The organism is Pseudomonas sp. LBUM1655, from assembly GCF_059716085.1.
The window spans coordinates 5,697,844-5,755,514 of the sequence record NZ_CP166801.1; the positions used below are offsets into that span (position 1 = coordinate 5,697,844).

Below are 57,671 nucleotides of genomic sequence, written 5' to 3' on the forward strand. Positions count from 1 at the left end.
TTCATTCAGACATCCTCTTGCGCTGTGGAAACCACCCGTCAAATGGGCGGTAAAGCTGCCGGTTTGACCGGGTATCCGCCGGCATGTTCCTCGCCCGCGCATCCATTTTCAGCATCGCCACGTATATAAAACGTGAAACCCTGGAATTGCCGCGATGAATGGCACAAGCGCCATCACTGAACTAGCCTGTGAACAGCCCGAGATCAGTCCTTGTCGCCCACGCCTTGCCTGGAGACTCATCATTTCCATCGCCGACACCGATCAGCTGCGACACCTGTTGGCCCAGTGTTCACTGGGCGACCGTCGCGCCTTCGAAACGCTGTACCGCAGCGTCGGCCCGCGCCTGCACGGCGTCGCCTTGCGCTTTATGGGCCGACCCGATCTGGCCGAAGAAGTGTTGCAGGAAAGCTTCGTGCGCATCTGGAACAACGCCTCGCGCTACGAAGCGCATCTGTCGGCGCCGCTGACCTGGATGATCAACATCACCCGCAATCAGGCCATCGACCAACTGCGCAAACAGCGCGACCGGCCGCTGAGCGATCTCGAACAGGACGCACTGCCGGACGAAAGTCCTTCGGCGCATGAACAATTGAGCAGCGCCCGCGAGGCTCAGGCGCTGAACCGTTGCCTGGAAACCCTCGACAGCATGCAGCGCCAGTCGATCAGCGTGGCCTACTTTCAGGGCCTGTCGTGTACCGAACTGGCCGAGCATCTGGCCACGCCGCTGGGCACGGTCAAGTCGTGGATCCGCCGGGGCATGGAACGCCTGCGCCGGTGCCTTGAATCATGAACTACCAGACCCCTGCCCTGCGCCGCGCCCTCGCCGCCGATTACGCCATCGGCCTGATGAGCTCGGCTGCGCGTCGACGCTTCGAACAATTGCTGCTCGACGACGCGGCGCTGCGTGCCGAGCTGGCGCACTGGCAAGACACGCTGGCGACCCTCACCGACCCCCTGCCGGAGCAACCGGTGCCCGACCGCGTATGGCATGGCATTACCGCGCGGATTGAGCCGCAAGTCCTGCACGTGCCGGAAAAACGTCCGTTCTGGAACTGGCTGCGCGTTACGGCTGCGCTGTGTTCGATCGTGGTGCTGGTGTTCCTCGGCTCGCTGTACAACCGCGACGACGCCCGCTACCGCGCCACCCTGCTGAGCGCCGACGCCCAACCGGCGCTCAAGGTCGAGGCGCATGCTGATTATCTGCAAGTCGAGCCGCTGACACTGGCCGCCGTCGATCCCGCTCGCAGCCTGGAACTGTGGGCGATCCCGGCGGATGGCAAGCCGATTTCGCTGGGTGTGATCCCGGCGGGGGGTAAGGGCAAGGTTGAGTTGAGTGAGGCGCAGAAAGTCTTGATCGGCAAGCCGGTTGCGTTGGCGGTGACTCTTGAGCCGAAGGGTGGCTCGCCGACGGGCAAACCGACGGGGCCGGTGTTGTATCAAGGGGCGTTGGCGGCGCTCTGACTTTGAATCCATTAGCTCAGATTCTTCTTACCAGGCTCATCACCATCTCAAAAAAAGCTAAAGAACTGTCAGATCTGACAGTTGGCGCCAGTCCCCTACAGCGCCAACATTGGTGCTCCCATTACGTAACGGAGTACAAATGATGAAGTTGAAAATTGTCGCAGGTGTCCTGGTTTCGGCGGCTATGATGAGCACCGCCTATGCAGCAACGTGCCCGACTCTCTCGGTGACCCATTCTCAAGACGCCGAAGATCTAACCTTCACCTCTGCACGCCTTAAAGACAAAGACAGTTCCAATTCAGTTGTTATCTGCCGATTTGAAGGCAAGGACGACATCGCCGCCTCGATCGGTTACAGAAACGATACTCCGGTAAAAGCGACCATCCCTGCGAATTGGAGCGGCGATGACTGTTCTGTCAAGGACGGTGATGCCCGCAAATGCGCGTTCGAGGTAGCGAAATAACAAACAAAAAAGGGCAACCCGAGGGCTGCCCTTCTTATAGGGGTGAAACCTACGCCGCACTAAACAACTTGTGCGGATCAATCACAAACTTCTTCGGCACGCCCGCATCGAACTCGCCATACCCTTCTGGCGCCTGATCGAGGCTGATGACTTGCACGCCGACCACTTCAGCGATGTTGATGCGATCCCACATGATCGCCTGCATCAGCTGGCGGTTGTACTTCATCACTGGCGTTTGCCCAGTGTGGAAGCTGTGGGATTTGGCCCAGCCCAGACCGAAGCGGATGCTCAGGCTGCCCATTTTCGCAGCGGCGTCCACGGCGCCCGGGTCTTCGGTGACGTACAGGCCCGGAATGCCGATCTTGCCAGCTACGCGCACCACGCCCATCAGCGAGTTGAGTACGGTAGCCGGGGCTTCGGATTTCACCCCGTCGTGGCCGTGGCCGCGCGCTTCGAAGCCTACGCAATCCACCGCACAGTCCACTTCCGGCTCGCCCAGCAGTGCGGCGATCTGTTCGTGCAGTGGGGTGTCTTTGGACAGGTCGACAATTTCAAAACCCTGCGCCTTGGCGTGGGCCAGGCGGATGGTGTTGACGTCGCCGACGATCACCACCGCAGCGCCCAACAGACGCGCCGAAGCGGCGGCGGCCAGGCCGACCGGGCCGGCGCCGGCAATGTAAACGGTGCTGCCCGGGCCAACGCCCGCAGTCACCGCACCGTGATAACCGGTCGGCAGAATGTCGGAGAGGCAGGTCAGGTCGCGAATTTTCTCCATGGCCTTGTCGCGATCCGGCAGTTTCAGCAGGTTGAAATCGGCGTACGGCACCAGCACGTATTCGGCTTGGCCACCGGTCCAGTCGCCCATGTCGACGTAACCGTAAGCGCCACCGGCACGGGCCGGGTTGACGGTCAGGCAGACGCCGGTGTGTTGTTCTTTGCAGGAACGGCAGCGCCCGCAAGCCACGTTGAACGGTACGGAGACCAGATCGCCGATTTTCAGGTTCTCGACGTCGGAGCCTTTTTCAATCACCTCGCCGGTGATCTCGTGGCCCAGCACCAGACCGGTCTGCGCCGTGGTACGACCGCGCACCATGTGTTGGTCGGAGCCGCAGATGTTGGTGGAAACCACTTTGAGAATGACCCCGTGCTCGATCTTGCGACCGCGCGGGTCCTGCATTTTCGGATAGTCGATTTTCTGTACTTCGACCTTGCCAGCGCCGAGATACACCACACCACGATTGCCAGACATGCTTTCACCTCGCTGTTGTTTTTATGAAACCGCGTTGCCCAGGCAGGCAGCGCGTTAAATGCTCGGTAAATCAAAAGATCGCAGCCTTCGGCAGCTCCTACATGAATCGCATCCCCCTGTAGATACCGTCTTGCCCCTCATCGGGCAAGGGCAATTTTCGGGTCAAATGGCTGGCCCGATTTAAGAACGGCGTAGACAAAATGTAGGAGTTTGCGCATCGCTGCACAGATGATTTGCTTGGGGGCCTTGCCGTTGGCCTTCAAGCGGTCCTTCATGGCGATGATTGCCTTGTTGTGCTTCAGTGCAACCAACCCAGGCATGTATAGACCCGCCCGAACGCGAGCCGATCCGATCCTCGAAATCACTGTTCTGCCTTTGAATTTTCCCGAGTCCTGCAGCTTTGGGTTCAACCCGGCGGCAGCGACCAGCTTGCGAGGGTCGTCATATTTACGCAGGTCGCCCAACTCGGCCAGCAGCCGCTCAAGGGTTTTCTGGCCGATACCGTCGATGGTCACGATCAAGTCGCGCATTTGGCGCATGTCTGGATCATCGTCGATGTGTTTTTTGATTGATTTGTGAGTTTCAACGATCTCTTTCTCGATGTGACGCAGCACAGAGTTGATCGAGTCTTTGACCTTTTCGTCGGATACATCCAGGCGATTGAGCTCCATTTGCTCCATTTCCTGAAGGTCATCCAAGCGACGTACCATCGCCTTTAGCTGACGATATTTCAGCGGCTCTGGAGCCCAAAGCTGAAGCTTTTCAGCCTTTTCCCGAGCAAAGTCAGCGATCAATTTGGCGTCGCTTTTGTCGGTTTTGATCCGGCGCAGCTCGCTGTCGGCGTAAGCGTGGGTCGTAGCCGGATTGACGACGCAGACCCGGTAACCCTTGTTGTAGACGAACTCGGCAAGTTCCAGGTGATAAACGCTGGTGGCTTCCATCACGATCAGAGCTGTAGGCTCGACCTGCTTGTTCAGCCAGGCGTCAAACTCTTTGAAACCTTTTGAGTCGTTAGCCAGTTTGGCCTTGGTTTTGTGCTTGCCGTTTGGCAGGTGAGTGGCAATATCAAAGGTATTTTTAGCGACATCGACGCCGACGAAATTGGACATGACCGTTTCTCCATTAATCCGTTTTCGATCATCACTGCACTCTGTCCAACCTTGCGAATGCGGGCTCTCGCCAGAGACGGGCCCAAGATACCGTTCGAACTATACGAGTGAGTGTGGAGGGCTGGAGCACGATCTACATCACAGGCAAAAAGCCTAAGGAGCTGCACGGCTTCCAAGTCCCTCCCTCGATGATCAGTCGAGAACTATCGCTCCTGACGGAGCGATAGTCGAGATACAAGGAGCTGCCGAAGGCTGCGATCTTTTAGCTATCTAAAGAACGACCGTGCGATTGGCGTTGAGAAACACCCTGCGCTCAATGTGATAGCCAACGGCGCGGGCCAAGGTCAGGCCTTCGATATCCCGTCCTTTGGCAATCAAATCTTCCGGGTAGTGACTGTGATCCACCGCCTCGACACCCTGGGCAATGATCGGCCCTTCATCGAGGTCGTTGTTGATGTAATGCGCGGTCGCACCCACCAGTTTCACGCCCTTGTTATAGGCCTGGTGATACGGCTTGGCGCCCTTGAAGCCCGGCAGCAGCGAGTGATGAATGTTGATCGCCTTGCCATCGAGCTTGCGGCACAGCTCCGGCGACAGCACCTGCATGTAGCGGGCGAGAATCACCAGTTCGGCGCCAGACTCTTCGATCACCTGCAAGACCCGACGCTCCTGCGACGGTTTGTCGTTGGGATCGAGGGGGAAATGGTAGTAGGGAATCTGATGCCAGTCGGCCAACGGCTTGAGGTCCGGGTGATTGGAGACCACCGCCGCCACGTCCATCGACAACTGGCCGATACGCTGGCGGTAGAGCAAGTCGTTGAGGCAGTGATCGGCCTTGGAGACCATGATCACCACTTTTGGCCGGTAGTTCGGCGCGGTCAGCTCGAAGATCATGCCGAAGGCCTGGCCACGTTCGGCGAGGCCGGCGCGGAAGGATTGTTCGTCGAAACCGTCGGGCTGGCGGAATTCCACACGAATGAAAAAACGCCCGGAGAGGCGGTCATCGAAGGAATGGTGCTCGGTGACGTAGCAACCCTGCTCGAACAGAAAACGCGTCACCGCGTCCACGGTGCCGAGAACGCTGGGGCAGTCGGCGGTCAGAATCCATGTGTCTGGGGCGCGGCTCATGGTGCGGTGACTCCTGTTTCAACATCTGTGAGCAGAGTGAACTCTGTGGCTATGCTGAACTGCTTTTGTGGTGAGGGGATTTATCCCCGATCGGCTGCGAAGCAGTCGTAAAACCTGTGTATTCGATCTACCTGATAAACACTGTGGCTGGTTTGGGGCGGCTTCGCCCCCCGTCGGGGATAAATCCCCTCACCACAGAAGCACGCACGACGGCAATTCAGTGTCAGGCCTGCACGCTCAACCCGTATTCAGCCGAAGCATCCTGCAACCACAACCACCAGTAATCCGAGAAGCTGCGACGGATCAGCAGCTCCCAAGTGTCCTCAGCGGTATGACGAATCATCAGCTGCGACTTGGCGAACACCGTGCCCACGGCTTTGCCGACCGGGAAGTTGTTCGGGTGCACGTCGTAGCTGGTGGACTTCATCAATACCTGACGCACATTCGGCCCGCTCAGTTCAAGCACTTGCTGGCCGCCGCTGACGTTGACGATCGCGATGTGCAGATCACCCAGCGCTTCACGCAGCTTCTGCTCGGCGGCGAGTTCTTCGCCGCTCGGCACGATCAGCAGCCACTCATCCGGGCCCATCCATTGCAGGCTGGTTTCACCTTTGACGATCACGCTCAGGGCGCCGGGCAGTTCAATGCCCAGGGCCTTGTGCACGCCAGCGGCGAATGCTGCTTCGTGACCATCGCCACGGATGGTCAGGTGGCCCAGTAATTTTTTCTCACGCACGATCACGCCGGCATTCTTGCGGCCCTTGCCGACCAGACTGGCGAGGTCGGCATGGTGCAGCGACGACTCGGCACGGGCACCGGTGGTCGGGCGTTGTTGGTACACGTTGGCTGTGGTCATAAAGCACCTTTGCTGAATTCTTGATCGTTCCCACGCTCTGCGTGGGAACGATTAGTGTCAGATGTTCTGGCGATCACCCTTCGGATCGAAGAACACCGAAGAAACAATCTCTGCCTCGATCACGCTGCCATCGGCCAGCGGTGCGAACACCCGCTCACCCATGCGCTTCAAGCCGCCCTTCACCACGCCCATGGCAAACGAATAACCGAGGGAGTTGTGCGCGTAGCTGGAAGTCACGTGGCCGACCATCGTCATCGGGATCGCCTGTTTGGTGTTGAACACCAACTGCGCACCTTCCGGTAGCCATTTAGTCGGATCGATCGGCTTCAGGCCTACCAACTGTTTGCGCTGATCACGCACACAATCTTCACGGTTCATGCCGCGCTGGCCGATCCACGAGAACGGTTTGGTGCGACCGACGCACCAACCCATGTTCAGATCGTCCGGGGTCATTGAGCCGTCAGTATCCTGACCGACGATGATGAAACCTTTCTCGGCGCGCAGAACGTGCATGGTTTCAGTGCCGTACGGGGTCAGGTTGTACTGCTTGCCGGCCTCGACGATTTTCTCCAGTACGCCCATCGCATAGTCGGCCTGCACGTTGACTTCGTACGACAGCTCACCGGTAAACGAGATGCGGAAAACCCGCGCCGGCACACCGCCAACCAGACCTTCTTTCCAGGTCATGAACGGGAAGGCTTCGTTGCTCAGGTCGATGTCGGTCACAGCGCTGAGCAGCTTGCGGCTGTTCGGGCCGGACAGGGTCATGGTCGCCCAGTGGTCGGTCACGGAAGTGAAGTACACCTTCATGTCCGGCCATTCGGTCTGGTGGTACAGCTCCAGCCATTGCAGCACGCGCGCCGCGCCGCCGGTGGTGGTGGTCATGACGAAATGGTTGTCGGCCAAGCAAGCCGTCACACCGTCGTCGAAGACCATGCCGTCTTCTTTGCACATCAGGCCATAACGGGCCTTGCCCACGTCGAGCTTGGTCCAGGCGTTGGTGTACACGCGGTTGAGGAACTCGCGGGCATCCGGGCCTTGAATGTCGATCTTGCCCAGGGTCGAGGCGTCGAGCAGGCCGACGCTGTCGCGCACGGCTTTGCATTCGCGCTTCACGGCAGCGTGCAGGTCTTCACCGTTTTTCGGGAAGTACCATGGACGTTTCCACTGGCCGACGTCTTCAAACTCGGCGCCGTTTTTCAGGTGCCATTGATGCAGCGCGGTGTAACGAACCGGCTCAAAGATGTGCCCGCAATGCCGGCCGGCCACGGCGCCGAACGTCACCGGCGTGTAGTTCGGACGGAACATCGTGGTGCCCATCTGCGGGATGGTCACGTTCAGCGAACGGGCGGCGATGGCCAAGCCGTTGACGTTGCCGAGCTTGCCCTGATCGGTGCCGAAGCCCAGTGCGGTGTAGCGTTTGACGTGCTCGACCGACTCGAAACCTTCACGGGTCGCCAGTTCTATGGCGGCGGCGGTGACGTCGTTTTGCAGGTCAACGAATTGCTTCGGCGCGCGGGCAGTGCCCTTCTCATGCGGCACCTGGAACAGCGCCAGCGTCGGCTCTTCGAGACGGCTCAGGGCTTTCGGCAGCGTGCCTTCGACCGCCGCGAAGCCGGCTTCACTGGCAGCGCGCACGCCACCTTCAAAACCATCGGCCAGCGAATCGCCGAGACCGTAAACGCCGTTGATGCCACCGACGCACACGCGTTTCTGCGGGGCTTCGCCCGGGATGAAACCGAGGATGTCTTCGCGCCAGGTCGGCTTGCCGCCCAAGTGCGAGGCCAGGTGAACCACCGGGCTGTAACCACCGGAAGTCGCGACCACATCGCAGTCGAGCCATTCGCCCGGGCTGGTCACGGCGTGCGCCTTCACATCAATCGCGGCGACGCGGGCAGCGGTAACCCGCTTGCTGCCACGGGCCTCGATCACGGCACTGCCGGTGAGGATGCGGATGCCTTTGGCGCGGGCTTCTTCGACCAATGCACCGCGCGGATTGCTGCGCGCATCGGCGATGGCCACCACTTGCAGACTGGCGTCGAGCCAATCCAAAGCCACGCGATAGGCGTGATCGTTGTTGGTCGACAGCACCAGTTTTTTACCCGGCGCCACGCCGTAACGGCGCACGTAAGTCGAGACCGCACCGGCGAGCATGTTGCCCGGCACGTCGTTGTTGCCGTAGACCAGCGGACGCTCGCAAGCGCCGGTGGCCAGCACCACACGCTTGGCGCGGACACGGTGAATGCGCTGACGTACCTGACCGATCGGTGCGCGGTCGCCGAGGTGATCGGTGAGGCGTTCGTGAATGGTCAGGAAGTTGTGGTCGTGGTAGCCGTTGACCGTGGCGCGCGGCAACAGCAACACGTCCGGCGTGTCCTTCAATTCAGCGATGACACTGGCAACCCAATCCATCGCCGGTTTGCCGTCGAGGCTTTCGCGGGAATCAAGCAGGCTGCCGCCGAACTCTTCCTGCTCGTCAGCCAGAATCACCCGGGCACCGCTGCGCGCGGCCGCCAGAGCGGCGGCGAGACCGGCAGGGCCGGCGCCGACGATCAGCACGTCGCAGTGCTGGTTCATGTAGTCGTAGGTGTCCGGATCGACTTCGGTCGGCGAACGGCCCAAACCGGCAGCCTTACGAATGTACTTCTCGTAAGTCATCCAGAACGATTGCGGGTACATGAAGGTTTTGTAGTAGAAACCCGGCGGCATCAGCTTGCCGCCGACCTTGCCGAGAATGCCCATCATGTCGTTGTTGACGTTCGGCCAGCCGTTGGTGCTGGTGGCGACCAGGCCTTGGTACAGCGCCTGTTGCGTGGCGCGCACGTTGGGGATCTGCGTGGCTTCGGTCGCGCCAATCTGCAGCACGGCGTTCGGCTCTTCGGCGCCAGCGGCGAAGATGCCGCGTGGACGCGAATACTTGAAGCTGCGGCCGATGATGTCGACGCCGTTGGCGATCAGCGCAGCGGCCAGCGAGTCACCCTCGAAGCCTTTGTAGGTCTGACCGTTGAAGGTGAAGCTCAGCACTTTGTTGCGGTCGATCCGTCCACCGTTGGACAGGCGATTGGTCTGGCTCATACCTTCTCTCCCAGCGCCGTCGTGGCTGTTTTCGCAGCATCAGCCTTGTCGGTGAATTGCGGCTTGGTGCCGATCTTGTAGGTTTCGAGAATCTCGTAGGTCACGGTGTCGCGGGTGACGTTGAAGTACTGACGGCAGCCGGCGACGTGATCCCACAGCTCGTGGTGCAGACCGCGCGGGTTGTCGCGGAAGAACATGTAGTCGCCCCACTCTTCATCAGTGCAGGCGCCAGGGTCGAGCGGACGCGGAATGTGCGCCTGACCGGATGCGTGGAATTCCTCTTCGGAGCGCAACTCGCCGCAGTGAGGACAGAAGATATGCAACATGGGGATTTCTCCTGTTAGTGGGCAACCGCAGCAGCGCCGTGTTCATCGATCAACGCACCGTTGTGGAAACGGTCGATGGAGAAAGGTGCAGCCAATGGGTGCATTTCACCCTTGGCCAGACTCGCGGCAAACACGTTGCCCGAGCCAGGTGTGGCCTTGAAGCCGCCGGTGCCCCAACCGCAGTTGAAGAACATGTTCGGTACCGGGGTTTTCGAAATGATCGGGCAGGCGTCCGGCGTGGTGTCGACGATGCCGCCCCACTGACGGTTCATGCGTACTCGCGACAGCACCGGGAACATCTCGACGATGGCCTGGATGGTGTGCTCGATCACCGGGTACGAACCGCGCTGGCCGTAGCCGTTGTAGCCGTCGATACCGGCGCCGATCACCAGATCGCCCTTGTCGGACTGGCTGATGTAGCCGTGCACGGCGTTGGACATGATCACGCTGTCGATAATCGGTTTGATCGGCTCGGACACCAGCGCTTGCAGCGGGTGGGATTCGATCGGCAGACGGAAACCGGCGAGTTTGGCCATGTGCCCGGAGTTACCGGCCGTGACCACACCGACGCGCTTGGCGCCGATGAAGCCCTTGTTGGTTTCAACGCCAATGCACACGCCGTTTTCCTTGCGGAAACCGATCACTTCGGTCTGCTGGATCAAGTCCACACCAAGGGCGTCGGCGGCACGGGCAAAGCCCCACGCCACGGCATCGTGACGGGCCACGCCGCCGCGACGCTGAACGGTTGCGCCCAGCACCGGGTAACGGGTGTTCTTCGAGCAGTCGAGGTACGGAATCTCGTCGGCGACTTGCTGAGCGTTGAGCAGTTCGCCATCGACGCCGTTGAGGCGGTTGGCGCTGACCCGACGCTCGGAATCACGGATGTCCTGCAGGGTGTGGCAGAGGTTGTAGACGCCACGCTGGGAGAACATCACGTTGTAGTTCAGATCCTGCGACAGGCCTTCCCACAATTTCATCGCGTGTTCGTACAGGTGCGCCGACTCATCCCACAGGTAGTTGGAGCGGACGATGGTGGTGTTGCGCGCGGTGTTACCGCCGCCCAGCCAGCCTTTCTCGACCACGGCGACGTTGGTGATGCCGTGCTCTTTCGCCAGATAGTAGGCCGTCGCCAGACCGTGCCCGCCGCCGCCGACGATGACCACGTCGTAGACCTTTTTCGGCGTGGGCGTGCGCCACATGCGCTGCCAGTTTTCGTGGTGGCTGAGGGAGTGTTTGAAGAGGCCGAAGCCCGAATAGCGTTGCATAGTCATTTACTCCAGAACGCTCAGCGATAAACCGGGAAGTCTGCGCACAGGGCCGAAACCTGCTGGGCGACATTGGCCTCGACATCGGCATCGCCGAGGTTGTCGAGGATGTCGCAGATCCAGCCGGCCAGCGTCACGCACTGGGTCACTTTGAAGCCGCGCGTAGTCACCGCCGGGGTGCCGATGCGCAGGCCGGACGTCACGAACGGCGACTGCGGATCGTTCGGCACGGCGTTCTTGTTGACGGTGATGTGCGCGCGGCCGAGGGCGGCGTCGGCGTCTTTGCCGGTCAGGCCCTGACGGATCAGGCTGACCAGGAACAGGTGGTTGTCGGTACCGCCGGACACTACATCGTAGCCACGTTTGATAAATACGCTCGCCATGGCCTGGGCGTTGTCGATCACTTGCTGCTGATAAGCCTTGAAACCCGGCTCCAGCGCTTCCTTGAAGCACACGGCTTTACCGGCGATGACGTGCATCAGCGGGCCGCCCTGAGCGCCGGGGAATACGGCAGAGTTGAGTTTCTTCTCGATCTCTTCGTTGGACTTGGCCAGGATCAACCCGCCACGTGGGCCGCGCAGGGTTTTGTGCGTGGTGGTGGTGACCACGTCAGCGTACGGCAGCGGGTTCGGATAGAGACCGGCAGCAACCAGACCCGCGACGTGGGCCATGTCGACGAACAACAGCGCACCGACCTTGTCGGCGATCTGACGGAAGCGTGGGAAATCCAGAGTCTTGGAGTACGCCGAGAAACCGGCAACGATCATTTTCGGTTTGCACTCGACGGCCAGACGCTCGACTTCGTCGTAATCGATCAGCCCGGTCTTGGTGTCGATGCCGTACTGCACCGCGTTGTAGAGCTTGCCCGAGGACGACACTTTGGCGCCGTGGGTCAAGTGACCGCCGTGGGCCAGGCTCATGCCGAGGATGGTGTCGCCCGGCTGGATCAGCGCCAGATACACGGCACTGTTGGCCGAAGAACCGGAGTGCGGCTGGACGTTGGCGTAATCGGCGCCGAACAGTTGCTTGGCGCGTTCGATGGCCAGCGCTTCGACTTTATCCACATGCTCGCAGCCACCGTAGTAGCGCTTGCCCGGATAACCTTCGGCGTATTTGTTGGTGAGGCCGCTGCCCTGCGCTTGCATCACGCGTTTGCTGGTGTAGTTCTCCGACGCGATCAGCTCGATGTGATCTTCCTGACGTTGCTCCTCGGCATTCATCGCCGCCAGCAGTGCATCGTCGTAACCCTGGATCTGGTCTTGCTTGCTGAACATCGCGTCTCTCCCAGCGGCGGCGGTGCGCCATTCGTCTCGGTCAGGCACCTGCGTGCCCTTTGATGCGATGGTATGACCGGTGCAGACAGCTCAAATGCCTACGGACGCCACGCAAAGGTGCGTTTACGACATGGCGGGAAATCACCCGGAGAACACAGTCCCCTGTAGGGTCATACGTAGAGCGAGCAGTATCAGGAAATGCGCGGGATAGAGGGCGTAGGCCCAGCGCCTCATCGGTGGCGGCTGGAAGGTTCGGGCATGTCGCAACAGGAGCATCCCCAGCCATGGCGCAATCAGGCAGGTGATGAGGCCCAAGACTGCCAACTCGTTACCGAACTGCGCCGATTCGAGCAACACCCGCCATTGATTCGCCGCCAGGCACACCAGCCCCGGCAACACAGCGAAATACCACGGACGACGAATCACCAGCAGAATCGCTAACGGCAACAAAACACCGAAGAAACCGAACATCAGTCGCTCCGAATACAGCGCTGCCAGCAGCAGGCTCGTGGCGCCGAGCAGTCGCGAAACCAGCGCTCCATCCTGCCAGCCCCGCGCCACCAGCAAACCCAGCGCCAGCGTCGGCATCACGTTTAACGTATCGGGATCAGGAATGTACATCCGATAGGGAATTTCGCTGACGGCGCTGAAAACCACCAACCACCCCAAATAGCGCCACTCAGTCTGGCGCGCTCCGTCACGCGAAAGATTCGCCGCCATCGCCAGACAGAACCACGGAAACGCCAACCGCCCCGGCACATACAACCAATCGGCGGAGTAGCCGACATATCGCAGGTGATCGAGCAACATGCTCAGCAGCGCCAGCCACTTGAGCAGATCCAGCGCGCCGTCGCGTTTTCTCAGGTGCATAATCGGCCCGTGTCCTTGTAGAGTTCTGCCAGCGACATCCCGTGTGCTCCCCGGATGATCTTCGGTAAAGTGCGCACCATCATTGACCAACGAGTCGCCACAAGCGACTCGACCACGGAAGCCGGCCATGACCGACAAGAGCCAACAATTCGCCAGCGACAACTACTCCGGTATCTGCCCTGAAGCCTGGGCCGCCATGGAACAGGCCAATCACGGCCACCAACGCGCTTACGGCGACGATGAATGGACAGCGCGCGCCGCTGATCATTTCCGCAACCTGTTCGAAACCGACTGCGAAGTGTTCTTCGCCTTCAACGGCACCGCCGCCAACTCGCTGGCCCTGTCGTCGCTGTGCCAGAGTTACCACAGCGTGATCTGCTCGGAAACCGCCCACGTCGAAACCGACGAATGCGGCGCGCCGGAATTCTTCTCCAACGGCTCGAAACTGCTGATCGCCCGTACCGAGAACGGCAAGATCACACCGGAATCGATCCGCGAAGTCGCGCTCAAGCGCCAGGACATTCACTACCCTAAACCGCGCGTGGTCACCCTGACCCAAGCCACCGAAGTCGGCAGCGTCTACACCCCGGAAGAAGTCCGCGCCATCAGCGCCACCTGCAAGGAGCTGGGCCTGCACCTGCACATGGACGGCGCGCGTTTCTCCAATGCCTGCGCGTTCCTCGGCTGCTCGCCGGCCGACCTGACCTGGAAGGCCGGCGTCGACGTGCTGTGCTTCGGCGGTACAAAAAACGGCATGGCGGTGGGTGAAGCGATCCTGTTCTTCAACCACAAACTGGCCGAAGACTTCGACTACCGCTGCAAACAGGCCGGGCAACTGGCGTCGAAAATGCGCTTTCTGTCGGCGCCGTGGGTCGGCATCCTCGAAAACGACGCCTGGCTCAAATACGCCCGCCACGCCAACCACTGCGCGCAGTTGCTGGCGGAACTGGTCAGCGACATTCCCGGCGTTGAGCTGATGTTCCCGGTGCAAGCCAACGGCGTGTTCCTGCAACTCTCGGAACCGGCCATCGCGGCCCTGACCGCGAAAAACTGGCGTTTCTACACCTTCATCGGCAAGGGCGGCGCACGCTTCATGTGCTCGTGGGACACCGAAGAAGAACGCGTACGCGAACTGGCGCGCGATATCCGCGAAGTCATGTCCAACTGATCCCTTGAGCCGATAAGATCCCCTGTGGTGAGGGGATTTATCCCCGATGGGCTGCGCAGCAGCCCCAAAACCTGCCATTGAGTTTCTGTCTGACAGCGACTGGATTCAGACTTTAGGCCTGCTGCGCAGGCCATCGGGGATAAATCCCCTCGCCACAAAGCTACACCCCACCTACCGCGTTTTCTGCTTGGTCTACATTGTTTGTCGAGCCTCCGCTCACATAACAACAAGCAGGAGCATCGGCATGTCGCTACAAGGAAAAACCCTGTTCATCACTGGCGCCAGCCGTGGCATCGGCCGTGAGATTGCGCTGCGCGCCGCCAGGGATGGGGCCAACATCGTGATTGCGGCGAAGAGCGCCGAACCTCACGCCAAATTACCCGGGACCATTCACAGCGTCGCGGCGGAAGTCGAGGCGGCGGGCGGAAAGGCTCTGGCCCTGCAAGTGGATGTGCGTGATGAAGACGCCGTACGCCAGGCGCTGGCTCAGGCCAACGAGCACTTCGGCGGCATCGATGCCTTGGTGAACAACGCCGGGGCGATCAAACTTACCGGCGTGCAACACATCGAACTCAAGCGTTTCGACCTGATGCACCAGATCAACACCCGCGCCGTGCTGCTGTGCAGTCAGGCTGCCCTGCCCTATCTGAAGAAATCCGCCGGGCACATTCTCAATCTGTCACCGCCACTGAATCTGGCGACCAAGTGGTTCGCCCAGTACAGCCCTTACACCGTGACCAAGTACGGCATGAGCATGCTGACGCTGGGGATGAGTGAGGAATTCGCCAATTACGGCATCAGCGTCAATTCGCTGTGGCCGCAGACGATGATTGCCACGGCGGCGATCGAGTTTCAGCTGGGTAATCGCGAGTCGTTCAAGCATGCGCGTACGCCTTCGATCATGGCGGATGCGGCGCATGTGATTTTGAGCAGCAGCGGACGGCGGATTACTGGGCGGTTACTGATTGATGAGGAGATTTTGCGTGAACAGGGCGTGACTGAATTCGATCATTACCGCTTCGAGCCGGACAGCGACGCAACCCTGATGCCCGACCTGTTTGTAGATTGAAATACACAACCTCCGTGGGAGCGAGCCTGCTCGCGAATAGGCCGTGTCAGACAACGCAGATGCTGAATGACACACCGCATTCGCGAGCAGGCTCGCTCCCACATTGGAGTTGCGCCAATCTTTAGAACTCGATGCGCACGTCGCCTTTGGGCACGCTGCAGCACGACAGGATGAAACCCTCCGCCTCGTCGTCCTCGGTAATCCCGCCGTTGTGCTCCATCTCCACCTCGCCCCCCAGCTTGAGCACTTTGCACGTCCCGCAAATCCCCATGCCGCAGGCTTTCGGGATCATCAAGCCCAGCTTGGCCGCCGCCGCATGCACGGTCTCGCCCGGTGCCACACGAATGCTCTTGCCGGACGAGGTGAATTCCACCTGATGCAGATCCGCCGCATCGATTTCCGGTGCGTCGGCGGCCTGTTCGGCTTGCTCGACTGCATCAGCCCGCGCTTCGGGTGGCGTCGCACCGAACGACTCTTCGTGATAACGCGACATGTCGTAGCCAGCGTTTTCCAGCAAGCGCTTGACCGCCGTCATGTACGGCGTCGGCCCGCAGCAGAACACTTCGCGCTCCAGAAAGTCCGGAACCATCAGTTCCAGCATCTTGTGGTTCAGATAGCCGCGATACCCGGCCCACGGCTCGCCCAGACCATGCTTCTCGCAGATCAGGTGCAGGCTGAAGTTGTCGATCCGCGACGCCATGTGTTCAAGCTCGCGGTGGTAAATGATGTCTTTCGGCGAACGGGCGCTGTGGATAAACGTCATGTCGACGTTAGCGTTGGTGTCGTAGAACCAGCGCGCCATCGACATGCACGGGGTGATGCCGACGCCGCCGCTGAGGTAGAGGACTTTAGGACTCGGGAAGTCGATACCGTTAAACAGCCCGACCGGCCCGTGCACGGCCAATTCCTGGCCTTCATGCAGCGTGTCGTGCAACCAGTTGGACACCTTGCCGCCCGGCACGCGTTTGATCGTCACCGAAAAGCTGTACGGCACCGACGGCGAACTGGAGATCGTGTAGGAGCGCATGATCGGCTGGCCTTCGATCTCCAGCTCCAGTGTCACGAATTGCCCGGGCTTGAAGAAGAACAGGATCGGCTGGTCGGCCATAAAGCAGAAGGTGCGCACGTCCCAGGTTTCCTGGATGACTTTGACGCAACGGACGATGTGTCGGCCATTGGCCCAGGTCTGGGTGGTGACCGGATTCAGGAAGCTGTTGGACATGCTGTTCTCCACGGCCGACTGTCGGCCTCATGTCGGCGATTCTGCGTATAGCGCGAACCGCCCGTTTACCTATCCGCGACATTGACATACTTATCGCGACCAGCCCCCAACCGCCGGGGGTTGCGCGTCGGGAACAGATTGCATCATGTCGCCCATGGATAAGGTTCCCGCCTGCGCCGGCCCCACACTCGCCTCACACCAAGACGAATTCTTTACACCTTGCGTAGCAACCGTTTACAGCACACCTGATTAGCCACTTTCGCCGGCCACGCAGATGGCCATGAGGATCACATCGATGGACGTCACCGCAAAAATCAGCCTGGGCGATCCGCTGGAACCCGCACGCAAGGCCACCGCACAGATGCTGCAGGAGCGTGAGCGCACTTTCTCGCTGCCGCAACCGTTCTACAGCGACGAGCGGCTGTTCGATATCGACATGCAGGAGATCTTCCAGAAAGAGTGGTTGATCGCCGGCATGACCTGCGAGATCCCGGCCAAGGGCAACTACATCACCCTGCAGATCGGCAAGAACCCGATTATCGTCATTCGTGGCGCCGACGGCGTCGTCCATGCCTTCCACAACGTCTGCCGTCACCGTGGCTCGCGCCTGTGCACCAGCGACAAGGGCAAGGTCGCCAAACTGGTCTGCCACTACCACCAGTGGACGTATGAGCTGGACGGTCGCCTGTTGTTCGCCGGCACCGAAATGGGCGCCGACTTCGACATGAAGGAGTACGGCCTCAAACCGGTGAACGTGAAAACCGCCGGCGGCTACATCTTTATCAGCCTGGCGGAGAGCCCGCCGGCCATCGATGACTTCCTGTCGACGCTGAACCACTACATGGAACCGTACGACATGGAGAACACCAAGGTGGCGATCACCACTACCTTGATGGAAAAGGCCAACTGGAAACTGGTGCTGGAAAACAACCGCGAGTGCTACCACTGCAACGCCTCACACCCGGAACTGCTGAAAACCCTGCTGGAATGGGACGACGTTACCGACCCGCGCGCCGATCAGGCGTTCAAGGATCACGTCGCCGCCTCCGCCGCTGCCTGGGAAGCCGAGAAGATTCCTTACGCCCACGCCAGTTTCGGCCTGCGTAACCGCATTGTGCGTATGCCGCTGCTCAAGGGCACCGTTTCGATGACCCTCGACGGCAAACAGGGCTGCGCCAAACTGATGGGCCGGATCAAGAATCCGGACCTGGGTTCGATGCGCATCCTGCACCTGCCGCACTCGTGGAACCACTGCATGGGCGATCACATCATCGTCTTCACCGTGTGGCCGATCAGCGCCCAGGAAACCATGGTCACCACCAAGTGGCTGGTGCACAAGGATGCAGTGGAAGGCGTGGATTACGACGTCGAGCGTATGCGCCAGGTGTGGGACGCGACCAACGATCAGGATCGTCGCTTGGCCGAAGAGAACCAGCGTGGGATCAACTCCACGGCATACCAGCCTGGGCCGTACTCGAAGACTTATGAGTTTGGCGTGGTGAACTTTGTGGATTGGTACAGCGAGCGCCTGCTGAACAACCTCGGCGCCGAGCCAGCCCCTTACCTCAAAGGTGTGCCCGTCCAAGGCTAAAAGCATCGCTGGCAAGCCAGCTCCCACAGGGTACTGCGGTGTACACAAATGTTGTGATCACCTCAAAACCTGTGGGAGCTGGCTTGCCAGCTATGGCGTCAGAACAGCCATCGCATCACTTGGATGACCACCTCACACTGCCATCCTCACCAATAAACTCCTCAAAAATCTCCTCCCCCACCAACCTGATTTTCGCGTACCCGTTCAACACCCGATCCGGATATGCCGGGTCCTTCGCACTCTGCGTCTCCGACCACAGCACCCGCGAATGCCCGTCCAGCTCACTGGCGTTGCCATACGGAATCGCCCCATGCCCGGCACAGCGCGCCTGCAATCCGCCCTGCTGCGCGTAAACAATGCCGTTATGCAGATGCCCCCAGTACCAATAATCCGGCTCACGCCCCAGTGCATCGCACACCGGTTGATACAGCGCAGTCTTGTTATGCCCGGAAATATCGAAGCCCTGGTGATGACTGAGCACCATGATTTTTTTGCGCTTGGGCAGTGCCTTCATCCATTCGATCTGCGGCTCATTCAAGGTACCGTCCATGTACAGGTTCAGCGCATCCGACGCATAAGCCGAATCCAGCCCGACCACCAGCCAGTCATCGTTGATCAACGCGAAATAGCTAGTGCCCTGCTGTCCCGGAAAACGCTTGGCCAGTTCCTTGAAATAGCCGTGGGCGCCGCTGTACATCTCGTGGTTGGAGTTGAGCGTGAATGAGCCATGCGTGCCCATCGGCCAGCCAGCCATGTCGACGTCTTCCTGCGAGTGGCTGCCGGCGTAATACACATCGCCCAAGTGAATAGTGAAATCGGCCTGGGCCAGTTGCATCTGGTTGGCCACCGATACCGCCGGCGCATGGCTGTCGAACGGCCCGGTGCCCCAGTCGCCGGCAATCGCCAGGGTTACGTCGCGCTCCATCTGCACCACGGCGGGATCGGTGCCGAAGGTCGCGTGATGGCGCAGGTTTTCGATCCATTTGAGCAGCGCCTCGCTCCACAACAGATCCAGCAGTTCCCACTTGCGACACCCGAGCAAACTGCCGTCCTTGAGTACCCGGGTTTGCAGTTGATCGCTCGACTGCGGCAATGGCGTGGCATTGCCGATGCGCAGGATCGACAAGCCGTGCGACAACTCCCACGGCACGCTCGGTTCGTCGCTCGGCAACTCGCCGTTCTTCAACACGTAATGCGCCTGATCGTGCCCGCGTTGCAGCAGCTTGATAATCGCCTGAAACTCCTGTGGCTCAAGCTCGCTGACGAGCTTCATCCAGGCCATTTCCATGCGCGTGATCAAGCCGTGAATGCGCACTTTGACCTTGTCGTACTCGTGTTCCCAATGACTGACCAGTGACATGGCGTATTCCTCTATCCGTAAGGGCTCACAGGGTTTTCATGAATTCGATCAGCGCACGCTTGTCGTCGTCCGACAGCGTCGTGCCATACAGGTGACCGCTGTTGTGGTTGCCCTCCAGTCGTGTGTCGTACTTGAAGTCGGCCGAGGCTTTGGCTTGCGCGCCGCTGGTGACAAACCCGACATTGAGCGGGTCGTAGACGTCGGAGCCGGTGATAAACACCTGTGGACGTTTTTCCGGCGGTTGCAGCAGGTCCCACAAGGTCGGTACCGAGCCGTTGTGCAGGTAGGGCGCGCGCAGCCAGACGCCGTCGGTCGGCGTGTTGCTGTAGCTTTGGGTCTTGCGGTAGGCGCCGAAGTCGAACGGCGGTTTCTTGAAGGTGTGGAACGCGGTCACCAGCCCCGTGGTGAAAGAGTCCAGCCGATGTGGATCGGTGCCGAGCTGGTCGATGTTGGTGGTGACTTGCCCGGTGTCGGCACGACCGAAGTCATGACAACCGGCGCAGTTGTTGTCCCAGATCGGTTTGCCCTGAGCGACCTTGGCCTGATCCAGCGCCCACGGCCAGGCCGGTGGCTTGCGCCCGAGCAACCAGTTGGTCACACGGTTGAAGCTTGGCGGCAGTACCGATTCCGGCGTTGCGCCTACAGCCATGGCGGCGGCGTAGTTGCGCTCGTGGATCTTGTTGTTATTGCCGTCCCAGTGCAGGTACATCGATTCCCGCGGTTTCTGGTTCCAGACCTGTGGCAGGTCGACGGTGCCGATGGTCGAGTCATCCGGGAAGCCGAATACCACCATTTTTGTCGGGTTGAAGGTGTCGGTACGACCCGGTCCCTGTTGTGGACGCAGCTTCTGCCAGGCGTAGGCCTGCTTCTGCTTGAGCAGCGCACTTTTCGCCATCGGGATAATCAGGTAGCGGTTGTAAAGCCGTTCGAAAAAACCCAGCTGGAATTTGCTGTTGATCGCCGCCATCACCGAGTCGGTGGTGAATTTCGGATCGCTGGCGCAATCGTAGGCGTACCACTGAAAGGCTTGCAGTTGCAGGGTGTTGGCCGGCGCACTCGGCACGTTGACGGCGACGTCGCTAGCGTTTGCCCGGTAGGAGCCGGTGTGGCACAGCGCGCAGTTCGGCTCCACGGTCGGGTAGCCGATCTGCCGCTTGGCCATGCCGATCGGCAGGTCCTTGCCGTTCTCATAGAGAAACCCGAAGACTTCCCAGCCGCCGGGCTTCGGTAGTTTTTCCGGGCACATCTGCGGCAGCACGGCGAACAGGTAATACGGGATTCGCGCTTCGATACCGAGGCCGATGGCGGCGTATTTGTAGTGGTCTTCGTCAGAGGCGTATTCCTGCTCCGGCACCACCCGCAGCATCTGATACCAGGTCTGGTAACCGATGAACGCCAGCAATGCCACAACGATAAAGGTGCCGACCTTGAAGCTGTGGCTCTGCCAGTGCCGCGCCCACGCGGCCCGCCATTCGCGCCAGCCATCGCACAGCAGCGCCCATGGCCGGTTCTCGGGAGTGGTGCCCAGGTACAGCAAAATGCCAAGGATCAGGAAAAAGCTCAGATCGCCCATCAGCATCGGCACGAATACCGAGCCTTGAATGCTGGTGTTGATCAGGTAGATCCAGAACACCACGGCGATCAGCCGCGTCAGTACGCACAACCAGGAATGCACCACGTAGCGCGGCGCGTTGAAGCCCGAGGGCATGTAAAACACGCTGATACCCACGAGCAGCATCCCGGCGTTTTCCAGCCAGGGATCGGAGAGTTGCGGCGGCAGACCGACCACCGATGTCAGCAACCCCGGCGCAAACAGCGCGGGGATCGCGAACACCATGTTCATTGCAATGCCTAGCCAGATGAAGCGCTGAAACCAGCGGATGTAGGTGTCCATGTCATCCATTTCCTTGTACATAACTGGATCGAACCCATTCCTGTGGCGAGGGGATTTATCCCCGATCGGCTGCGAAGCAGTCGCAAACTATCGCCTGCGGTTTGTCAGGAACACCGCGCGGCCTGATTTGGGGCCGCTGCGCGACCCATCGGGGATGAATCCCCTCGCCACAAAGGACTTTCTCTGCACAAAAGATCAATGACAGGTGTCAACCCAAGGCAGTTTTCTCCAGGTGTTCAAGGATGATCGGGTACACATCAACCACCGCGTTCTTGCCGAACATGCAATCGATATGGCCGTAGCCCGGCACCACCTGCCGGCTGTAACGCTCCGGCCCGTGCAGGTCACACAAGCGCTGATAGGTTTTAAGCGTGCTTTCCGGCAGGTAACACTGGTTTTCAGCACCGCTGATAAAACAGATCGGCATGGTCAACCGATCAAAGTGCGGCATGTATACATCGTTGCCTTTGAAATCCACCAAGTGCCCTTTGCGCACGATCAGCGCCAGATGCTCGAAGGTCTCGATGTTCGACTCACCGAACAACTCATGCAGGTTGTCGTGCAGGGTTTCGTTGAGGGTGTCATGGCGGTACAGCGAGGCGTACATAAAGGTGATGCGGTGGCACACCGGGTTGGTGCAGTAGCCCTGAGCTTCGAAACGCGCGTAGCCGTTAAGGGCCTTGTCGTAGAGTTTGTTGAACCAGTTCTCCTTGCTGTCGGCGTAAGCGGTCATCGACTTGACGCCGATGGCGTCAAGCATGCCCGGCAGGTGCAAACCGGCCTTTAACCCGGTTGCAGTGGCGACCACCGTGTCGGCAGCAATCTGCGAGCACACTACCGAACGCACGCCCTGCAAACCGGCCAGCAGCGACATGAAGAACGTCGTTGCACCATAGCAATGCACCACGCACTGCACGTCTTTCGCCTTGGTTTGCTGCTGGACCTGCGCGATGGCCGCCTTGAAGTCGTACTGGGCAATCTGGTCGCCGTTCCATTCCTTCTTGCTCGCCGGCAGCAGAATGCTCACGCGAAAATCCAGCAGCCACACGTCGTAATCGTGCTTGCACAGGTACTCCAGCAGGTTGGTCTGGATGGTGTCGGTGGAAAAAATATTCGAACCCACGCCCAAACCATGCACCAGCATCACCGGGCCTTTCGTACCTGCCTGATACCGGGTCAGGCGCAGTTCGACGCCATCCTCGGTGGGAAAGAAATGCACCGCCGGGATTGGCGCATCCAGCGGCCGTTTCAGCCGTGGCGGCGCGTCAGGGTTGAAGTAGATATCCCCGGCAAATACCCCGCCATAACTTTCCCAGAGAATCCCGGCGAAGAACTTGCCAAAACGCGCCAGCCCTTCGATGCGCTCACGCTCGTTGCGGGCGTTGAGCACCGTCATGGTGGTCATCTGCTTGGCGAAATCAGTCGGATGGATGTGCATCACCCCCGAACCGATTACCTCGCCGCTCTTGTCCGGCCCGCGATACAGCGTCACGTAGAGCGTGCTGGTGTCGTGCCAGATGTTCAGCACGCCGTTGTCTTCCGGCACGGTTTTGAACGCACTGAAGAAATAATCGCTGCCGTCCTCGGCGGTCAGTTTCATGTCGTACTTCATGTGCCGCGTATCGACCTGTTGCTCGAATTGCTCGAACAGGTTGAACACGCCGTTGCTGGCCGTCAGCGGTTTTGGCGACAACGCCGGAGCGATCACCGTACCGACAATGGTCGCGGCGTGTTCCGGCTCCTTGATCATCCGGTTCATGTCGTTGGCGGTGATGGTCAGGGTGAAGTCGATGGGCGAATTGTCTGCCTCACCACGTTTGGCCGCCGCTTCGTAGACCTCCAGGTCAGTGCTTTGTGCGGCGGTAAAGGCCCGGGAGAAGTAACCCTTCATGGTTTCGGTGAACTGCACGCCCAGGGTCGGTGGCGCGACTTGTTTGCGCGGTGCCGAGGGCAGCGTGTAGTCGATCTGCCAGCCCCGGTCAGCGGCGAGCAGGCCCATGTTGCGCTCGCTCACGGCAGAAATGGTCAGCAGTGGATTGACCGCCAAAGACGTCGGAATCACCGCCCCATCGGTCACGTACAGATTGGCGTAAACGTCGGTACCGCTGGCGCCGCTGAACACCTGGCCCTTGTGATTGACCACGCCTTGTCCGGCGTCCTCACCCATTACGCAACCGCCCAATGGATGCACCGAGACGATGCTGTGCTTGAGCAGCTTCGTCCAGATAGGATTCTCCACCCAGATACCACCGAGCGCCTTGGTGCTCTGGTGCAGACGGTCATTGCCGAGCTTGAAGTTCTCTTGCTCGCCGACGCCCGGCCAGTCGATGCGCAGTTGATCCTTGTTATCCAGCACCATCCGCCCCTGGCCGCTGTCGTGGCTCATGATCAGGTAGGTCTGCATATTGTGCAGCGCGCCGTAATACGGGCCGCGCAGGAAGCTTTCGAGTTCGCGTTCCTTGTATTTCAACTTGCCGCTGAAACTGTCGTCGGTGGCCACCCCGATCATCTCGGCGAAACCGGCCATCGCCGGCACCATCGGCCGACCGAGGGCGCCGGGGATCGAACCCTCTTCGATGACCATCCGGCTGCGCCAGTCGCCTTCGGTGCGCATGTCGATGATCGAGGTGATGCACGGGCCGACCGGGTGCAGCTCTTTGGCCGGATTCGCGCCGAAACCAATGCCGTTGATGGTCTGCTCGCAGTTGTGGCCGAAACCGAGGATATCGCCATTGCCACTCATGTTCTCGCCGAGCTGGTCGGACATCGCCAGCCCTTTGTCGCGCGAGCGCAGCAGAATTTCCGTGGAGCCCAGTGTGCCGGCGGACACCACGACGATGTCGGCCTTCACAAACAGCGTCGGCGCGGAAAACTTCTCGCGACCGCTGTCCAGATACTGGAAGTGCACGATCCAGCCGTCACCGTCACGCTCCAGATGCCGCACTTCGGCCTGACAGAAAATCTCCGCGCCGTGATTCCAGGCGTCCGGCAGATAGTTCATCAGCGTGGTGTTCTTGGCCTTGTTGTTACAGCCCGACACGCAGTCGCCACAGTGGTTGCACGGCAGTTGTTCGACGCCGACGTGATTGAGGTTATTGGGCAGCTTGTCGAAGGTCACGTTGATCGGCGGCTTGTAAAAGTGCGCGCCTTGCTTGAGGTACTCCGCGGACTTTTTGTTGGCGTCGAGCTTGGGCAGATTGGGTGCAGTGTCCGGATAAGGATTGGGCTTGAGCATTTCCCGGGCACGGGCATAGCCGTCCTTGAGCAAGGTGTCGCGGTGTTCACGCACTGCCTGCGGCCAGCGCGGATCATCGAACACGCCGGGCTTCGGCTCCAGGGCGACGTTGGCGTTGATCAGCGAAGTACCGCCAAGGCCGCAACCGACCACGACGTTCTGCTGAGCGTTGACATGCAGGTCGAACAATCCAGTGCGCGAGCCGATATGGCCGTCGGGATCATGCACCTGCAATTCTTCGGTGGCGGCAATCACGGTGTTGGGGTATTCGCCGGGCTGAATCTCCCGGCCGCGTTCCAGCAGGCACACGCGTTTACCGGCCCGGGACAGGCGCGACGCAGCAATGCCGCCGCCATAACCGGAGCCAATGACAATGACGTCGTAGTGTTCCTTGATCTCGCTGATGGGCGTTGCGATCCGTGTCATGAGGTGGTTCCTCTAATCAGGCAGATGGGGGCAACTCTGCGGTTGCCTGCAATCAATGGGCGAACGGGCACCTGGCCTCCGGAGCGAGTCCGGCGACAGCACAGCAATCGAGGCAGGATTTACACGCTACAGACGAGCATGCTGATTAGCGGCGCGACGTAGCGTGCGCTTGCGTGGATGGGGTGGGGGGCGGTGTGTACGGCTATCCATCATGCGTTCTCCCAGAACCAGATGTGGATAAGTGACGGCTGTCCTTGTGCTATTGCAGTGAAGACAGCGGAGTAATCGAAGTCAAGGCAACGCCTTAGAACTGTATGAAATGTGATCAATTGCGATTTGGACTATAGCCGCCGGGGCTTAGCGGCTTTGGCGAACAAGTTATCCACATAGCCACCCACAGCAATTGGGGACAACTGTGGATGAGTTGGAAAAACATCGGTGAATAAGTGAAGAAAAAACGTGACTTATCCAGAAGCATGGTTTGGGATAAGCGTTGGATGTTTTTTGATCAATTCTCTACAAGCCACGTATTAATTGGCCTGTAGCGGATAGCGAACACGTTATCCACAGAAGCGCCAACAGAGTTCGGGGGTAACTTTGCGGGTGCTGTGGAAAAGCATCCAAGACTGTGAAAAACCGGGCGTTATAGAGAGGCGATCGGATGAGAATCCGCGATTTGATCAGTTTTTGACCAATCTCTTGAAAGCCACGTTCTATAAGGCGCTTAGCAGATAGCGAACATCTTATCCACAGAAGCGCCAACAGAGATTGGGGGCAACTTGCGCAGTTTTCCAGCGAAAAAAGCGTGGAAAAACCGTTAGTTAGGCTGGTTGTTTTTTGATCTGGGGCCTGGAGGGCTTGATTGGCGTGGGGTGCAGGGATGGGCGAACACGTTATCCACAGATTGGCCAACAGGGATTGTGGGTAACGTGGCCTCAAACCGCCTGTTGTTCGCAGGTATCAAGCACGATGCATCAGATAGGCGTCACCCGTCACACGGATCATTGGGTGAGGCGTCACCTGACAGGTTTTGACGATGGCGAAACCATGCCTTTCATAAAACCTTCTTGCGCCGGTATTGGCGGCATAGTCGATCAGACTCAAGCCATTGAGCGCCAAACGCTCTGCGCGCGCCTGAGCATACTCAAGAAACTGCACGCCCAATCCCTGATTACGCCAGCCTTCGTGCAGCGCCAGGCTGGAGATGTAGAGCGTGTCCGCAACCTCCATATCGGCGTAAGGCGCCAGCACCGGATCGGTAGGGGGTGTCGGATCAGGATTTTCGTGTGTGGCATAACTGTGCATCATCCCGACGACGCGGCCGTCGGCTTCAGCGATGAGGCAGTTCTGAAAAGAAAAGTCGACATCTTCGCGGGCATATCGACGTGCACCGACATCCAGTAGCGCTTCCCCAGGCTCGGCCAACTGACTCCAGATGTAATCCGCAGCCCCCTCCGAGGAAATCTGGAACAAGCGGGCAATCTCACGCGCATCCGTACGCCGCGCAGGTCGAAACTCAACAGTCATTCACTTGACTCCTTATGGCTTGAGCGTTGTTTTAACCCGCGTTTGAAACCCTCGACAACCTGCATTCGACGACTTTACATGTCAGTCAATGACTGCCTGTCATGTCATCGCCCGCAGGAAATGCTCGGTGCCTCAGCGGACAACACCCTCCTCAATCAGCAACTTGAGAATCGCCTCAGCCCCGGCCTGGGCAGTCACCCCTTTCAACACCTGCCCACCGCCGCCACTGGCCTTGGCCGTAGCAGCCTTCATCCGATCAGCGCCACTCTTGGCCTTGATCACTTTCAAGCGTTTCGGCCGAGGCTTGGCCGGTTGCAGTGTCGCTACTGCGAGCAATTCATCGTCCAGCACCTCCACGTCTTCGGCATTCAACTCCCCGCGACGTGCCGGCCCATACGCACTCTGCCGAGGCTTCGGTGCGGCGTTATCCACAGTCGCCAGAAACGGCAGCCGCACCTTCAACCGCCGCCGCTGCCCGCGCGGCAACGCTTGCAGCACCAGCGCCGAACCGTCATTGATCGACTCAACCTGGGCCAAACCGACCACCAGCGGCCAGCCCAGGCCTTCGGCCAGCAGAAAAGGCAGCATCCCCGAGCCTTCACCGGTTTCAGCCTGGCTACCGGTCAGCACGACCTGCGCACCGGCATCACGTAGATACGCGGTCAGTGCCGGCAATGCATCGGCGCCTGCCGGTTGTTCCAGCACATGCATCTGCTCAAGGCCCATGCCCAGATAGGCGCGCAATGCAGGTTCCGCAACATCGCCGGCATGCAGCACTTGCAGGTTATCCCCAGCCAGTTGCAGGCCCAACTCCACGGCACGGGCATCCTGTTCGGCGCGGCGTGGCCGGCCGGAGGTCGGGTGGGCGCCGATTGAAACCAAACTGATGATTTTTGTGTTCATAGCCGTTCCTTAAGCCGCATCGCGCTTGGCGTCGTTGCGGTAAGCCTCAACCGCCGCGATCAAGGCCTGAAGAATCTCCGCGCTCTCGCCAATCACCGACAGGTCGGCGCGTTTGATCATGTCGCAACCCGGATCGAGGTTGATCGCCACGACTTTGTCGCAGGCACCGATGCCTTGCAGGTGCTGGATCGCTCCGGAAATCCCCACGGCGACATACACCCGCGCGGTGACCCAGGTGCCGGACGCGCCGACCTGCCGGTCGCGCGCCATGAAGCCGTCGTCCACCGCCACCCGCGACGCGCCTTCGGTGGCGCCGAGTGCAGCAGCGGTCTGGTGGAACAATGCCCAGTCCTTGACCCCGTTACCGCCGGAGAAAATGAACTCGGCTTCGGCCATTGGAATCGCCGCCGGATCGACTGCCACCGCACCTAGATCTTCAATGCGCGACAGACTGCGCGCGACGCTTGTGGATAACTCCACGGGCAGCGCTTCGTGACGGGTTTCGCTGACAGGTTCCGCACATTCGGCCGAGGCCAGAATCAACCGCGCAACGGGACGCGCCAAATCCTGCAGACCCGCGCCAGCGCGGCCGATGCATTCCTGATCCTTGACCTGCCACACACGTGTCGCCGGGCGTTCGCCCAATGCCGCAGCAAAGCGTCGACCGAGTTCACCGCCACCGCTGCGGCTGTCCGGCAGCAGCCAGTGACGCGGGTTGAACTGGTTATCCACAGCGCGCAAACCTTGCACACGCTGCTCCGGTGCGTAACCGCTGAATTCCTCGCCCTCCAGCACCAGCAAGCGATCGACGCCTGCGGTGGCGAAAGCGTTTTCCTTGTGCTCGCCGAAGACCACAGCCAACACCGCGCCGTCCTTGCCGGCCAGTTGATGGGCGAGGCCGAGCAAATCGCGATCATGGCTGCTCAAGCGGCCGCCGACCATGTCCGGCACCACGCTGATGTAGAACGCCGGAGCCGGCACCTGATGCAGCGGCAGTTGCACCTCAACCGTGGCCGAGCGTTTGACCGCCCCGCCCTGCTGCGCGCCGCTGCGGTCAATGCGCTTGATGCCGTTGGGGCCGATAAAACCAATGCCATGCAGGTTCTTGCGGATGACGCCATTGGGGCCCATCCAACTGTGTTGCGCCGGTTGCATGGCCGCGTGCAATGGATGCAGACGGTTACGCGCAATCCATTCGGCGCGCGGGTCGCGGCGGATAATGTCGCTCATCAGTGGGCCTCCGCAGGTTCACGTTTGGCCGGCGTAGTCGGCTTGCCTGGCGCAGCGTCTTCGAGCAGGGCGTCGGCCACCAGTTCGGCGATGTCCTTGATCAGCGGACGCGGTTCAACCACGCCTTCGAGCATCGCCGTGCACTGTGGACAACCCACGGCCACCAGCTCGGCGCCGGTCTCGCGGATGTCGTCCATGCGCATGTCGGGGATGCGTTGCTTGCCCGGAATGTCGGTGATCGGCGCACCGCCACCGCCGCCGCAGCAGCGCGAACGGAAGCCGGAACGTTGCATCTCTTTGACTTCGATACCCAGCGCGCGCAGAACTTCACGCGGCGCCTCGTACTCGCCGTTGTAGCGGCCGAGGTAGCACGGATCGTGATAGGTCACGCTGTTGCCTTTGTGCTGACCGAGGTTGAGCGCGCCGGCCTCAATGATTTCAGCCATGTAAGTGCTGTGATGCTGCACCAGGTAGTTGCCATCAAAGGCGCCGTATTCGTTTTTCAGCACATGGAAACTGTGCGGATCGCAGGTAACGATGCGGTTGAAGCTGTATTTGGCCAAGGTCTGGATGTTGCGTTTGGCCAACAACTGGAAGGTTGCTTCATCACCCAAACGGCGGGCTACGTCGCCGCTGTCTCGCTCTTCGAGCCCCAGTACGGCGAAGTCGACCTTGGCCGCTTTCAGCACTTTGACGAATGCACGCAGGGTGCGCTGGTTGCGCATGTCGAAAGCGCCGTCGCCAACCCAGAACAGCACGTCGGTGGATTTCTTTTCGCTCAGCAAATTGAGGTTCAGATCCGCCGCCCAGTTCATCCGCCCACCCGGAGCGAAACCGCCGGGGTTGTCGGTGGCGATCAGGTTTTCCAGGACTTCGGCGCCCTTGTTCGGCGTCGCGCCTTTTTCCAGCGTGAGGTGACGGCGCATGTCGACGATGGCGTCGACGTGCTCGATCATCATCGGACACTCCTCGACGCAGGCGCGGCAAGTGGTGCACGACCACAGGGTTTCGGCATCGACCAGACCGTTAACGATCGGTTGATGTGGATTACCTGAATGCTCGCCAATCGGTTTGCCCGGATACGGACTGCCAGCGAAGTTGGCGTCAGTGCCGCCAGCGAGGCCGACGACCATGTCCTGAATCAGCTTTTTCGGGTTCAGCGGCTGGCCGGCAGCGAAGGCCGGGCACGCCGCTTCGCACTTGCCGCACTGCACGCAGGCGTCGAAGCCGAGCAACTGGTTCCAGGTGAAATCCCTGGGTTTTTCCACGCCCAGCGGCGCGGAGGGATCGTTGAGGTCCAGCGGCTTCAAACCGGTGGAACGACCACCGCCAAAACGCTCGGCGCGACGGTGCCACGCCAGGTGCAGGGCACCGGCGAAGGCGTGTTTCATCGGCCCGCCCCAGGTCATGCCGAAGAACAATTCCGACACGCCCCACAGCACACCGACGCCGAGAATCACCGCCAATATCCAGCCGCCGAAGTTTTCCGGGAGGATCCCGGCCACCGGCAAGGTCACCAGAAAGAACGACGCCGAGAACGCCAGCAGGCTTTTCGGCAAGCGCATCCACGGGCCTTTCGACAACCGTGCCGGCGGGTTACGTCGACGCAGGTAAACGAAGATCGCGCCGACGAACATCACCGCCGTCATCAGCAGCAACGCATAGCCGAGGATGCGGTTATGCAGGCCGAAACCGTGCACCAGAATCGCCAGCACAATCGACGCCACCGCACCGCCGGCCGTGGCCACGTGGGTGTTGGCGATGTATTTGTCCCGCGCCACCACATGGTGCAAGTCGACCATGTAACGCTTGGGCATGGCGAACAGGCCACCGATCAGATCGACCTTCGAGGCTCGGCCCCGACGCCACATGGCCACCCGCCGCAAGGCGCCGAGGACGCCAAGGCCCAGGGCTGCGAACAACAGGATTGGAAGAAGGGTGTTCAACATAGGTGAAGCTCCCACCAGTACAGCCTGGAGAAACACGGGCGTTCGATGATCGTTCCCACGCTCTGCGTGGGAATGCATCCCGGGACGCTTCGCGTCCCAAAGCGGACGCGGAGCGTCCATTGCGGCATTCCCACGCAGAGCGTGGGAACGATCAGTTCAGCAGCTTAGAAATCCTTGCAGAGGCGCAGTGCGTCGTAGATCGCAGCGTGGGTATTACGCTGCGCCACGCAATCGCCGATGCGGAACAGCAAGTAGCCGTCACCCGTGGTGCTCAGCGAGGGCTGCGGCTTGATCGCGAACAGTGCGTCAATGTCGATCTGGCCCTTGTTGCGCGAACCGTCCTTGAGCCCGTAATACAGCTCTTCATCCGGACGCACGCCGTTTTCCACCACCACCTGATCGACCACCCGCTCCTCTTTGGCGCCGGTGTATTCGTTTTCCAGCACCGCCACGAGCTTGTCGCCTTCGCGGTAGACCTTCTCCAGCATCATGTCGCCGGTCATGATCACTTCTTTCGGGTACATGCTGCGGTAGTAGGTCGGGAACGACGTACCGCCAATGGCCACGCCCGGTTTGATGTCGTCGGTGACGATCTCGACCTGGCTGCCCTTGTCAGCGAGGAAGTCGGCAACCGACATCCCGGTGAACTCGCAAATGGTGTCGTAGACCAGCACGTTCTTGCCCGGCGCGACCTTGCCGTCGAGCACGTCCCAACTGCTGACCACCAGCCCTTCGGCAGCGCCCCAGTGTTCGTTCTGCTCAAGGAACGGATGCCCGCCGACCGCCAGCACGACTACGTCCGGACGCAGATCGAGGATGGTCGCCGCGTCGGCAGCCGTGCCCAGACGCAGATCGACTTTCAAGCGCGCCAGTTCCAGCTGGAACCAGCGGGTGATGCCGGCGATCTGGTCGCGCTGTGGTGCTTTCGAAGCCGTGGTGATCTGCCCGCCGATGAAGTCTTTCTTCTCGAACAGGGTCACGTCGTGGCCACGCTCGGCCGCAACACGCGCGGCTTCCATCCCGGCAGGCCCGGCACCGACCACCACCACTTTGCGTTTGACGCCCGTGGACTTCTCGATGATGTGCGGCACGCCCATGTATTCCCGGGACGTTGCGGCGTTCTGGATGCACAGCACATCCAGCCCTTGGTACTGACGGTCGATGCAATAGTTGGCGCCGACGCACTGTTTGATCTGGTCGACCTGCCCCATCTTGATCTTGGCGATCAGGTGCGGGTCGGCAATATGCGCGCGGGTCATGCCGACCATGTCGACGTAACCGCCTTCCAGAATGCGCGTAGCCTGGTTCGGGTCCTTGATGTTCTGCGCGTGCAGCACCGGCGCTTTCACCACTTCCTTGATCCCGGCGGCCAGATGCAGGAACGGCTCCGGTGGATAACTCATGTTGGGGATTACGTTGGCCAGGGTGTTGTGGGTGTCGCAACCCGAACCGACCACGCCGATGAAGTCGATCATGCCGGTGTCGTCGTAATACTTGGCGATCTGCTTCATGTCTTCGTGGGACAAGCCGTCCGGGTGGAACTCGTCACCGCACAGACGGATGCCGACACAGAAATCGTCGCCGACTTCCTTACGCACAGCCTTGAGCACTTCCAGACCGAAACGCATGCGGTTCTCGAAGCTGCCGCCCCATTCGTCGGTGCGTTTGTTGACGCGCGGGCTCCAGAACTGGTCGATCATGTGCTGGTGCACGGCCGACAGTTCGACACCGTCCAGACCACCGGCCTTGGCGCGCGCCGCAGCGGTGGCGTAGTTGCCGATCACCCGCCAGATTTCTTCCGGCTCGATGGTTTTGCAGGTTGCGCGGTGCACCGGTTCACGGATACCCGACGGCGACAGCAGGGTCGGCCAGTGCTCGCCGTCCCAACGCGAGCGGCGGCCCATGTGGGTAATCTGGATCATGATCTTGGCGCCATGCTTGTGCATGGCATCGGCCAGATTCTGGAAGTGCGGGATGATCCGGTCGTCTGCCAGGTTGACCGATTTCCACCAGCCTTGCGGGCTGTCGATGGCCACGCTGGAGGAGCCACCGCAAATCGCCAGGCCGATGCCGCCCTTGGCTTTCTCTTCGTAGTATTTGACGTAGCGATCGGTGGTCATGCCGCCGTCGGTCGCGTAGACCTCGGCGTGCGCGGTACTGAGCACGCGGTTGCGGATGGTCAGTTTGCCGATCTGGATCGGCTGGAACATTGCTTCGAAAGCCATGGCGGGTTCCTCGACTTACAACGGCTTGACGGTGAACAGGCCGTCGTCGTGGCCTTCTTCGGAGCCACCGTAGACTTGCTCGGCAACGGTGCGGATCTTGCTGCCGCGAGCCTCAAGAATCTGATCCATGGCACCGGCAAACCAACCGGTGAACATGTAGTCGACCTTGCGCCCGACCTTGCCGTACACGTAGACGAACGCCGAGTGCTCGAGCTTGACGCTGGCGGTGCCTTTGTCGAGGTCGATGTCCTGGATCTTGAACAGGCCCCAGCCGCGTTGCGACAGGCGCTTCATGTAATGCTCGAACACCGCAACGCCTTCCAGGCCGTGGCATTCGGCTTCTTTTTCACACCAGTGCCAGGCGGACTTGTAGCCGGCCTTGTAGAGGATTTCGGCGTAGGCGTCGGCGCCCAGCACTTCTTCGATGCCCATGTGGTTGTTGACGAAAAAGTGGCGCGGCACGTACAGCATTGGCAGGGCGTCGGAGGTCCAGACACCGGTTTCGCTGTCGACTTCGATTGGCAATTGCGGGGCGATCTTGGCCATGGAAACTTAACTCCAGAAAATTTGGTTTGTTGCCCCTGGCGCGGACGGCCGGAGGAAAGGATTCAGAAGTGCAGCGGCTTATTCGCCCCAGACGTCCTTTAGGACGTTCACCCAGTTCTCGCCCATGATCTTGCGCACCACGCGCTCGGAGTGGCCACGCTTGAGCAGGGTTTCAGTCAGGTTCGGGAACTCGCCGACGGTGCGGATGCCCAGCGGGTTGATGATCTTGCCGAAGCTGGTCAGACGGCGGGCGTAACCCTTGTCGTGGGTCAGGTATTCGAAGAAGTCCTGGCCATGGCCCTGAGTGAAGTCGGTGCCGATGCCAATGGAATCTTCGCCAACGATGTTCATCACGTATTCGATGGCTTCGGCGTAGTCGTCGATGGTCGAATCGATGCCCTTGGCGAGGAACGGCGCGAACATGGTCACGCCAACGAAACCGCCGTGGTCGGCAATGAACTTGAGCTCTTCATCGGACTTGTTGCGCGGGTGCTCCTTGAGCCCCGACGGCAGGCAGTGGGAATAGCAGACCGGTTTTTTCGATTCGAGGATGACTTCTTCGGAAGTCTTGGAACCGACGTGGGACAGGTCGCACATCACGCCAACGCGGTTCATCTCGGCAACGATCTCGCGACCGAAGCCCGACAGGCCGCCGTCACGCTCGTAGCAACCGGTGCCGACCAGGTTCTGGGTGTTGTAGCACATCTGCACGATGCCGACGCCGAGCTGCTTGAACACCTCGACATAGCCGATCTGATCTTCAAACGCGTGGGCATTCTGGAAGCCGAACAGGATACCGGTCTTGCCTTGCTCTTTGGCGCGACGAATGTCTGCGGTGGTGCGTACCGGCATCACCAGGTCGCTGTTTTCGCGGATCAGCTTCTGGCTGGCAGCGATGTTGTTCACGGTCGCCTGAAAGCCTTCCCACACCGACACGGTGCAGTTGGCCGCCGTCAGACCGCCCTTGCGCATGTCTTCGAACAGCTCACGGTTCCATTTGGCAATGATCAGACCGTCAATAACGATGCTGTCGGCGTGTAATTCGGCTGGGCTCATCAGGCGTCCCCTTATTGGCGATTCATGCGCCGAATCGTCTGCCGGCGCTTTGGGGCCAGCATATGCCTCGGTGCAGGGGCGACCGGGTGCAAAAACGACAGGGGAATTGCCGAAAGCGTCAATCCGCGACAAAGGGTCACCAAGCGGCCCGACCAGCCACCTGTTCAAGCCTGCAAGCTTGAGCCAGAATCTCCCGCATCTTGGAAACACCACTGGATTAGAGCGGCGACATCAATGAAATCGATCTTCCTGGCTTTGGCTTTGATTGCGACCGGCGTACACGCCGCTGAAGAGTCCGACAACAACCCGTGCGACGCAGTCGAAAGCGACGTCCAGACCCTGGAATGCTCGACCTACAGCCGTACCACCGCCGAAGACCTGCTCAAGGACAACTACGCCAGCCTCGCCGAACGCATGCAAACCGCGTACGGCAAGAACCCGGCGCAGCTGGCCGACATCACCGCCAAGCTGAAGACTGCCCAGCAGCAGTGGCTGAAAACCCGCGACGCCGATTGCGCGGTGGAAGCCTTCCCGGCCACCGAAGGCAGCAAGGCGTTCAAGATTGCGCAAAATGACTGTGTGGCGCGGATGAGTGATGAGCGGTCGGAGTTTTTGGAGTCGATTGGGCAGGAGTAATCCTGAAAGTTCGGCAACATGCTGACAAACGTTGTTGATTGGCCGCCTGGAAAATATAAGTAAAGATCTGAAAATCTTATAAAAGACTTATATTTCCACTGCCATGAATCAATCTGCCGACATCCAAATCATCAACGATGCCGAGGGTAACCCCGCCTTCGTAGTCATTCCCTATGCGCAATACGTCGCACAGAAAATGCAGCCCGATCTGATCCCGCATGAGGTGGTCAGTCGAATGGTCGACGGGGCGACACCGATCCGCGCCTGGCGCGAACACCTGAACCTGACTCAGGAAGAAGTGGCGAAACGTCTGGGAATTTCCCAGCCGGCGTTCGCTCAACAGGAAACGGTAGCGAAGCCACGCAGGACGACCCGCGAGAAAATTGCAGCAGCATTCGGCATCACGGCCAATCAACTTGAGTTGTAGGCTGCCCTCTTCATTCAAAGGAATTCCCATGAACATCTGCGGCATTGAAATCAAAGGCAGCGAAGCGATCATTGCCGTGGCCGCTCTCGACGGTTCGACCCTGAGTCACGTCGCCCTCAGCACCAAGAAAATCGCCCTCGACGATGACGACGAGGCGGCCAACGTCAAGCGCTTCGCCGCGCAGGTCGCTTCGTTTGTGCGGGAGAACTCGATTGATCGGATTGCGATCAAGAAGCGCAGCAAGAAGGGTGAGTTTGCCGGTGGGCCGACCACGTTCAAGATTGAGGGCGTGTTTCAGTTGCTCGATGGGTGTGAGGTGACGTTGTTGTCACCGCAGACGATCAATGCCCAGGCCAAGAAGCATAATTTTGAACTGCCGGGGACGCTGAACAAGTATCAGCATGAGGCTTACAAGGCGGCGTGTTCGGCGCTGGTGAAGAAGTAACCCGATCTTCCAGACGACACAAACCAACTGTGGGAGCGAGCCTGCTCGCGAATGCAATCTGTCAGTCGACATTGGTGTTGAATGACACACCGCATTCGCGAGCAGGCTCGCTCCCACATTGGTTTTGTATACACCCATTCAGGCGTTGGCGGTACGGCGGTCTTCTCTCGGGCAACGGGCGAAACGTGCGCGGTAGCTGCGGGTGAAGTAGGACGGTGATTCAAAGCCGCAAGCGATGCTGACTTCCAGCACGCTCATGTCGGTCTGGCGCAACAACTGCCGGGCCTTTTCCAACCTTAGACGCAGATAGAAATTGCTCGGCGTGTCGTTCAGATGCAGCCGAAACAAGCGCTCAAGCTGGCGCCGGGTCACTTTGATCGATTCCGCCAACGCCAACGTGGTCAGCGGCGGTTCGCTGTGTTGTTCCATCTCGCCAATCACCTGAACCAGCTTCTTGTTGCTGATGCCGTAGCGCGTGGCGACTTCCATGCGTTGGTGGTCTTTGCGCGGACGGATGCGCCCCAACACGAACTGCTCGCTGACCTGAATCGCCAGTTGCGGGCCGTGGGCCTGGGCGATCAGGTCGAGCATCAGATCGATAGACGCCGTGCCACCGGCCGAGGTGATGCGTCGACGGTCGATCTCGAACAGCTCCTGGGTCACGCTGAGCTGTGGATAAGATTCCTTGAAGGCGTCGATGGCTTCCCAGTGCAGAGTCAGGCGATGACCATCGAGCAGGCCAGCCTCGGCGAGGACGAAACTGCCGGTGTCGATGGCGCCGAGGGTCACGCCTTCGTTGTCCAGCCGCCGCAGCCAATGCTCCAGCGTCGGCGTGGCGAACTTCAGCGGTTCGAAGCCGGCCACCACCAACAACGTCGCGCCTTTCTTCAGCGGCTCCAACGCCGCGTCGGCGTTGACCGACATGCCGTTACTCGCCAGCACCGCCCCGCCGTCAGCGCTCAGCACATGCCAGCGGTACAACTCGCCACGAAAGCGGTTGGCCACACGCAGCGGTTCGATCGCGGAAATAAAGCCGATGGCGGAGAACCCCGGCATCAGCAAAAAGTAGAAATCCTGGGACATGTGCGCACTCGGTCGGCGGGTAGCGTGGATCGTTGATACGCCGATTGTCGTCAGCGTTCAAGCGCACAGGTCGCTACAGTGCAAATGCCAGTCGCCGCAGTGCGCTTTCAAAGGCGTGCAGCTGCGTAACTTTGCATCACCGGCACGCCAGATGCCGGAACTCACAATAAACGACCTGCCGAGGAACCCGACATGAAACGACTGATCAGCAGCTGTGTTCTTGCACTCAGCGGTACCGCTTTCTTGAGCGCCAGCGTCATGGCGGCCGAACCCGCGTCTTGCCAGAACGTGCGCATGGGTGTGGTCAACTGGACCGACGTGATCGCCACCAGTGCCATGACCCAGGTGCTGCTCGACGGCCTCGGCTACAGCACCAAACAAACCAGCGCGTCCCAGCAAATCATCTTCGCCGGGATCCGCGACCAGCGTCTGGACTTGTTCCTCGGCTACTGGAACCCGTTGATGACCCAGACCATCACCCCGTTCGTCGATGCCAATCAGGTCAAAGTCCTTGAAGCACCAAGCCTCAAAGACGCCCGCGCCACCCTCGCTGTGCCGACCTATCTGGCCGACAAGGGGCTGAAGACGTTCGCCGACATCGCCAAATTCGAGAAAGAACTGGGCGGCAAGATCTACGGCATCGAGCCGGGTTCGGGCGCCAATACCCAAATCAAAGCAATGATCACAAAAAACCAGTTCGGCCTCGGCAAGTTCCAGTTGGTCGAGTCCAGCGAGGCCGGCATGCTCGCCGCCGTCGATCGCGCCGTGCGCCGCAAAGAGGCCGTGGTGTTCTTTGGCTGGGCGCCGCACCCGATGAACGTCAACGTCAAGATGACCTACCTCACCGGCAGCGACGACGCGCTCGGCCCGAACGAAGGCATGGCCACGGTGTGGACGGTCACCGCACCGAAATACGCCGAGCAATGTCCGAACATCGGTCGCCTGCTGAGCAACCTGACGTTCACCGCCGAAGACGAGAGCCGGATGATGCAGCCGCTGCTCGATCACAAGGACGCCTTTGAGTCGGCCAGGCAATGGCTCAAGGATCACCCGCAAGACAAACAGCGCTGGCTCGAAGGTGTGACCACTTTCGACGGCAAACCAGCCGCTGAAAACCTGCAACTGACCAGCCAATAACCCACCACTGAATCATCGCTTCGCAGTCCGGCAAGGGCTGCGAACAGACCCATCACGCCTGAAGGAAACCGCCTCATGAACCACGACGTCATCATCACCTGCGCACTTACCGGTGCTGGCGACACGACCGCCAAGAGCCCCCACGTGCCGGTCACCCCGAAACAGATCGCCGCAGCCGCCGTAGAAGCGGCCAAGGCCGGCGCCACCGTTGTGCACTGCCATGTGCGCGATCCACAGACCGGCAAGTTCAGCCGTGACGTGGCGCTGTACCGCGAAGTGATGGAGCGCATCCGCGAGGCGGACGTCGACATCATCGTCAACCTCACCGCCGGCATGGGCGGCGACCTGGAGATCGGCGCTGGCGAGAATCCGATGGAGTTCGGCCCGAACACCGATCTGGTCGGCCCGCTGACGCGCCTGGCTCACGTTGAAGCATTGCTGCCGGAAATCTGCACCCTCGATTGCGGCACCCTCAACTTCGGCGATGGCGACACCATTTACGTTTCGACCCCGGCTCAGCTGCGGGCAGGCGCCAAGCGCATTACCGAGTTGGGCGTGAAAGCGGAACTGGAAATTTTCGACACCGGTCACCTGTGGTTCGCCAAGCAGATGATCAAGGAAGGCTTGCTCGACAACCCGTTGTTTCAGCTGTGCCTGGGCATCCCGTGGGGCGCGCCGGCCGACACCACCACCATGAAAGCCATGGTCGACAACCTGCCGGCGGACGCGGTGTGGGCCGGGTTTGGTATCGGCCGCATGCAGATGCCGATGGCCGCGCAAGCAGTGTTGCTCGGCGGCAACGTTCGGGTCGGCCTGGAAGACAACCTGTGGCTGGACAAGGGCGTGCTGGCGACCAACGGTCAATTGGTCGAACGCGCCACCGAGATCCTCAGCCGCCTCGGTGCCCGGGTACTGACCCCGGCGGAAGGCCGCAAGAAGATGGGCCTGACCCAGCGCGGCTGAACCTCACCCTTTCTCCCCTGTGAACATAAATTTTGTGGTGAGGGGATTTATCCCCGATGGGTGGCGAAGCCGCCCCAAAACCTGACAACCCGGGGCATCAGATAGACCGAGGGTGCTGGTTTTACGACTGCTTCGCAGCCGATCGGGACGGTGCGACGTTTCGCTAAATCCCCTCGCCACAAGAACAGAGTTTCCACAGGGATCACCGAACTCTCTCAGGAAATCGCCATGAGCTTTATCACCGAAATCAAAACCTTCGCCGCCCTCGGCAGCGGTGTCATCGGCAGCGGCTGGGTTGCCCGCGCCCTCGCCCACGGCCTCGATGTGGTGGCCTGGGACCCGGCGCCCGGCGCTGAAGCGGCACTGCGCAAACGCGTGGCCAATGCCTGGGGCGCACTGGAGAAAAGCGGCCTGGCGCCGGGCGCATCCCAAGATCGCCTGCGTTTTGTCGCGACCATCGAAGAATGCGTGCGCGATGCCGATTTCATTCAGGAAAGCGCCCCGGAACGCCTGGAGCTGAAACTGGAACTGCACAGCAAAATCAGCGCAGCGGCCAAGCCCAATGCTTTGATTGGATCGAGTACTTCAGGCCTGTTGCCGAGTGAGTTTTACGAGAGTTCGACGCACCCGGAACGCTGTGTGGTCGGTCATCCGTTCAATCCGGTTTACCTCCTGCCGCTAGTCGAAGTGGTCGGCGGCAAAAACACCGCGCCCGAAGCCGTGCAAGCGGCGATGAAAGTCTACGAATCCCTCGGCATGCGTCCGCTGCATGTGCGCAAGGAAGTTCCGGGCTTCATCGCCGACCGCTTGCTCGAAGCGTTGTGGCGCGAGGCGCTACACCTGGTCAACGATGGCGTTGCGACTACCGGCGAGATCGACGATGCGATCCGTTTTGGCGCCGGTTTGCGCTGGTCGTTCATGGGCACTTTCCTGACTTACACCCTGGCGGGTGGCGATGCCGGCATGCGCCACTTCATGTCGCAATTCGGCCCGGCGTTGCAGTTGCCGTGGACGTATCTGCCGGCGCCGGAGTTGACCGACAAGTTGATCGATGACGTGGTGGATGGCACCAGTGAACAGCTTGGCGAGCGCAGCATCTCGGCGCTGGAGCGCTATCGTGATGATTGTTTGCTAGCGGTGCTTGAGGCGGTGAAAGCTACCAAGGAGAAGCATGGGATGAGTTTCAGCGAGTGATGCGTCCGCTTCAAACTGCTGCCCTCACCCTAGCCCTCCCCCTTGGGGGAGAGGGCTGGGGTGAGGGGGTTGCTCTTGATCCTAACGACCCGCCAACTGCCGGAATCCAAACCATGCCCCACCTCACCACCTACCAAACCCGCATCATCCCCGACTGGGTCGACTATAACGGCCATCTGCGCGATGCCTTCTACCTGCTGATCTTCAGCTACGCCACCGACGCCCTGATGGACCGTCTCGGCATGGACAGCAACAACCGCGAAGCCAGCGGCAACTCGCTGTTCACCCTCGAGCTGCACCTCAATTACCTGCATGAAGTGAAGCTCGACACCGACGTCGAAGTGCGCACGCAAATCATCGGCCACGACAGCAAGCGCCTGCACCTTTATCACAGCCTGCATAAGGTCGGAGAGGACCAGGAACTGGCCGGCAACGAACAAATGCTTCTCCACGTCGACCTTGCCGGCCCGCGTTCGGCGCCGTTCAGTGCCGACACCCTGAGCCGCCTGCAAGCCATCGTCGCCGAGCAGACCGACCTGCCCGCCCCCGCTTACATCGGCCGCGTCATCGCCCTGCCACCCGCCAAGTAAAAACCTCTATCGACCGAGATGAGAGGTTGCTGCGGATATCGGTTTCGCTGACTCACAGACAAAAAAAGCCCCGATACCAGCCGTGACAGGATCGGGGCAGAGGGTACTGTTGAGGAGCTGCCGTGCGAGGGTGACCAAACCTTCGTGTTGCAAGCTGAGGTCAGTGTGCCCACTCCCCTTTATGACGAGTTAGCCGAAAACGACCTGTTCATAGCAGTCGCGGCCACTGCGACAAATCGCCCTTGCCGTCCCTCCCCTTGCCTACGAGAATCGAGCCACGACCTCCGTTGCCGAAGAAGGATTCGCCTCATGATGTATGCCGATTTGATCGATCAGGAAGACCTGTTGGGCCAGCTCAAGGCATTGGGATTTCAAGTGCCGAGCGGCTCCACGGCGGAGCAGGCTTGCGAGTGTGCGGTGCGTGGCCTGGATAACGTTCGCGCGTTTGAATTGCGCAAGATGGTCAAGGACATGTACACCAGCGGCGCGAGCATTCAGCCGGCGGTGCGTCAGGCCATCGATAAGCAGTTGTTGCCGGCATTGGCGCAGTACCAACAGACACATAGCGCCTGACAGGCCGTCATCGCTGGCAAGCCAGCTCACACAGGGATTTGTGGTGAACACACAATTTGTGTCCGACGCAGATACTGTGGGAGCTGGCTTGCCAGCGATAGCATCACCGCGGTTTACAGCCTTACGCTGGCAAACGTCGACTCGTTCCGCGCCTGGCTCAACGCCGACATCGGCCCCGACAACGGCGACATCACGATCGCCTGCGGCAGCGGCAGCATCGCCACTTGCTGTGTCGTATTGGAACCCACGCGCTCGTCACGCGGCGGAATGCCGAAGTATTCGCGGTAGCACTTGGAGAAGTGCGGCGTCGACACGAAACCACACACCGAAGCCACTTCAATGATCGACATCGGTGTCTGCTTGAGCAGCTGCCGGGCGCGGATCAGACGCAGCTTGAGGTAGTAGCGTGACGGCGAGCAGTGCAGGTACTTCTGGAACAGGCGCTCAAGCTGTCGACGCGACACGGCGACGTACACCGCCAGTTCGTCCAGATCGATCGGCTCTTCCAGATTCGCTTCCATCAACGCGACGATTTCCTGCAACTTCGGCTGGTTGGTGCCGAGCATGTGCTTGAGCGGCACGCGCTGGTGATCCTGCTCGTTGCGGATGCGCTCGTAGACGAACATCTCCGAGATTGCGGCGGACAGTTCACGGCCGTGATCGCGGCTGATCAGGTGCAGCATCATGTCCAGCGGCGCGGTGCCGCCGGAGCTGGTGAACCGGTTACGGTCGAGGGTGAACAGGCGAGTGCTCATCGCCACGCGCGGGAAAGCTTCCTGCATCGCCGCCAGACATTCCCAGTGCACGCTGCAATCGAAACCGTCGAGCAGGCCGGCACAGGCCAGCGCCCAACTGCCGGTGCACACGGCGCCGAGACGCTTCGACTGCCGCGCCTGGCTTTGCAGCCATGAGACGTGTTCACGGGTAACAGTGCGTTGAATGCCGATGCCGCCGCAGACGATCACGGAGTCCAGGGGCGGGGCTTTGTGCATGGAGGCGTCGGGGGTGATTTGCAGACCGTCACTGGCCCACACCTGGCCGCCATCGACGGTGAGGGTGCTCCAGCGATACAGCTCGCGACCGGACAATTGGTTGGCCATGCGTAGCGGTTCTACCGCAGAGGCCAGGGAAATCAGCGTGAAATTGTCCAGCAGCAGAAAGCCGATGGATTGAGGCGCACGGTTCTGGGGTTGAGCCCCGGAGTTGAACGACGTCATCGCGGTATCTCCTCACACAAAGCGGGTGATGGCCTCAGGCGGAGGCTCTTGTTATTGCCGCGTACTCATGTGGGAGACGGGCTTTGTTATGACAGAGCAATTGCCATGCCTAAAATTGAATGAGCGTTCAATAACTCCTGAAAACGACGTCGCGACGTGTCTATTCGAGACGTCCGACGAAAGGTATTTCGAAGTGCCATCAGCGATGGCGAAAGCCCTGCCCCGTAGCCTGTGAGCAAATCGGTAGCACTTGTGGGAACTGGCCTGCGCGCAGTTGGCGGGGAGTGTCACCCAAGGCACGGGTGACGGACGGTAGGAGGGGCGAATCAGGTGATGGAACTGGGAAATACTCTTATCTGATTGCGACGCGCTAAAAGGTGGCGCTTGCGGTTATGTGTGTTCACTTACCGAGCAGTTTTGACTGGTCCAGGCCCTGCAGCAATTTCAAATCAAACATGGATCCCTGTGGTGAGGGGATTTATCCCCGACCGGCTGCGTAGCGGCCGTAAATCCATTCACCAAGGTGTGTCAGGCAGAACTTGATTTCAGGATTTGGGGCTGCTTCGCAGCCCATCGGGGATAAATCCCCTCGCCACAGGACACCTCTGTCTCAGCACTCAACCGCGCTAACGGCCAAGCCACCCCGCGACGTCTCTTTATATTTGTCATGCATGTCGGCGCCGGTATCACGCATGGTGCGGATCACTCTATCGAGCGAGATGAAATGCTGACCATCCCCGCGCAAGGCCATCTGCGCCGCGTTGATCGCTTTCACCGCCGCAATCGCGTTGCGCTCGATGCACGGCACTTGCACCAGCCCGCCCACCGGATCGCAGGTCAGGCCAAGGTTATGTTCCAGGCCGATTTCCGCTGCGTTGCATAATTGCTCGGGCGTGGCGCCAAGAATCTCCGCCAGCCCCGCCGCCGCCATCGCGCAGGCTGAGCCGACCTCGCCCTGACAACCGACTTCGGCGCCGGAGATCGAAGCATTCTTCTTGCACAGAATCCCCACCGCCGCCGCGCCCAGCAAGTAATCGACCACGTTGGCGTCAGTCACCGCTTCGCTGAACTTCATAAAGTAGTGCAACACCGCCGGGATGATCCCCGCCGCTCCATTGGTCGGTGCCGTGACCATGCGCCCGCCGGCGGCGTTCTCTTCGTTGACGGCAAGGGCAAACAGGTTGACCCACTCCATCGCACTCAGGGTCGAGCCGATCACATTGGGCTTGTTCAACTCTTGCAGACTGCGATGCAACTTCGCTGCGCGCCGCCGCACATTCAAACCACCGGGCAGAATGCCCTCGTGTTTCAGGCCCTGCTCGACGCAATCCTGCATCGCCCGCCACAGCGTCATCAGCCCAGCGCGTATCTCTTCTTCACTGCGCCAGACCTTTTCGTTGGCCATCATCAATTCGGCGACGCGCAGGTTGTTCTTTTTGCACAGTTCCAGCAGCTCGACGGCGCTGGAAAAGTCATAAGGCAACTCGGTGCGATCCAGATCGACCACACCGCTGGACGCCTGCGCTTCATCCACCACAAACCCGCCGCCGACTGAATAGTAGGTGTCGCGATGCAGTTCACCGTGATCGCCTTCGGCAACCAGGGTCATGGCGTTGGGGTGGAATGGCAGGTTTTCGTCAATCAGGCGCATGTCGCGAGCCCAGACAAACGGCACCGACAGGCGACCATCCAAGAGCAGGGTGTGAGTTTCGCGCAAGGCCTGGATGCGCGGGCCGATCTGCGACGGGTCGATTGCGTCCGGCCACTCGCCCATCAGGCCCATGATCACCGCGTTGTCGCTGCCGTGACCGATGCCGGTGGCCGACAGTGAACCGAAAAGTTGCACTTCGATGCGGCGCACGTGCTCCAACTGGTGCTTGCTGCGCAGCGACTCGACAAACAATGCCGCGGCGCGCATCGGCCCGACGGTGTGAGAACTGGAAGGGCCGATGCCGATTTTGAACAGGTCGAAAACGCTGATAGCCATTGCTGCAGAGCTCCTGAGGATGCCGGTCCGGGGCGTGAAGCGCCCACTGGCGGAGCTGCTACGCTCAAGCTGCGATCCGCCGGAATGCCGGCATCATCAGGCTTTTGTCGGGTCGCACGGCGTCTGACACCGACGCACTCATGCCCACTAACGCCGTAGCGCTTTCGCCCCCGGTTTTCGCCGTTTTTATGCGGTTCAGATGGCCAAACGGGGCTGAAAAAAGCTGTAAACGACGTCACTGACACTGGATGCGACCATCCCTGTACTGGATACGACGCCCCCTGTAGGCGTCAGATTTTCACTGGTACATGATCGTTATGACTCGATTGCAAGGCGCCGTGGTAGAGCTGTCTCCAGAACGCCATCCAACCGCAACCTATAAGTGCGGTGGTCCACAGTCGGAACACTGCCAAAAAAAACACCAAGGAGTCCATCCATGAAAGGTTCCCCGTCGTTGTTGTTGGCCGCCATGCTGAGTCTGCCGTTACTGGCTCAAGCCGCAGAACCGGCGCAGTGCAGTACCGTTAACTTCTCCGATGTCGGCTGGACCGACATCACCGCCACCACCGCAACCACCTCCGTCGTGCTCAACGCCCTCGGTTACAAGACCAAGACCACCATGATCTCCGTGCCCGTGACCTACAAGTCGCTGGCCGACGGCAAGAACATGGACGTGTTCCTCGGCAACTGGATGCCGACTATGGAAAACGACATCAAGGCCTACCGCGAAGCCGGCACCGTGGAAACCGTGCGCACCAACCTCACGGGCGCCAAGTACACCCTCGCCGTGCCGCAAGCCCTGTACGACAAAGGTCTGCATGACTTCGCCGACATCGCCAAATTCAAGAAAGAACTCGACGGCAAGATCTACGGCATCGAGCCTGGCAACGACGGCAACCGTCTGATCCAGAGCATGATCGACAAGGACGCCTTCGGCCTGAAAACCGCCGGCTTCAAAGTCGTCGAATCCTCCGAAGCGGGCATGCTCTCGCAGGTTGACCGTGCGTCTCGGCGTGGCACCGAAGTGGTGTTCCTCGGCTGGGCGCCGCACCCGATGAACAAGCGCTTCAAGATCCAGTACCTGACTGGTGGTGACGAATTCTTCGGCCCTGATTTCGGTGCCGCAACTGTGGCGACCAACACCCGCAAGGGCTACGCCACCGAGTGCAGCAACGTCGGCCAGTTGCTGAAGAACCTGGAGTTCACTGTCGACATGGAAAGTGAACTGATGGGCAACATCCTCGACGACAAGATGAAGCCTGACGCGGCCGCCAAGGCCTGGCTGAAAAAGAATCCACAACTGCTCGATACCTGGCTCGCTGGCGTGACCACCATTGACGGTAAACCTGGCCTGGAGGCCGTGAAAGCCAAGATTGCTCAGTAATCGCTTATGCCGGACGGCTCCGGCCGTCCGGGCTGTTTATTTCCTTGCATGCGGACGTTCACTACCATGCTGATTGATCAGAAAATACCTTTAGGCCAGTACATCGCGGGCTTCGTTGAATGGTTGACGCAACACGGCGCCAACACCTTCGACGCCATCGCCGTGACGCTGGAAACGATGATCCACGGCGTGACGTTTGCGCTCACCTGGTTCAACCCTTTCGTCTTGATCGGCCTCATTGCCCTCCTCGCCCATTTCATCCAGCGCAAATGGGGGCTGACTGTTTTTGTGATTGCGTCCTTTCTGCTGATCCTCAATCTGGGCTACTGGCAGGAAACCATGGAAACCCTCGCCCAGGTCATGTTCGCGACCCTGGTCTGCGTGGTCATCGGCGTGCCGTTGGGCATCGTCGCCGCGCACAAACCGATGTTCTACACAGTGATGCGTCCGGTACTCGATCTGATGCAGACCGTACCGACCTTCGTTTACCTCATTCCTACCCTGACCCTCTTCGGGCTGGGTGTGGTGCCAGGCCTGATCTCCACGGTGGTGTTCGCCATCGCTGCGCCGATCCGCCTGACCTACCTGGGCATCCGCGATGTCCCACAAGAACTGATGGACGCCGGCAAGGCCTTCGGCTGCTCGCGTCGCCAATTGCTCTCACGGATCGAACTGCCTCACGCCATGCCGAGCATCGCGGCCGGCATCACCCAGTGCATCATGCTGTCGCTGTCGATGGTGGTGATCGCGGCACTGGTGGGCGCCGACGGACTCGGCAAACCGGTGGTCAACGCACTGAACACTGCTGATATCGCCCTGGGCTTCGAAGCAGGCCTGGCGATCGTACTGCTGGCGATCATGCTCGACCGTATCTGCAAACAACCCGACGCTAAAGTAGGGGGTGACGCATGAGCATAATTCGCTTCGAAGACGTCGACGTAATCTTCTCCAAAGATCCACGCGAGGCACTCAAGCTGCTGGATCAGGGCATGACCCGTAACGAGATTCTGAAAAAGACCGGGCAAATTGTCGGTGTGGAAAAAGCCACGCTGGACATCAACAAAGGCGAAATCTGCGTACTGATGGGCTTGTCCGGTTCCGGCAAGTCGAGCCTGTTGCGCTGCATCAACGGTCTCAACACCGTGAGTCGCGGCAAGTTGTTTGTCGAGCATGAGAACCGTCAGATCGACATCGCTTCCTGCACCCCGGCAGAACTGAAAATGATGCGTACTAAACGCATCGCCATGGTGTTCCAGAAGTTCGCCCTGATGCCGTGGCTGACCGTGCGCGAGAACATCAGCTTCGGTCTGGAAATGCAGGGTCGACCGGAGAAGGAACGCAAGAAACTGGTCGATGAAAAACTCGAACTGGTGGGCCTGACCCAATGGCGCAACAAGAAGCCTGACGAACTCTCCGGCGGCATGCAGCAACGCGTGGGCCTGGCCCGTGCGCTGGCGATGGACGCCGATATTCTGTTGATGGACGAACCGTTCTCGGCACTCGACCCGCTGATCCGCCAAGGCCTGCAAGACGAACTGCTGGAACTGCAACGCAAGCTGAGCAAGACCATCGTGTTTGTGAGCCACGACCTCGACGAGGCGCTGAAACTCGGCAGCCGCATCGCGATCATGAAGGACGGCCGGATCATCCAGTACAGCGTGCCGGAAGAGATCGTGCTGAACCCGGCGGATGACTATGTGCGTACATTCGTGGCGCACACCAATCCGCTCAACGTGCTCTGCGGTCGCAGCCTGATGCGCACGCTGGACAAGTGCAAACGCATCAACGGTTCGGTATGCCTCGATCCGGGCGGCGACTCGTGGCTGGACCTGGCCGAAGGCAACACCATCAAGGGTGCACGGCAGAACGGTTCGGTGCTGAACCTGCAGAACTGGGCACCGGGGCAAGCGGTAGAAGGGCTGGAGCGCAAGCCGACGCTGGTGGATTCGAATATAGGCATGCGTGATGCATTGCAGATTCGTTATCAGACCGGCAACAAACTGGTGCTGCACGATAACAATCATGTGGTGGGGATTCTGGGCGACAGCGAGTTGTATCACGCGTTGCTGGGCAAGAACCTGGGCTAAACACCCCACACACAAAAACGCCGCGAGAGGATCGCGGCGTTTTTGTTAGTGCATATATTCAGCTGCAAACAGAGAACCTGTGGTGAAGGGATTTATCCCCGATGGGCTGCGGAGCAGTCCTGAAACCGTCAAACGCGGTTGTTCTGGATGACCGCGGTTGACGACTTGGGGCCGCTTCGCGCCCCATCGGGGATAAATCCCCTCGCCACAATAGTTCGGCGGTGTACTCACCACACCGCCGACCTCAGGCGTTAGCTGTACACCCGGCCAAGGAGCTGCCGATGGCTTTCAAACTGATCGAGCACATCCCGCGTGATCTGATCCTGCGTGAAGCCCATCAGGTCGTAATCCTGACTGCCGTTGTGCAGATACACCTCGGCGCGATAGAAACGCTGACGCGCCTCTTCAGACTCGATCGATTCAGTCGGGGTCGCCAGATAGCCATCCAGGCTCACTTCGTAAACGAAAGGGTTGCCCTCTTCCATCTCGATGCGCACGCCCATGCAACGTTTGGATTTACCCAACAACGTTTGCACTTCCAGACCCTGCGCACGCATTTGCGCAGCCGCATCTTCCAGCGCCGGGCTGACCTGTTTGTCCATGAAACGCTGCACCACCGATTGGCTCGGTTGCAGATCCAGTTGCGTCAGACGCTCGCTGAAACCACGACGACCGCGCTCAGCCAGTTGCGCTTGCTCCTGTTCGATCTGCACGTCCTGACGCATCGCCTTGTGCAGGCCAAACATGAAGAACACCAACACCACCGAGAACGGCAGACCGGCCAGCACCACCATGGTTTGCATGGCTTCGAAGTTACCGGCGAACAGCAGACCGATGGTCACCAGGGTGATCACCGCCGACCAGAAGATCCGCAGCCAGTGCGGCGCATCTTCGTCGACGTTGCCGCCCTTGCAGGACAGGTTGGCCATCATTACCGCGCCGGAGTCGGCCGGGGTCAGGAACAGCACGAAACCGACAAAGATCGACACACCGATGACGACTTTCGACGCCGGGTAGTGCTCAAGCAACTGATAGATCGCCATCGACGGCTGTTCCAGCGCCGTCTTGCCCAACTCAACCGCCCCCTGATTCATCACCAGATCGAGTGCCGAGTTACCAAAGATCGACAGCCAGGCCAAGGTGAAGCCCAGCGGAATCAGCAGCACGCCGGCGACCAGTTCACGCACGGTACGACCACGGGAAATACGCGCGATGAACATGCCTACGAATGGTGCCCAGGAAATCCACCACGCCCAGTAGAACAGAGTCCACAGGCCCATCCAGCGTTCGGATTTCTCGCCACTGCCTTCGTACACATAAAGGTCGAACGTTTTCAGGACGATGCCGTTGAGGTAATCACCGATGTTCTGTACGAAGCCGTTGAGCAGGTGCAGCGTCGGGCCAAACAGCAGAACGAAAATCAGCAGACCGCTGAACAGCACGATGTTCAGGTTGGACAGACGACGGATGCCGTTTTCCACACCGGACACGGCAGCGATGGTCGCTACGGTGCTCATCACGATGATCACGATCAGCAAATTGGTGTTGCTGTGTTCCATGCCGAACAGGTTTTCCAGGCCCGAGGACACTTGCAGCGAGCCGATCCCCAGGTTGGTCACCAGACCCAGCAGGGTCACGAACATGCCGAAGCCGTCTACAGCGTGACCGGCCGCGCCTTTGACCCAACGCTCGCCCACCAGCGGATACAGCGCCGAACGCAGGGCCAGCGGCTGGTTATGACGATAGGCAAAGTAAGCAACAGCCAGACCGACCAGTGCGTAGATTGCCCAGCCGTGCAGGCCCCAGTGCAGGAACGTCAGTTGCACCGCCTGACGCGCGGCCATGTTGGTGGCCGAGGCGCCTTCCGGCGGATTGAAGTAGTGATCCAGCGGCTCGGAGGCACCGAAGTACAGCAGCGAGATACCGATACCCGACGAGAACAGCATCCCCGCCCAGGCGCCGTAACTGAAATCCGGGGTGTCGTCCTTGCTGCCCAGTTTGAGTTTGCCGTAGGAGGAAAACGCCAGGCCCACCACAAACACCAGGTAAGCGGCGATCACCACCATGTAGTACCAGCCGAAGCTGCGCGACAACCAGGCCTGAGCGATACCCAACAATCTGCCGGCCTCTTGCGGGGCGATGATCAGAATGGCGGTCAACAACAGAATCAGCGCGGTAGAGGTGTAAAACACCCAACCGTTGACCGTCACCTTCTCGGGCGGGGTCTTTATAAGCGAGGCAGAACTCATGGCACAAATGCTCCAGGCAGTGCGAGAGAAGAACACAAGGCAACACGGAACCCGACCAATCGGTTAGTTGGCAGCCGACCGGCGGGTGATATAAAGACACCCCGAAAAAAGCCCGAACCTGCCGAAATGGCGCTGCGAATCGCTTTCGTGGCCAAAGCAGTGCGGACGTTCATCCGAAACCTGGCCCTGAGCGTCTTGCCCATTCAACACGTCCATCGAACAGCGAACCGCGCCATGCCCCACGCAGGTTTCAAGCATTTTCGGATGTCGGTTTTATCGCCACTTACGTGTAGGAAATATCTGTAGGCAGCGACGATTTGTCGCAGATCTTATTCTTTGTTGATTGAACGTTCAATCAAAACAAAATAGACTGGCCCTCAATCCGATAAGCGTTCATCGCCCGTCGGAAGGCCTAAGGAGATGTGCAAGATGCCCAAGGTCGGTATGCAACCCATCCGCCGCCAACAACTGATCGAAGCCACGTTGCAAGCGGTCGATCAGGTCGGAATGGGGGACGCCAGCATTGCGCTGATCGCCCGTTTGGCCGGTGTCTCGAATGGCATCATCAGTCATTACTTTCAGGACAAGAACGGCCTGATTGCCGCCACGATGCGGTATCTGATGAATGTCCTCAGCGAGAACGTCACCGCGCGCCGTCAGGCGCTGGCAGACAGCAGCCCACGGGCGCATCTGCAGGTGATCATCGAAGGCAACTTCGACGCCAGCCAGGTCAATGGCCCGGCAATGAAAACCTGGCTGGCCTTCTGGGCCACCAGCATGCACCAGCCGTCTTTGCACAGGTTGCAGCGGATCAACGATCACCGTCTGTATTCCAACCTGTGCTGCGAGTTCCGCCGCGTGTTGCCGCTCGAAGATGCGCGCAGCGCCGCCCGGGGTCTCGCAGCCCTCATCGACGGTTTGTGGTTGCGCGGTGCGCTGTCGGGAGACGCTTTCGACACGGCGCAGGCGCAACAGATCGCTTACGAATACATGGATTTCCAATTGGCCAAGCAGGTGAGCTAGAGCACAGAGAAAACGCTCAGCCCCTGAACCGCCACCGCAGCGTCATCGCGGTGGTCAACGCCAACCACTAATGCACTTGCGAGGACACTATGGCCCGTTTCGAACTGCAAAAACTCTACATCGATGGCGCGTACTCCGACGCTGGCAGCGATGCCACCTTCGAAGCCATCAACCCGGCGAACGGTGAAGTCCTCGCCAAAGTGCAACGTGCGACCAAGGAAGACGTCGAGCGTGCTGTGGTCAGCGCCGAAAAGGGCCAGAAAATCTGGGCCGCGATGACCGCCATGGAGCGTTCGCGCATCCTGCGTCGCGCCGTCGACATCCTGCGCGAGCGCAACGATGAACTGGCTGCTCTGGAAACTCTGGACACCGGTAAAGCCTTCTCCGAAACCAAGTACGTCGACATCGTCACCGGCGCTGACGTGCTGGAATACTACGCAGGCCTGGTACCCGCCATCGAAGGTGAGCAGATCCCGCTGCGTGACACCGCTTTCGTCTACACCCGTCGCGAGCCGCTGGGCGTGGTTGCCGGTATCGGCGCGTGGAACTACCCGATCCAGATCGCGCTGTGGAAATCCGCTCCAGCCCTGGCGGCCGGTAACGCGATGATCTTCAAGCCAAGCGAAGTCACCTCGCTGACCACCCTGAAACTGGCCGAGATCTACACCGAAGCCGGCGTACCGAATGGCGTGTTCAACGTGCTGACCGGCAGCGGCCGTGAAGTCGGCACCTGGCTGACCGAGCACCCGCGCATCGAGAAGATCTCGTTCACTGGCGGCACCGACACCGGCAAGAAAGTAATGGCCAGCGCTTCGGCTTCGTCGCTCAAAGACGTGACCATGGAACTGGGCGGCAAATCCCCGCTGATCATCTTCGACGACGCCGACCTCGATCGCGCTGCCGACACCGCGATGATGGCCAACTTCTACAGCTCCGGTCAGGTTTGCACCAACGGTACTCGCGTATTCGTGCCTAGCCACCTGAAAGCTGCTTTCGAAGCCAAGATCGTTGAGCGCGTTGCACGCATCCGCGTCGGCAACCCGGAAGACGAAAACACCAACTTCGGCCCACTGGTCAGCTTCCCGCACATGGAAAGCGTGCTGGGTTACATCGCCAAGGGTAAAGAAGAAGGTGCCCGTGTCCTGTGTGGCGGCGAGCGTCTGACCGACGGCGAATTCGCCAAAGGCGCATTCGTTGCTCCGACCGTGTTCACCGATTGCACCGACGACATGACCATCGTCCGTGAAGAAATCTTTGGCCCGGTCATGGCGATCCTCTCCTACGAAACCGAAGAAGAAGTGATCCGCCGCGCCAACGACACCGACTTCGGCCTGGCCGCCGGTATCGTCACCAAAGACCTGAACCGCGCTCACCGCGTGATTCATCAACTGGAAGCCGGCATCTGCTGGATCAACGCCTGGGGCGAGTCCGACGCAAAAATGCCGGTGGGCGGTTACAAGCAGTCGGGCGTGGGTCGTGAGAACGGCATCAGCTCGCTGAACAACTTCACTCGCATCAAATCGGTACAGGTCGAGCTGGGCGATTACGTCTCGGTGTTCTGATTGTGGCGAGGGGATTTATCCCCGATGGGCTGCGAAGCAGCCCCCTTCCAGACCCTGCAGTTCTCCAGATAGATCTCAATCGCTGATTTCAGGACTGCTGCGCAGCCCATCGGGGATAAATCCCCTCACCACAGGCTTTGCAGGGTCCCGGCGATCTTGACCTGACCAACTTCAAAGAGGGTGCATTCAATGTCCCAAGAATTCGATTACATCATCATCGGTGCCGGCTCGGCCGGTAACACCCTGGCGACCCGTCTGACTGAAGACGAAGGCGTCACCGTTCTGCTGCTCGAAGCAGGCGGCCCGGACTACCGTTTAGACTTCCGCACGCAAATGCCGGCCGCCCTGGCGTTCCCGCTGCAAGGCCGTCGCTACAACTGGGCCTACGAAACCGATCCAGAGCCACACATGGACGGTCGCCGGATGGAATGCGGTCGCGGCAAAGGCCTCGGCGGTTCCTCGCTGATCAACGGCATGTGCTACATCCGCGGCAACGCGATGGACTACGACGGTTGGGCGAAACTGCCAGGCCTGGAAAACTGGTCGTACCTCGACTGCCTGCCGTACTTCCGCAAAGCCGAAACCCGTGACATCGGCCCGAACGACTACCACGGTGGCGAAGGCCCGGTCAGCGTGACCACGCCGAAGGCGGGTAACAACCCGCTGTTCCACGCCATGGTTGAAGCTGGCGTACAAGCCGGCTACCCGCGCACCGAAGACTTGAACGGTTACCAGCAGGAAGGTTTCGGCCCGATGGACCGCACCGTAACGCCGAATGGCCGTCGTGCTTCCACCGCCCGTGGTTACCTCGACACCGCTAAAAAGCGTTCGACTCTGACCATCGTCACCCACGCCCTGACCGACAAGATCCTGTTCGAAGGCAAGCGTGCGGTCGGCGTGCGCTACCTGGTCGGCGATGCTGAAGAACGCGTTGAAGTCAAAGCGCGCAAAGAAGTGTTGCTGTGCTCCGGCGCCATCGCTTCGCCGCAGGTTCTGCAGCGTTCCGGCGTAGGCCCGGCGAAGCTGCTGGAAAGCCTCGACATTCCAGTCGTCCACGATCTGCCGGGCGTTGGTGAAAACCTGCAGGACCACCTTGAGCTGTACCTGCAATACGCTTGCACCCAACCGGTTTCGCTGTACCCGTCGCTGCTCTGGTACAACCAGCCAGCCATCGGTGCCGAATGGCTGTTCAACGGCACCGGCATCGGCGCCAGCAACCAGTTCGAGGCCGGCGGTTTCATCCGTTCGCGTCCGGAATTCGAATGGCCGAACATCCAGTACCACTTCCTGCCGGTCGCGATTAACTACAACGGCAGCAACGGTGTGAAAGAGCACGGCTTCCAGGCGCACATGGGTTCCATGCGTTCGCCAAGCCGTGGTCGCATCCAGGTCAAATCCAAGGATCCGCGTCAGCATCCGAGCATCCTGTTCAACTACATGGCCACCGAGCAGGACTGGCAGGAATTCCGCGACGGCATCCGCCTGACCCGTGAAATCATGCAACAGCCTGCACTGGACGCCTTCCGTGGCCGCGAAATCAGCCCGGGCATCGACGTGCAAACTGATGAACAGCTGGACAAGTTCATTCGTGAGCACGCCGAAACCGCGTTCCACCCGTCCTGCTCGTGCAAGATGGGCACCGACGAGATGGCTGTGGTCGATGGCGAAGGTCGTGTGCACGGCATGCAAGGCCTGCGTGTGGTCGATGCGTCGATCATGCCGATCATCACCACCGGCAACCTGAACGCGCCGACGATCATGATGGCCGAGAAAATCGCCGACAAGATCCGTGGCCGCCAGCCGCTGCCGCGTAGCACCGCTGCTTACTACGTTGCGGGCGATGCGCCAGTGAAGGGCAAACCGATGCGTGATATCACGCCTGTTGCTCAGTAAGACGTAATACCGAGGCGCGGCCTTCGCGAGCAGGCTCGCTCCCACATTGGAATGCATTTCAAATGTGGGAGCGAGCCTGCTCGCGAAGGGGCCCTCACATTCAGCACAAATCCCTCTGCTTCAAGTAAATCCTCCTACACCCCCTCTTCACTTGATCCTACCCCCACGCAGGCCTACTCTAGACCTCGCGCGACCGCTTCCCCCCTCCCCGCCGAATCGCAATGCCCCGCTACTCCATAACAAGGAGGTTCCCGAATGTTCGATTTCCACCCCCAGCTCAAGCAGCGCTTCGCTGCCTTGCGCACGGGCGCTGAATTCTTTTCCCTGCGGTATGTACGCGAGTCCGGCCAGTACCTGTCGGTGCGCAAGAACGTTGCCGAACCGCCGAGCCTGAGCCGCGACGAAGGGGCGATGCTCACGGTGCGGGTCAACGGTGTCGAGGCCTACGCGGCCACCAACGACCTCTCGCAACAAGGCCTGCAAGCCGCCCTTGAGCGCGCCGAACAGCAGGCCCGGGCGCTCAAGCCCCACGCCTTGCTCGACCTGCACGATCAGCCGGTTTCGAGCGACCGCGCCGATTACTTTTCACCCAATCTTGACCAACCCTTCCCGTCCCTGAGCGAATGCTTTGAGCTGCTCGGCGCCGAATCCGCCTCGGTGCCAAAGGATGAGCGCCTGGTGAATTGGGAAGTGAGCATCGGCATCACCCACGTCGAGCAGATCTACCTGAGCAGCGCCGGCGCCGAACTGCGCCAGGCCCAGCGCTTCGTCTACCCGAGCCTCGACGTCACCGCCTACGACGGCAACGACAGCCAGACCCGCAGCCTCGGCCGTGAGAACTTCGGCCAGCAGGGCGGCGCGGATGTGATCAGCCGCTGCGGCCTGATCGGCGCCGGCCCGCAAGTCGCCGATCAGGCCTTGCAACTGCTGCTCGCACCGAACACCCCGCAAGGCCCGCGCGACCTGCTGCTGATGCCCGACCAGATGATGCTGCAGATCCACGAGTCCATCGGGCACCCGCTGGAACTCGACCGCATCCTCGGCGATGAACGTAATTACGCAGGCACCAGTTTCGTCAAAGCCAGCGACTTCGGCAGCCTGCAATACGGCTCGAAACTGCTCAACGTGACGTTCGATCCGGGTATTCCCGAAGAACTCGCCAGCTACGGCCATGACGACGACGGCACCAAGGCCAGCAAACAATTCCTGATTCGCGAAGGCCTGTTACTCCGGCCATTGGGCGGTGCACTGTCGCAGTTCCGTGCAGGGCTCGACGGCGTCGCCAACAGCCGCGCCTGCGGCTGGAACCGCCCGCCGATCGACCGCATGGCCAACCTCAACATCGAGCCGGGCGACCAGCCACTTGAGCAGATGATCAAGGGCATCGAGCACGGCATTTTGATGAGCACCAACCGTTCGTGGTCGATTGACGATGCGCGCAACAAATTCCAGTTCGGCTGTGAATGGGGTCAGTTGATCGAAAACGGCGAACTCAAAGGCGTGGTGAAAAACCCCAACTACCGGGCGATTTCCGCGCACTTCTGGAAGAGCCTGCGCGCTGTCGGCGATGCCAACACCGTCAAGGTGCTGGGCACGCCAAACTGCGGCAAAGGCGAACCGAACCAGGTAATCCGCGTCGGCCACGCTTCACCGGCCTGCGTATTCAGCAACGTTGATGTATTTGGGGGAGACGCCTGATGAGTATTTCGAAGAGTCAGTCCGACGCCTTCAAGGTCATGGTCAATTGGCTGCGCGACAGCGTGCGCGAGCCCGAGCAGTTCACCCTCAGCTACGCCGCCGAATCCTCGGCATTCGTGCGTTTCAACCACGCCAAGGTGCGGCAGGCCGGGCAAGTGCAGCAAGCCGAGGTTGGCCTGAAACTGATCAACGACGGCCGCCACGCCGACCTGCACATCACCCTGTCCGGTGATCAGGAAGCCGACCTGCAACGCCTTGCCGAAGGCCTGCAACAACTGCGCGAAACCCTGCCGCTGCTGCCGCAGGATCCGTATCTGTTGCTCAACCACAACAGCTGGCAGAGCAAGAACATCCAGGAACATCCGCTGCCTGACACCGAGCAGGTCGTGGCAGAAATCTGCGCTGCTGCTGAAGGTCTGGATCTGGTCGGCTTCTATGCGGCCGGCCCGATCAGCCGTGGCTTCGCCAGCTCTGCGGGTGCATTTGGCTGGCATCAGGCCAACAGCTTCAATTTCGACTTCAGCCTGTTCCATGAAAATGGCGAAGCGGTGAAGGCGAGCTACGCCGGGCACGAATGGAGCCGCGAAGGCTTCGCCAAGCGTTTCCAGCAGGCCCGCGAGCAGCTTGAGTTTCTCGGTCGCCCGCTGCGCACACTGGCACCGGGGCAGTACCGCGCTTACCTGGCACCCGCCGCACTGGAAGAAATCATGGGCATGTTGTGCTGGGGTGGTTTCTCGGCACAGTCGATTGCCAGCAAAAGCAGCCCGCTGCAAAAGCTGTATGCCGGCGATCAGACATTCAGCCCACTGGTGTCGCTGGATGAGAAAGTCAGCGGTTCACTGAGCCCGGCGTTTTCCGGGGAGGGTTATCCGCGCAGCGATCTGCGGCTGATCATCGAAGGCAAGGCCGGCGAGCAATTGGTCGGGTCGCGCAGTGCCGCCGAATACGGCTTGACCGCCAACGGCGCCGGCGGCGGTGAAGCACCGAGTGCGTTGAATATGGCGGCCGGTGATCTGTCGCAAGCGGAGATACTCAAGCAGTTGGGC

Annotated in this window: 47 protein-coding genes (2 of these 47 only partly in view); 22 read left to right on the plus strand and 25 right to left on the minus strand. The window is 60.1% G+C overall.

Annotation, left to right across the window (positions count from 1 at the left end):
* On the minus strand, positions 1 to 5 hold the 5' portion of the coding sequence (locus ACA074_RS25645; protein ID WP_497615492.1) for a DUF2780 domain-containing protein. It extends 553 nt beyond the left edge of the window; 5 of the gene's 558 nt are visible here — the first part of the coding sequence; it begins with the start codon at positions 3 to 5; its stop codon lies beyond the left edge, outside the window.
* A 149-nt stretch (positions 6 to 154) separates the two neighbouring features.
* On the opposite strand from ACA074_RS25645, the gene ACA074_RS25650 reads away from it, so the two are divergent.
* The 3 genes from ACA074_RS25650 to ACA074_RS25660 all read left to right on the plus strand — a co-directional run bounded on the left by ACA074_RS25650 (position 155) and on the right by ACA074_RS25660 (position 1,924).
* The gene (locus ACA074_RS25650; protein WP_497678009.1) at positions 155 to 790 is read left to right on the plus strand and encodes an RNA polymerase sigma factor; all 636 of its coding nucleotides are present in this window, start codon (positions 155 to 157) and stop codon (positions 788 to 790) included.
* Positions 787 to 1,461: an anti-sigma factor gene (locus tag ACA074_RS25655; RefSeq protein ID WP_497678010.1), complete on the plus strand. Its 675-nt coding sequence runs from the start codon at positions 787 to 789 to the stop codon at positions 1,459 to 1,461. The genes ACA074_RS25650 and ACA074_RS25655 overlap by 4 nt, the downstream gene beginning before the upstream one ends.
* Positions 1,462 to 1,600: 139 nt before the next feature.
* A complete protein-coding gene (locus tag ACA074_RS25660) occupies positions 1,601 to 1,924 on the plus strand; it encodes a hypothetical protein (protein WP_489879364.1) in 324 nt (107 codons plus the stop codon).
* A gap of 49 nt (positions 1,925 to 1,973) precedes the next feature.
* Here ACA074_RS25660 and fdhA read toward each other — a convergent pair whose 3' ends face one another.
* The 9 genes from fdhA to ACA074_RS25705 all read right to left on the minus strand — a co-directional run bounded on the left by fdhA (position 1,974) and on the right by ACA074_RS25705 (position 13,076).
* Entirely contained in the window at positions 1,974 to 3,173 is a 1,200-nt protein-coding gene (gene fdhA, locus ACA074_RS25665; protein ID WP_042561444.1) for a formaldehyde dehydrogenase, glutathione-independent, read from the minus strand.
* A 137-nt stretch (positions 3,174 to 3,310) separates the two neighbouring features.
* On the minus strand, positions 3,311 to 4,282 hold the full coding sequence (locus tag ACA074_RS25670) for an IS110 family RNA-guided transposase (protein WP_497657778.1): 972 nt from the start codon (positions 4,280 to 4,282) through the stop codon (positions 3,311 to 3,313).
* A 270-nt stretch (positions 4,283 to 4,552) separates the two neighbouring features.
* Entirely contained in the window at positions 4,553 to 5,410 is an 858-nt protein-coding gene (gene purU, locus ACA074_RS25675) for a formyltetrahydrofolate deformylase (protein ID WP_187679646.1), read from the minus strand.
* Positions 5,411 to 5,633: 223 nt separating this feature from the next.
* Positions 5,634 to 6,266, minus strand: a complete 633-nt coding sequence (locus tag ACA074_RS25680; RefSeq protein WP_497658226.1) for a sarcosine oxidase subunit gamma — start codon at positions 6,264 to 6,266, stop codon at positions 5,634 to 5,636.
* A gap of 57 nt (positions 6,267 to 6,323) precedes the next feature.
* Positions 6,324 to 9,341 (minus strand): sarcosine oxidase subunit alpha, encoded by a 3,018-nt coding sequence (locus ACA074_RS25685; RefSeq protein WP_497678011.1) that lies wholly within the window; start codon positions 9,339 to 9,341, stop codon positions 6,324 to 6,326.
* Positions 9,338 to 9,667, minus strand: a complete 330-nt coding sequence (locus tag ACA074_RS25690) for a sarcosine oxidase subunit delta (protein WP_457465923.1) — start codon at positions 9,665 to 9,667, stop codon at positions 9,338 to 9,340. Before ACA074_RS25690 ends, ACA074_RS25685 begins: the two co-directional genes overlap by 4 nt.
* Positions 9,668 to 9,681: 14 nt before the next feature.
* Positions 9,682 to 10,932 carry a sarcosine oxidase subunit beta gene (locus ACA074_RS25695; protein ID WP_095187127.1) on the minus strand — a complete coding sequence of 417 codons (1,251 nt, stop codon included), beginning with the start codon at positions 10,930 to 10,932 and terminating at the stop codon, positions 9,682 to 9,684.
* Positions 10,933 to 10,952: 20 nt separating this feature from the next.
* Positions 10,953 to 12,206: a serine hydroxymethyltransferase gene (gene glyA / locus ACA074_RS25700; RefSeq protein WP_187679650.1), complete on the minus strand. Its 1,254-nt coding sequence runs from the start codon at positions 12,204 to 12,206 to the stop codon at positions 10,953 to 10,955.
* A gap of 141 nt (positions 12,207 to 12,347) precedes the next feature.
* Entirely contained in the window at positions 12,348 to 13,076 is a 729-nt protein-coding gene (locus ACA074_RS25705) for a TraX family protein (RefSeq protein ID WP_401270875.1), read from the minus strand.
* A 127-nt stretch (positions 13,077 to 13,203) separates the two neighbouring features.
* Here ACA074_RS25705 and ACA074_RS25710 point away from each other — a divergent pair, with 127 nt between their 5' ends.
* Both ACA074_RS25710 and ACA074_RS25715 read left to right on the plus strand, forming a co-directional pair.
* Positions 13,204 to 14,244, plus strand: a complete 1,041-nt coding sequence (locus tag ACA074_RS25710) for a threonine aldolase family protein (RefSeq protein WP_305440202.1) — start codon at positions 13,204 to 13,206, stop codon at positions 14,242 to 14,244.
* A gap of 244 nt (positions 14,245 to 14,488) precedes the next feature.
* The gene (locus tag ACA074_RS25715) at positions 14,489 to 15,313 is read left to right on the plus strand and encodes an SDR family oxidoreductase (RefSeq protein WP_497678012.1); all 825 of its coding nucleotides are present in this window, start codon (positions 14,489 to 14,491) and stop codon (positions 15,311 to 15,313) included.
* Between the two features lie 121 nt (positions 15,314 to 15,434).
* Here the strand turns inward: ACA074_RS25715 and gbcB are convergent, their stop codons facing one another.
* A complete protein-coding gene (gbcB, locus tag ACA074_RS25720; RefSeq protein ID WP_401270880.1) occupies positions 15,435 to 16,535 on the minus strand; it encodes a glycine betaine monooxygenase reductase subunit in 1,101 nt (366 codons plus the stop codon).
* Between the two features lie 295 nt (positions 16,536 to 16,830).
* On the opposite strand from gbcB, the gene gbca reads away from it, so the two are divergent.
* Entirely contained in the window at positions 16,831 to 18,126 is a 1,296-nt protein-coding gene (gbca, locus tag ACA074_RS25725; protein WP_497615495.1) for a glycine betaine monooxygenase oxygenase subunit, read from the plus strand.
* 115 nt (positions 18,127 to 18,241) lie between these two features.
* On the opposite strand, the gene ACA074_RS25730 is transcribed toward gbca, so the two are convergent.
* The 10 genes from ACA074_RS25730 to ACA074_RS25775 all read right to left on the minus strand — a co-directional run bounded on the left by ACA074_RS25730 (position 18,242) and on the right by ACA074_RS25775 (position 34,477).
* Complete coding sequence (locus ACA074_RS25730; RefSeq protein WP_401270885.1) at positions 18,242 to 19,486, minus strand: metallophosphoesterase family protein; 1,245 nt, start codon at positions 19,484 to 19,486, stop codon at positions 18,242 to 18,244.
* A 25-nt stretch (positions 19,487 to 19,511) separates the two neighbouring features.
* Positions 19,512 to 21,380 (minus strand): c-type cytochrome, encoded by a 1,869-nt coding sequence (locus ACA074_RS25735; protein WP_401270887.1) that lies wholly within the window; start codon positions 21,378 to 21,380, stop codon positions 19,512 to 19,514.
* Between the two features lie 208 nt (positions 21,381 to 21,588).
* A complete protein-coding gene (locus ACA074_RS25740) occupies positions 21,589 to 25,041 on the minus strand; it encodes an alpha/beta fold hydrolase (RefSeq protein WP_497678013.1) in 3,453 nt (1,150 codons plus the stop codon).
* Positions 25,042 to 26,001: 960 nt separating this feature from the next.
* Positions 26,002 to 26,568: a GNAT family N-acetyltransferase gene (locus ACA074_RS25745; RefSeq protein ID WP_497678014.1), complete on the minus strand. Its 567-nt coding sequence runs from the start codon at positions 26,566 to 26,568 to the stop codon at positions 26,002 to 26,004.
* A 132-nt stretch (positions 26,569 to 26,700) separates the two neighbouring features.
* Positions 26,701 to 27,471, minus strand: a complete 771-nt coding sequence (etfB, locus tag ACA074_RS25750) for an electron transfer flavoprotein subunit beta (protein WP_401270893.1) — start codon at positions 27,469 to 27,471, stop codon at positions 26,701 to 26,703.
* A gap of 9 nt (positions 27,472 to 27,480) precedes the next feature.
* Positions 27,481 to 28,701: an electron transfer flavoprotein subunit alpha gene (etfA, locus tag ACA074_RS25755; RefSeq protein ID WP_401270896.1), complete on the minus strand. Its 1,221-nt coding sequence runs from the start codon at positions 28,699 to 28,701 to the stop codon at positions 27,481 to 27,483.
* Positions 28,701 to 30,650, minus strand: coding sequence for a dimethylglycine demethylation protein DgcB (gene dgcB, locus ACA074_RS25760; protein ID WP_497615497.1), 1,950 nt, complete (start codon positions 30,648 to 30,650; stop codon positions 28,701 to 28,703). Before dgcB ends, etfA begins: the two co-directional genes overlap by 1 nt.
* A gap of 164 nt (positions 30,651 to 30,814) precedes the next feature.
* Complete coding sequence (gene dgcA / locus ACA074_RS25765) at positions 30,815 to 32,875, minus strand: dimethylglycine demethylation protein DgcA (protein ID WP_497678015.1); 2,061 nt, start codon at positions 32,873 to 32,875, stop codon at positions 30,815 to 30,817.
* Between the two features lie 15 nt (positions 32,876 to 32,890).
* A complete protein-coding gene (locus ACA074_RS25770; protein ID WP_005792152.1) occupies positions 32,891 to 33,421 on the minus strand; it encodes a DUF5943 domain-containing protein in 531 nt (176 codons plus the stop codon).
* Between the two features lie 78 nt (positions 33,422 to 33,499).
* The gene (locus ACA074_RS25775; protein WP_194935229.1) at positions 33,500 to 34,477 is read right to left on the minus strand and encodes a dipeptidase; all 978 of its coding nucleotides are present in this window, start codon (positions 34,475 to 34,477) and stop codon (positions 33,500 to 33,502) included.
* 234 nt (positions 34,478 to 34,711) lie between these two features.
* Between ACA074_RS25775 and ACA074_RS25780 the strand changes: the two genes are divergently transcribed.
* The 3 genes from ACA074_RS25780 to ACA074_RS25790 all read left to right on the plus strand — a co-directional run bounded on the left by ACA074_RS25780 (position 34,712) and on the right by ACA074_RS25790 (position 35,985).
* Entirely contained in the window at positions 34,712 to 35,113 is a 402-nt protein-coding gene (locus ACA074_RS25780; protein WP_489879355.1) for a lysozyme inhibitor LprI family protein, read from the plus strand.
* 103 nt (positions 35,114 to 35,216) lie between these two features.
* Complete coding sequence (locus ACA074_RS25785) at positions 35,217 to 35,540, plus strand: helix-turn-helix domain-containing protein (protein ID WP_497658232.1); 324 nt, start codon at positions 35,217 to 35,219, stop codon at positions 35,538 to 35,540.
* Positions 35,541 to 35,568: 28 nt separating this feature from the next.
* Positions 35,569 to 35,985, plus strand: a complete 417-nt coding sequence (locus ACA074_RS25790) for a DUF3010 family protein (protein ID WP_103304488.1) — start codon at positions 35,569 to 35,571, stop codon at positions 35,983 to 35,985.
* A gap of 138 nt (positions 35,986 to 36,123) precedes the next feature.
* On the opposite strand, the gene ACA074_RS25795 is transcribed toward ACA074_RS25790, so the two are convergent.
* Positions 36,124 to 37,068 (minus strand): GlxA family transcriptional regulator, encoded by a 945-nt coding sequence (locus ACA074_RS25795; RefSeq protein WP_401270907.1) that lies wholly within the window; start codon positions 37,066 to 37,068, stop codon positions 36,124 to 36,126.
* 192 nt (positions 37,069 to 37,260) lie between these two features.
* Here ACA074_RS25795 and ACA074_RS25800 point away from each other — a divergent pair, with 192 nt between their 5' ends.
* The 5 genes from ACA074_RS25800 to ACA074_RS25820 all read left to right on the plus strand — a co-directional run bounded on the left by ACA074_RS25800 (position 37,261) and on the right by ACA074_RS25820 (position 41,525).
* Positions 37,261 to 38,205, plus strand: a complete 945-nt coding sequence (locus ACA074_RS25800) for a choline ABC transporter substrate-binding protein (RefSeq protein WP_489879353.1) — start codon at positions 37,261 to 37,263, stop codon at positions 38,203 to 38,205.
* A gap of 75 nt (positions 38,206 to 38,280) precedes the next feature.
* Complete coding sequence (cdhC, locus tag ACA074_RS25805; RefSeq protein WP_093429893.1) at positions 38,281 to 39,168, plus strand: 3-dehydrocarnitine:acetyl-CoA trimethylamine transferase CdhC; 888 nt, start codon at positions 38,281 to 38,283, stop codon at positions 39,166 to 39,168.
* A gap of 228 nt (positions 39,169 to 39,396) precedes the next feature.
* Positions 39,397 to 40,362 (plus strand): L-carnitine dehydrogenase, encoded by a 966-nt coding sequence (locus ACA074_RS25810; RefSeq protein WP_187679671.1) that lies wholly within the window; start codon positions 39,397 to 39,399, stop codon positions 40,360 to 40,362.
* 113 nt (positions 40,363 to 40,475) lie between these two features.
* Complete coding sequence (locus ACA074_RS25815) at positions 40,476 to 40,952, plus strand: thioesterase family protein (RefSeq protein WP_497678016.1); 477 nt, start codon at positions 40,476 to 40,478, stop codon at positions 40,950 to 40,952.
* A 309-nt stretch (positions 40,953 to 41,261) separates the two neighbouring features.
* Positions 41,262 to 41,525, plus strand: coding sequence for a hypothetical protein (locus ACA074_RS25820; protein ID WP_103304375.1), 264 nt, complete (start codon positions 41,262 to 41,264; stop codon positions 41,523 to 41,525).
* A 113-nt stretch (positions 41,526 to 41,638) separates the two neighbouring features.
* Here the strand turns inward: ACA074_RS25820 and gbdR are convergent, their stop codons facing one another.
* Complete coding sequence (gene gbdR / locus ACA074_RS25825) at positions 41,639 to 42,742, minus strand: choline metabolism transcriptional regulator GbdR (RefSeq protein ID WP_497678017.1); 1,104 nt, start codon at positions 42,740 to 42,742, stop codon at positions 41,639 to 41,641.
* 610 nt (positions 42,743 to 43,352) lie between these two features.
* Positions 43,353 to 44,729, minus strand: a complete 1,377-nt coding sequence (locus ACA074_RS25830; RefSeq protein ID WP_401270921.1) for an L-serine ammonia-lyase — start codon at positions 44,727 to 44,729, stop codon at positions 43,353 to 43,355.
* Positions 44,730 to 45,165: 436 nt separating this feature from the next.
* Between ACA074_RS25830 and ACA074_RS25835 the strand changes: the two genes are divergently transcribed.
* The 3 genes from ACA074_RS25835 to choV all read left to right on the plus strand — a co-directional run bounded on the left by ACA074_RS25835 (position 45,166) and on the right by choV (position 48,200).
* Positions 45,166 to 46,113 (plus strand): choline ABC transporter substrate-binding protein, encoded by a 948-nt coding sequence (locus ACA074_RS25835; protein ID WP_497678018.1) that lies wholly within the window; start codon positions 45,166 to 45,168, stop codon positions 46,111 to 46,113.
* A 66-nt stretch (positions 46,114 to 46,179) separates the two neighbouring features.
* Positions 46,180 to 47,025 (plus strand): choline ABC transporter permease subunit, encoded by an 846-nt coding sequence (gene choW, locus ACA074_RS25840; RefSeq protein ID WP_187679677.1) that lies wholly within the window; start codon positions 46,180 to 46,182, stop codon positions 47,023 to 47,025.
* Positions 47,022 to 48,200, plus strand: coding sequence for a choline ABC transporter ATP-binding protein (gene choV, locus ACA074_RS25845; RefSeq protein WP_016772804.1), 1,179 nt, complete (start codon positions 47,022 to 47,024; stop codon positions 48,198 to 48,200). The genes choW and choV overlap by 4 nt, the downstream gene beginning before the upstream one ends.
* A 251-nt stretch (positions 48,201 to 48,451) precedes the next feature.
* On the opposite strand, the gene betT is transcribed toward choV, so the two are convergent.
* Entirely contained in the window at positions 48,452 to 50,449 is a 1,998-nt protein-coding gene (gene betT, locus ACA074_RS25850; RefSeq protein WP_401272212.1) for a choline BCCT transporter BetT, read from the minus strand.
* Between the two features lie 429 nt (positions 50,450 to 50,878).
* On the opposite strand from betT, the gene betI reads away from it, so the two are divergent.
* The 5 genes from betI to ACA074_RS25875 form a co-directional block, all read left to right on the plus strand.
* Complete coding sequence (betI, locus tag ACA074_RS25855) at positions 50,879 to 51,472, plus strand: transcriptional regulator BetI (protein ID WP_025108530.1); 594 nt, start codon at positions 50,879 to 50,881, stop codon at positions 51,470 to 51,472.
* An 89-nt stretch (positions 51,473 to 51,561) separates the two neighbouring features.
* Positions 51,562 to 53,034 carry a betaine-aldehyde dehydrogenase gene (betB, locus tag ACA074_RS25860; protein WP_187679680.1) on the plus strand — a complete coding sequence of 491 codons (1,473 nt, stop codon included), beginning with the start codon at positions 51,562 to 51,564 and terminating at the stop codon, positions 53,032 to 53,034.
* 189 nt (positions 53,035 to 53,223) lie between these two features.
* The gene (gene betA / locus ACA074_RS25865; RefSeq protein ID WP_187679681.1) at positions 53,224 to 54,927 is read left to right on the plus strand and encodes a choline dehydrogenase; all 1,704 of its coding nucleotides are present in this window, start codon (positions 53,224 to 53,226) and stop codon (positions 54,925 to 54,927) included.
* Between the two features lie 255 nt (positions 54,928 to 55,182).
* Entirely contained in the window at positions 55,183 to 56,625 is a 1,443-nt protein-coding gene (locus ACA074_RS25870) for a TldD/PmbA family protein (RefSeq protein WP_497678019.1), read from the plus strand.
* Positions 56,625 to 57,671: the 5' portion of a TldD/PmbA family protein gene (locus tag ACA074_RS25875; RefSeq protein ID WP_497678020.1), read on the plus strand. Its footprint extends 291 nt past the window's final position; 1,047 of the gene's 1,338 nt are visible here — the first part of the coding sequence; it begins with the start codon at positions 56,625 to 56,627; its stop codon lies off the right edge, out of view. Before ACA074_RS25870 ends, ACA074_RS25875 begins: the two co-directional genes overlap by 1 nt.

Excerpts from the sequence above, each read along its gene's own strand:
- ACA074_RS25650 (WP_497678009.1), top strand. The coding sequence starts at position 155 with ATGAATGGCACAAGCGCCATCACTGAACTAGCCTGTGAACAGCCCGAG.
- ACA074_RS25655 (WP_497678010.1), top strand. The coding sequence starts at position 787 with ATGAACTACCAGACCCCTGCCCTGCGCCGCGCCCTCGCCGCCGATTAC.
- ACA074_RS25660 (WP_489879364.1), top strand. The coding sequence starts at position 1,601 with ATGATGAAGTTGAAAATTGTCGCAGGTGTCCTGGTTTCGGCGGCTATG.
- fdhA (WP_042561444.1), bottom strand. The coding sequence starts at position 3,173 with ATGTCTGGCAATCGTGGTGTGGTGTATCTCGGCGCTGGCAAGGTCGAA.
- ACA074_RS25670 (WP_497657778.1), bottom strand. The coding sequence starts at position 4,282 with ATGTCCAATTTCGTCGGCGTCGATGTCGCTAAAAATACCTTTGATATT.
- purU (WP_187679646.1), bottom strand. The coding sequence starts at position 5,410 with ATGAGCCGCGCCCCAGACACATGGATTCTGACCGCCGACTGCCCCAGC.
- ACA074_RS25680 (WP_497658226.1), bottom strand. The coding sequence starts at position 6,266 with ATGACCACAGCCAACGTGTACCAACAACGCCCGACCACCGGTGCCCGT.
- ACA074_RS25685 (WP_497678011.1), bottom strand. The coding sequence starts at position 9,341 with ATGAGCCAGACCAATCGCCTGTCCAACGGTGGACGGATCGACCGCAAC.
- ACA074_RS25690 (WP_457465923.1), bottom strand. The coding sequence starts at position 9,667 with ATGTTGCATATCTTCTGTCCTCACTGCGGCGAGTTGCGCTCCGAAGAG.
- ACA074_RS25695 (WP_095187127.1), bottom strand. The coding sequence starts at position 10,932 with ATGCAACGCTATTCGGGCTTCGGCCTCTTCAAACACTCCCTCAGCCAC.
- glyA (WP_187679650.1), bottom strand. The coding sequence starts at position 12,206 with ATGTTCAGCAAGCAAGACCAGATCCAGGGTTACGACGATGCACTGCTG.
- ACA074_RS25705 (WP_401270875.1), bottom strand. The coding sequence starts at position 13,076 with ATGCACCTGAGAAAACGCGACGGCGCGCTGGATCTGCTCAAGTGGCTG.
- ACA074_RS25710 (WP_305440202.1), top strand. The coding sequence starts at position 13,204 with ATGACCGACAAGAGCCAACAATTCGCCAGCGACAACTACTCCGGTATC.
- ACA074_RS25715 (WP_497678012.1), top strand. The coding sequence starts at position 14,489 with ATGTCGCTACAAGGAAAAACCCTGTTCATCACTGGCGCCAGCCGTGGC.
- gbcB (WP_401270880.1), bottom strand. The coding sequence starts at position 16,535 with ATGTCCAACAGCTTCCTGAATCCGGTCACCACCCAGACCTGGGCCAAT.
- gbca (WP_497615495.1), top strand. The coding sequence starts at position 16,831 with ATGGACGTCACCGCAAAAATCAGCCTGGGCGATCCGCTGGAACCCGCA.
- ACA074_RS25730 (WP_401270885.1), bottom strand. The coding sequence starts at position 19,486 with ATGTCACTGGTCAGTCATTGGGAACACGAGTACGACAAGGTCAAAGTG.
- ACA074_RS25735 (WP_401270887.1), bottom strand. The coding sequence starts at position 21,380 with ATGGACACCTACATCCGCTGGTTTCAGCGCTTCATCTGGCTAGGCATT.
- ACA074_RS25740 (WP_497678013.1), bottom strand. The coding sequence starts at position 25,041 with ATGACACGGATCGCAACGCCCATCAGCGAGATCAAGGAACACTACGAC.
- ACA074_RS25745 (WP_497678014.1), bottom strand. The coding sequence starts at position 26,568 with ATGACTGTTGAGTTTCGACCTGCGCGGCGTACGGATGCGCGTGAGATT.
- etfB (WP_401270893.1), bottom strand. The coding sequence starts at position 27,471 with ATGAACACAAAAATCATCAGTTTGGTTTCAATCGGCGCCCACCCGACC.
- etfA (WP_401270896.1), bottom strand. The coding sequence starts at position 28,701 with ATGAGCGACATTATCCGCCGCGACCCGCGCGCCGAATGGATTGCGCGT.
- dgcB (WP_497615497.1), bottom strand. The coding sequence starts at position 30,650 with ATGTTGAACACCCTTCTTCCAATCCTGTTGTTCGCAGCCCTGGGCCTT.
- dgcA (WP_497678015.1), bottom strand. The coding sequence starts at position 32,875 with ATGGCTTTCGAAGCAATGTTCCAGCCGATCCAGATCGGCAAACTGACC.
- ACA074_RS25770 (WP_005792152.1), bottom strand. The coding sequence starts at position 33,421 with ATGGCCAAGATCGCCCCGCAATTGCCAATCGAAGTCGACAGCGAAACC.
- ACA074_RS25775 (WP_194935229.1), bottom strand. The coding sequence starts at position 34,477 with ATGAGCCCAGCCGAATTACACGCCGACAGCATCGTTATTGACGGTCTG.
- ACA074_RS25780 (WP_489879355.1), top strand. The coding sequence starts at position 34,712 with ATGAAATCGATCTTCCTGGCTTTGGCTTTGATTGCGACCGGCGTACAC.
- ACA074_RS25785 (WP_497658232.1), top strand. The coding sequence starts at position 35,217 with ATGAATCAATCTGCCGACATCCAAATCATCAACGATGCCGAGGGTAAC.
- ACA074_RS25790 (WP_103304488.1), top strand. The coding sequence starts at position 35,569 with ATGAACATCTGCGGCATTGAAATCAAAGGCAGCGAAGCGATCATTGCC.
- ACA074_RS25795 (WP_401270907.1), bottom strand. The coding sequence starts at position 37,068 with ATGTCCCAGGATTTCTACTTTTTGCTGATGCCGGGGTTCTCCGCCATC.
- ACA074_RS25800 (WP_489879353.1), top strand. The coding sequence starts at position 37,261 with ATGAAACGACTGATCAGCAGCTGTGTTCTTGCACTCAGCGGTACCGCT.
- cdhC (WP_093429893.1), top strand. The coding sequence starts at position 38,281 with ATGAACCACGACGTCATCATCACCTGCGCACTTACCGGTGCTGGCGAC.
- ACA074_RS25810 (WP_187679671.1), top strand. The coding sequence starts at position 39,397 with ATGAGCTTTATCACCGAAATCAAAACCTTCGCCGCCCTCGGCAGCGGT.
- ACA074_RS25815 (WP_497678016.1), top strand. The coding sequence starts at position 40,476 with ATGCCCCACCTCACCACCTACCAAACCCGCATCATCCCCGACTGGGTC.
- ACA074_RS25820 (WP_103304375.1), top strand. The coding sequence starts at position 41,262 with ATGATGTATGCCGATTTGATCGATCAGGAAGACCTGTTGGGCCAGCTC.
- gbdR (WP_497678017.1), bottom strand. The coding sequence starts at position 42,742 with ATGACGTCGTTCAACTCCGGGGCTCAACCCCAGAACCGTGCGCCTCAA.
- ACA074_RS25830 (WP_401270921.1), bottom strand. The coding sequence starts at position 44,729 with ATGGCTATCAGCGTTTTCGACCTGTTCAAAATCGGCATCGGCCCTTCC.
- ACA074_RS25835 (WP_497678018.1), top strand. The coding sequence starts at position 45,166 with ATGAAAGGTTCCCCGTCGTTGTTGTTGGCCGCCATGCTGAGTCTGCCG.
- choW (WP_187679677.1), top strand. The coding sequence starts at position 46,180 with ATGCTGATTGATCAGAAAATACCTTTAGGCCAGTACATCGCGGGCTTC.
- choV (WP_016772804.1), top strand. The coding sequence starts at position 47,022 with ATGAGCATAATTCGCTTCGAAGACGTCGACGTAATCTTCTCCAAAGAT.
- betT (WP_401272212.1), bottom strand. The coding sequence starts at position 50,449 with ATGAGTTCTGCCTCGCTTATAAAGACCCCGCCCGAGAAGGTGACGGTC.
- betI (WP_025108530.1), top strand. The coding sequence starts at position 50,879 with ATGCCCAAGGTCGGTATGCAACCCATCCGCCGCCAACAACTGATCGAA.
- betB (WP_187679680.1), top strand. The coding sequence starts at position 51,562 with ATGGCCCGTTTCGAACTGCAAAAACTCTACATCGATGGCGCGTACTCC.
- betA (WP_187679681.1), top strand. The coding sequence starts at position 53,224 with ATGTCCCAAGAATTCGATTACATCATCATCGGTGCCGGCTCGGCCGGT.
- ACA074_RS25870 (WP_497678019.1), top strand. The coding sequence starts at position 55,183 with ATGTTCGATTTCCACCCCCAGCTCAAGCAGCGCTTCGCTGCCTTGCGC.